55 protein-coding genes, 8 tRNA genes and 1 riboswitch (2 of these 64 cut by a window edge) are annotated in these 55,755 nt (G+C 64.8%); of the genes, 25 read left to right on the forward strand and 38 right to left on the reverse strand.

The window, feature by feature from the left end:
* From polA to ACYU0X_RS10380, 5 genes are all read right to left on the reverse strand, one after another.
* Positions 1-234 carry the beginning of a DNA polymerase I gene (gene polA, locus ACYU0X_RS10360; RefSeq protein ID WP_461900586.1) on the reverse strand. Its footprint begins 2,448 nt before the window's first position, so only the first 234 of its 2,682 coding nucleotides appear in the window; it begins with the start codon at positions 232-234; its stop codon lies off the left edge, out of view.
* Between the two features lie 75 nt (positions 235-309).
* Positions 310-861, reverse strand: coding sequence for a dihydrofolate reductase family protein (locus ACYU0X_RS10365; protein ID WP_418906862.1), 552 nt, complete (start codon positions 859-861; stop codon positions 310-312).
* Between the two features lie 32 nt (positions 862-893).
* The gene (locus ACYU0X_RS10370; protein WP_418906863.1) at positions 894-1,133 is read right to left on the reverse strand and encodes a hypothetical protein; all 240 of its coding nucleotides are present in this window, start codon (positions 1,131-1,133) and stop codon (positions 894-896) included.
* Positions 1,130-2,446, reverse strand: a complete 1,317-nt coding sequence (locus ACYU0X_RS10375) for an inorganic phosphate transporter (RefSeq protein WP_418906864.1) — start codon at positions 2,444-2,446, stop codon at positions 1,130-1,132. The genes ACYU0X_RS10370 and ACYU0X_RS10375 overlap by 4 nt, the downstream gene beginning before the upstream one ends.
* A 336-nt stretch (positions 2,447-2,782) precedes the next feature.
* Positions 2,783-2,867, reverse strand: a tRNA-Leu gene (locus ACYU0X_RS10380).
* A 179-nt stretch (positions 2,868-3,046) separates the two neighbouring features.
* Between ACYU0X_RS10380 and ACYU0X_RS10385 the strand changes: the two genes are divergently transcribed.
* Positions 3,047-3,664: an ANTAR domain-containing response regulator gene (locus ACYU0X_RS10385; protein ID WP_418906865.1), complete on the forward strand. Its 618-nt coding sequence runs from the start codon at positions 3,047-3,049 to the stop codon at positions 3,662-3,664.
* 104 nt (positions 3,665-3,768) lie between these two features.
* On the opposite strand, the gene pyk is transcribed toward ACYU0X_RS10385, so the two are convergent.
* The 11 genes from pyk to hisI all read right to left on the reverse strand — a co-directional run bounded on the left by pyk (position 3,769) and on the right by hisI (position 18,789).
* Positions 3,769-5,280, reverse strand: a complete 1,512-nt coding sequence (gene pyk / locus ACYU0X_RS10390) for a pyruvate kinase (RefSeq protein ID WP_418906866.1) — start codon at positions 5,278-5,280, stop codon at positions 3,769-3,771.
* A gap of 91 nt (positions 5,281-5,371) precedes the next feature.
* Entirely contained in the window at positions 5,372-6,829 is a 1,458-nt protein-coding gene (locus ACYU0X_RS10395) for a glutamate synthase subunit beta (RefSeq protein WP_418906867.1), read from the reverse strand.
* Entirely contained in the window at positions 6,822-11,429 is a 4,608-nt protein-coding gene (gene gltB, locus ACYU0X_RS10400; protein ID WP_461900590.1) for a glutamate synthase large subunit, read from the reverse strand. Before gltB ends, ACYU0X_RS10395 begins: the two co-directional genes overlap by 8 nt.
* 422 nt (positions 11,430-11,851) lie before the next feature.
* Positions 11,852-12,835 (reverse strand): prolipoprotein diacylglyceryl transferase, encoded by a 984-nt coding sequence (gene lgt, locus ACYU0X_RS10405; protein ID WP_461900591.1) that lies wholly within the window; start codon positions 12,833-12,835, stop codon positions 11,852-11,854.
* A 1-nt stretch (position 12,836) separates the two neighbouring features.
* Complete coding sequence (gene trpA, locus ACYU0X_RS10410; protein WP_461900593.1) at positions 12,837-13,619, reverse strand: tryptophan synthase subunit alpha; 783 nt, start codon at positions 13,617-13,619, stop codon at positions 12,837-12,839.
* On the reverse strand, positions 13,619-14,872 hold the full coding sequence (gene trpB / locus ACYU0X_RS10415) for a tryptophan synthase subunit beta (RefSeq protein ID WP_461900595.1): 1,254 nt from the start codon (positions 14,870-14,872) through the stop codon (positions 13,619-13,621). The genes trpA and trpB overlap by 1 nt, the downstream gene beginning before the upstream one ends.
* 48 nt (positions 14,873-14,920) lie before the next feature.
* Complete coding sequence (gene trpC, locus ACYU0X_RS10420) at positions 14,921-15,736, reverse strand: indole-3-glycerol phosphate synthase TrpC (protein WP_461900597.1); 816 nt, start codon at positions 15,734-15,736, stop codon at positions 14,921-14,923.
* A 1-nt stretch (position 15,737) separates the two neighbouring features.
* A complete protein-coding gene (locus ACYU0X_RS10425; RefSeq protein WP_418906873.1) occupies positions 15,738-15,986 on the reverse strand; it encodes an HGxxPAAW family protein in 249 nt (82 codons plus the stop codon).
* Positions 15,987-16,130: 144 nt separating this feature from the next.
* Positions 16,131-16,730 (reverse strand): Trp biosynthesis-associated membrane protein, encoded by a 600-nt coding sequence (locus ACYU0X_RS10430; protein ID WP_461900599.1) that lies wholly within the window; start codon positions 16,728-16,730, stop codon positions 16,131-16,133.
* A complete protein-coding gene (locus tag ACYU0X_RS10435; RefSeq protein WP_461900600.1) occupies positions 16,727-18,292 on the reverse strand; it encodes an anthranilate synthase component I in 1,566 nt (521 codons plus the stop codon). Before ACYU0X_RS10435 ends, ACYU0X_RS10430 begins: the two co-directional genes overlap by 4 nt.
* A gap of 92 nt (positions 18,293-18,384) precedes the next feature.
* Positions 18,385-18,789 carry a phosphoribosyl-AMP cyclohydrolase gene (gene hisI, locus ACYU0X_RS10440; RefSeq protein ID WP_461900601.1) on the reverse strand — a complete coding sequence of 135 codons (405 nt, stop codon included), beginning with the start codon at positions 18,787-18,789 and terminating at the stop codon, positions 18,385-18,387.
* A 94-nt stretch (positions 18,790-18,883) separates the two neighbouring features.
* On the opposite strand from hisI, the gene ACYU0X_RS10445 reads away from it, so the two are divergent.
* Positions 18,884-19,525, forward strand: a complete 642-nt coding sequence (locus tag ACYU0X_RS10445; RefSeq protein WP_418906877.1) for a TIGR03085 family metal-binding protein — start codon at positions 18,884-18,886, stop codon at positions 19,523-19,525.
* A 121-nt stretch (positions 19,526-19,646) separates the two neighbouring features.
* On the opposite strand, the gene hisF is transcribed toward ACYU0X_RS10445, so the two are convergent.
* From hisF to ACYU0X_RS10510, 13 genes are all read right to left on the reverse strand, one after another.
* Entirely contained in the window at positions 19,647-20,417 is a 771-nt protein-coding gene (gene hisF / locus ACYU0X_RS10450) for an imidazole glycerol phosphate synthase subunit HisF (RefSeq protein WP_309406696.1), read from the reverse strand.
* A 26-nt stretch (positions 20,418-20,443) separates the two neighbouring features.
* Positions 20,444-21,292 (reverse strand): ATP phosphoribosyltransferase, encoded by an 849-nt coding sequence (gene hisG / locus ACYU0X_RS10455; protein ID WP_309406694.1) that lies wholly within the window; start codon positions 21,290-21,292, stop codon positions 20,444-20,446.
* Positions 21,293-21,449: 157 nt separating this feature from the next.
* Complete coding sequence (locus ACYU0X_RS10460) at positions 21,450-21,713, reverse strand: phosphoribosyl-ATP diphosphatase (protein ID WP_309406692.1); 264 nt, start codon at positions 21,711-21,713, stop codon at positions 21,450-21,452.
* Between the two features lie 151 nt (positions 21,714-21,864).
* The gene (ribH, locus tag ACYU0X_RS10465) at positions 21,865-22,341 is read right to left on the reverse strand and encodes a 6,7-dimethyl-8-ribityllumazine synthase (protein WP_461900603.1); all 477 of its coding nucleotides are present in this window, start codon (positions 22,339-22,341) and stop codon (positions 21,865-21,867) included.
* Positions 22,338-23,576 carry a 3,4-dihydroxy-2-butanone-4-phosphate synthase gene (ribB, locus tag ACYU0X_RS10470; RefSeq protein WP_461900604.1) on the reverse strand — a complete coding sequence of 413 codons (1,239 nt, stop codon included), beginning with the start codon at positions 23,574-23,576 and terminating at the stop codon, positions 22,338-22,340. Before ribB ends, ribH begins: the two co-directional genes overlap by 4 nt.
* The gene (locus ACYU0X_RS10475) at positions 23,576-24,196 is read right to left on the reverse strand and encodes a riboflavin synthase (protein ID WP_459273560.1); all 621 of its coding nucleotides are present in this window, start codon (positions 24,194-24,196) and stop codon (positions 23,576-23,578) included. The genes ribB and ACYU0X_RS10475 overlap by 1 nt, the downstream gene beginning before the upstream one ends.
* Positions 24,197-24,216: 20 nt before the next feature.
* Entirely contained in the window at positions 24,217-25,311 is a 1,095-nt protein-coding gene (ribD, locus tag ACYU0X_RS10480) for a bifunctional diaminohydroxyphosphoribosylaminopyrimidine deaminase/5-amino-6-(5-phosphoribosylamino)uracil reductase RibD (RefSeq protein WP_461900606.1), read from the reverse strand.
* Complete coding sequence (pnuC, locus tag ACYU0X_RS10485) at positions 25,308-26,012, reverse strand: nicotinamide riboside transporter PnuC (protein ID WP_461900608.1); 705 nt, start codon at positions 26,010-26,012, stop codon at positions 25,308-25,310. The genes ribD and pnuC overlap by 4 nt, the downstream gene beginning before the upstream one ends.
* Positions 26,013-26,127: 115 nt before the next feature.
* A riboswitch (FMN riboswitch) is annotated at positions 26,128-26,269 on the reverse strand.
* A gap of 17 nt (positions 26,270-26,286) precedes the next feature.
* Positions 26,287-26,964 (reverse strand): ribulose-phosphate 3-epimerase, encoded by a 678-nt coding sequence (gene rpe, locus ACYU0X_RS10490; RefSeq protein ID WP_461900609.1) that lies wholly within the window; start codon positions 26,962-26,964, stop codon positions 26,287-26,289.
* 26 nt (positions 26,965-26,990) lie between these two features.
* Positions 26,991-28,502: an RsmB/NOP family class I SAM-dependent RNA methyltransferase gene (locus ACYU0X_RS10495; RefSeq protein ID WP_461900611.1), complete on the reverse strand. Its 1,512-nt coding sequence runs from the start codon at positions 28,500-28,502 to the stop codon at positions 26,991-26,993.
* Entirely contained in the window at positions 28,499-29,431 is a 933-nt protein-coding gene (gene fmt / locus ACYU0X_RS10500) for a methionyl-tRNA formyltransferase (RefSeq protein WP_418906885.1), read from the reverse strand. The genes ACYU0X_RS10495 and fmt overlap by 4 nt, the downstream gene beginning before the upstream one ends.
* Before the next feature lie 5 nt (positions 29,432-29,436).
* Positions 29,437-30,000, reverse strand: coding sequence for a peptide deformylase (gene def / locus ACYU0X_RS10505; protein ID WP_461900614.1), 564 nt, complete (start codon positions 29,998-30,000; stop codon positions 29,437-29,439).
* An 83-nt stretch (positions 30,001-30,083) separates the two neighbouring features.
* Complete coding sequence (locus ACYU0X_RS10510; RefSeq protein WP_461900616.1) at positions 30,084-30,932, reverse strand: PD-(D/E)XK nuclease family protein; 849 nt, start codon at positions 30,930-30,932, stop codon at positions 30,084-30,086.
* A gap of 194 nt (positions 30,933-31,126) precedes the next feature.
* Here ACYU0X_RS10510 and ACYU0X_RS10515 point away from each other — a divergent pair.
* From ACYU0X_RS10515 to ACYU0X_RS10545, 7 genes are all read left to right on the forward strand, one after another.
* Positions 31,127-31,199: transfer RNA gene (locus ACYU0X_RS10515), tRNA-Gly, on the forward strand.
* A gap of 56 nt (positions 31,200-31,255) precedes the next feature.
* Positions 31,256-31,327, forward strand: a tRNA-Val gene (locus ACYU0X_RS10520).
* A gap of 31 nt (positions 31,328-31,358) precedes the next feature.
* Positions 31,359-31,431 (forward strand) — tRNA-Gly (locus ACYU0X_RS10525).
* A 34-nt stretch (positions 31,432-31,465) separates the two neighbouring features.
* A tRNA-Cys gene (locus ACYU0X_RS10530) sits at positions 31,466-31,536 on the forward strand.
* A 26-nt stretch (positions 31,537-31,562) separates the two neighbouring features.
* A tRNA-Val gene (locus tag ACYU0X_RS10535) sits at positions 31,563-31,634 on the forward strand.
* 31 nt (positions 31,635-31,665) lie between these two features.
* Positions 31,666-31,741 (forward strand) — tRNA-Gly (locus ACYU0X_RS10540).
* 16 nt (positions 31,742-31,757) lie between these two features.
* Positions 31,758-31,833 (forward strand) — tRNA-Gly (locus ACYU0X_RS10545).
* A 74-nt stretch (positions 31,834-31,907) separates the two neighbouring features.
* Here ACYU0X_RS10545 and ACYU0X_RS10550 read toward each other — a convergent pair.
* Entirely contained in the window at positions 31,908-32,309 is a 402-nt protein-coding gene (locus ACYU0X_RS10550) for a hypothetical protein (RefSeq protein WP_461900617.1), read from the reverse strand.
* Positions 32,310-32,622: 313 nt separating this feature from the next.
* On the opposite strand from ACYU0X_RS10550, the gene ACYU0X_RS10555 reads away from it, so the two are divergent.
* Both ACYU0X_RS10555 and ACYU0X_RS10560 read left to right on the forward strand, forming a co-directional pair.
* Positions 32,623-32,841 carry an antitoxin gene (locus ACYU0X_RS10555; RefSeq protein ID WP_309406674.1) on the forward strand — a complete coding sequence of 73 codons (219 nt, stop codon included), beginning with the start codon at positions 32,623-32,625 and terminating at the stop codon, positions 32,839-32,841.
* A gap of 142 nt (positions 32,842-32,983) precedes the next feature.
* Positions 32,984-34,162, forward strand: coding sequence for a benzoate/H(+) symporter BenE family transporter (locus ACYU0X_RS10560; protein WP_461900619.1), 1,179 nt, complete (start codon positions 32,984-32,986; stop codon positions 34,160-34,162).
* Between the two features lie 4 nt (positions 34,163-34,166).
* Here ACYU0X_RS10560 and zapE read toward each other — a convergent pair whose 3' ends face one another.
* Entirely contained in the window at positions 34,167-35,207 is a 1,041-nt protein-coding gene (gene zapE / locus ACYU0X_RS10565; protein ID WP_461900621.1) for a cell division protein ZapE, read from the reverse strand.
* Between the two features lie 204 nt (positions 35,208-35,411).
* Here zapE and ACYU0X_RS10570 point away from each other — a divergent pair, with 204 nt between their 5' ends.
* From ACYU0X_RS10570 to ybaK, 3 genes are read left to right on the forward strand one after another with little or no spacing between them, the layout of a single operon-like run.
* Positions 35,412-36,329, forward strand: a complete 918-nt coding sequence (locus ACYU0X_RS10570) for a sulfurtransferase (protein ID WP_309406668.1) — start codon at positions 35,412-35,414, stop codon at positions 36,327-36,329.
* Entirely contained in the window at positions 36,326-36,766 is a 441-nt protein-coding gene (locus tag ACYU0X_RS10575; protein WP_461900623.1) for a SufE family protein, read from the forward strand. Before ACYU0X_RS10570 ends, ACYU0X_RS10575 begins: the two co-directional genes overlap by 4 nt.
* 10 nt (positions 36,767-36,776) lie before the next feature.
* The gene (ybaK, locus tag ACYU0X_RS10580; protein ID WP_461900624.1) at positions 36,777-37,304 is read left to right on the forward strand and encodes a Cys-tRNA(Pro) deacylase; all 528 of its coding nucleotides are present in this window, start codon (positions 36,777-36,779) and stop codon (positions 37,302-37,304) included.
* On the opposite strand, the gene ACYU0X_RS10585 is transcribed toward ybaK, so the two are convergent.
* A complete protein-coding gene (locus ACYU0X_RS10585; protein WP_418906894.1) occupies positions 37,301-38,509 on the reverse strand; it encodes an alpha/beta hydrolase family protein in 1,209 nt (402 codons plus the stop codon). The two genes, ybaK and ACYU0X_RS10585, sit on opposite strands and share 4 nt — an antisense overlap.
* A gap of 63 nt (positions 38,510-38,572) precedes the next feature.
* On the opposite strand from ACYU0X_RS10585, the gene msrB reads away from it, so the two are divergent.
* From msrB to ACYU0X_RS10630, 9 genes are all read left to right on the forward strand, one after another.
* Positions 38,573-38,980: a peptide-methionine (R)-S-oxide reductase MsrB gene (gene msrB / locus ACYU0X_RS10590; RefSeq protein ID WP_461902799.1), complete on the forward strand. Its 408-nt coding sequence runs from the start codon at positions 38,573-38,575 to the stop codon at positions 38,978-38,980.
* Positions 38,981-39,120: 140 nt separating this feature from the next.
* Complete coding sequence (locus ACYU0X_RS10595; protein ID WP_418906895.1) at positions 39,121-40,494, forward strand: DUF6421 family protein; 1,374 nt, start codon at positions 39,121-39,123, stop codon at positions 40,492-40,494.
* Between the two features lie 12 nt (positions 40,495-40,506).
* Complete coding sequence (locus ACYU0X_RS10600) at positions 40,507-41,196, forward strand: SDR family NAD(P)-dependent oxidoreductase (protein ID WP_418906896.1); 690 nt, start codon at positions 40,507-40,509, stop codon at positions 41,194-41,196.
* Between the two features lie 24 nt (positions 41,197-41,220).
* A complete protein-coding gene (locus ACYU0X_RS10605; RefSeq protein ID WP_461900627.1) occupies positions 41,221-42,282 on the forward strand; it encodes a threonine aldolase family protein in 1,062 nt (353 codons plus the stop codon).
* A gap of 70 nt (positions 42,283-42,352) precedes the next feature.
* Complete coding sequence (locus ACYU0X_RS10610; RefSeq protein ID WP_461900629.1) at positions 42,353-42,967, forward strand: DUF3000 domain-containing protein; 615 nt, start codon at positions 42,353-42,355, stop codon at positions 42,965-42,967.
* Between the two features lie 31 nt (positions 42,968-42,998).
* Complete coding sequence (locus ACYU0X_RS10615; protein ID WP_461900631.1) at positions 42,999-44,216, forward strand: HRDC domain-containing protein; 1,218 nt, start codon at positions 42,999-43,001, stop codon at positions 44,214-44,216.
* Between the two features lie 108 nt (positions 44,217-44,324).
* Positions 44,325-45,563, forward strand: a complete 1,239-nt coding sequence (locus ACYU0X_RS10620) for a thiolase family protein (protein WP_461900633.1) — start codon at positions 44,325-44,327, stop codon at positions 45,561-45,563.
* A gap of 12 nt (positions 45,564-45,575) precedes the next feature.
* Positions 45,576-47,690, forward strand: coding sequence for a 3-hydroxyacyl-CoA dehydrogenase NAD-binding domain-containing protein (locus ACYU0X_RS10625; RefSeq protein WP_461900634.1), 2,115 nt, complete (start codon positions 45,576-45,578; stop codon positions 47,688-47,690).
* Positions 47,691-47,794: 104 nt separating this feature from the next.
* On the forward strand, positions 47,795-48,274 hold the full coding sequence (locus ACYU0X_RS10630) for a Rieske (2Fe-2S) protein (protein ID WP_461900636.1): 480 nt from the start codon (positions 47,795-47,797) through the stop codon (positions 48,272-48,274).
* Between the two features lie 81 nt (positions 48,275-48,355).
* Here the strand turns inward: ACYU0X_RS10630 and ACYU0X_RS10635 are convergent, their stop codons facing one another.
* Positions 48,356-49,333 carry an aldo/keto reductase gene (locus tag ACYU0X_RS10635; RefSeq protein WP_461902800.1) on the reverse strand — a complete coding sequence of 326 codons (978 nt, stop codon included), beginning with the start codon at positions 49,331-49,333 and terminating at the stop codon, positions 48,356-48,358.
* 132 nt (positions 49,334-49,465) lie between these two features.
* Between ACYU0X_RS10635 and argG the strand changes: the two genes are divergently transcribed.
* Complete coding sequence (argG, locus tag ACYU0X_RS10640) at positions 49,466-50,893, forward strand: argininosuccinate synthase (protein WP_461900638.1); 1,428 nt, start codon at positions 49,466-49,468, stop codon at positions 50,891-50,893.
* A gap of 109 nt (positions 50,894-51,002) precedes the next feature.
* Here the strand turns inward: argG and ACYU0X_RS10645 are convergent, their stop codons facing one another.
* The 5 genes from ACYU0X_RS10645 to ACYU0X_RS10665 all read right to left on the reverse strand — a co-directional run bounded on the left by ACYU0X_RS10645 (position 51,003) and on the right by ACYU0X_RS10665 (position 55,247).
* Entirely contained in the window at positions 51,003-51,326 is a 324-nt protein-coding gene (locus ACYU0X_RS10645; RefSeq protein ID WP_461900640.1) for a hypothetical protein, read from the reverse strand.
* A gap of 44 nt (positions 51,327-51,370) precedes the next feature.
* On the reverse strand, positions 51,371-51,940 hold the full coding sequence (locus tag ACYU0X_RS10650) for a hypothetical protein (protein WP_459273582.1): 570 nt from the start codon (positions 51,938-51,940) through the stop codon (positions 51,371-51,373).
* A gap of 5 nt (positions 51,941-51,945) precedes the next feature.
* The gene (locus ACYU0X_RS10655) at positions 51,946-52,557 is read right to left on the reverse strand and encodes a DUF402 domain-containing protein (protein ID WP_418906904.1); all 612 of its coding nucleotides are present in this window, start codon (positions 52,555-52,557) and stop codon (positions 51,946-51,948) included.
* On the reverse strand, positions 52,554-54,521 hold the full coding sequence (dxs, locus tag ACYU0X_RS10660) for a 1-deoxy-D-xylulose-5-phosphate synthase (protein ID WP_418906905.1): 1,968 nt from the start codon (positions 54,519-54,521) through the stop codon (positions 52,554-52,556). The genes ACYU0X_RS10655 and dxs overlap by 4 nt, the downstream gene beginning before the upstream one ends.
* An 81-nt stretch (positions 54,522-54,602) precedes the next feature.
* Entirely contained in the window at positions 54,603-55,247 is a 645-nt protein-coding gene (locus ACYU0X_RS10665) for a TetR/AcrR family transcriptional regulator C-terminal domain-containing protein (RefSeq protein WP_418906906.1), read from the reverse strand.
* A 55-nt stretch (positions 55,248-55,302) separates the two neighbouring features.
* On the opposite strand from ACYU0X_RS10665, the gene ACYU0X_RS10670 reads away from it, so the two are divergent.
* On the forward strand, positions 55,303-55,755 hold the 5' end (the start) of the coding sequence (locus ACYU0X_RS10670; protein ID WP_461900644.1) for a beta-ketoacyl-[acyl-carrier-protein] synthase family protein. The gene runs 780 nt beyond the window's last position; 453 of the gene's 1,233 nt are visible here — the first part of the coding sequence; it begins with the start codon at positions 55,303-55,305; its stop codon lies off the right edge, out of view.

A 55,755-nucleotide genomic window follows, 5' to 3' on the forward strand; every position in this document is an offset into this window, starting at 1 on the left:
CCGGAACGTCGGAGTATCGAGGTCGAAGGCCACCGCCACGTGGGTGGGCTTCTGTTGCCGGAGCATCGTCAGCAGCATCGAGACGAAACCGTGCACGGCGTTGGTGTGTTGCCCGGTGCTCGTCGCAAAGTTTTCGGCCGGCAGCGCATAGAAGGCGCGGAATGCCATGGAGTGGCCGTCGATGATCAGCAGTCGTTTGTCCGACGATTCGTGCGTCGTGGTTGTTTCGCTCACACCTGCCAGCCTAGTGGGCTGAGTAGACATTTTCACTTCCGAAACGGCGAAATTTTCGCCACAACCCGGCTCCGGTCAGGCACGCTCGATGCTGTAACCAGCCAGACGCATGCCGTGGGATAGTTGCTCGGCCTCTAGCAGCCGCACCCGCGCCTTGACGTTTCGACCGATCAGCGGGTGCCCCGAACCGAGCAACACCGGATAGGTCAGCACCCAAATTTCATCAAGCACCCCGGCATCGAGCAGTGCACCGGCGATATCGGAACCGCCAAAGACCCACACGTCCTTGGCTCCGGCACTGCTTGCAATGTCGTCATGCCAGAAACTTTCGCTACCCCTGATGAAGGTCAGGTCGGCAACGGCAACGGTAGGCAGTTCGTGGTGGGTAAAAACCCAAACCGGCAGGCGCCCAAAGGGCCAGCTTCGACTACCTTCGGCCACCTCGCGGGCGATCCCCGCATAGGCCTTGCCGCCGATGACAACGGCCCCAATTCCTTGGGCAAACGCGCGGTAGGTGTCCGCGACCTGCTCTTCAACCTCCGGCTCCGAAGACCACAAAGACAGCCCCTCTCGATCGGCAATCAATCCGTCGAGAGAGGCTGTCACAAAGTATTTGAAGCTCGTCATGGCACCAGTGTATGCCTTAGCTCACAGGCCGGTCAGCTAAAGCCGAGAATGTTCTCACTCAGCACTGGAACGATCAACACGATGCCGAACAACACGATCAACCCGCACACGGCAAAGAAGAAAACTGCGCCGATCTTGTTGAGCATGGCGGTCGAGCCACCATCGCGCGCAACGGCCAGAAGACGCACGGCGAACGAGTATGCTGCGACGATGCACATGGCCGAGACCCAGGTGACAACGGCAACGATGCCAAAGGCTGCCCAATCGATCATTTCTTCTGTCCCTTCTCGGTGCCCTGCGTCGAATCAGTGCCAGATTCGGTCTCACCGGACGTCTCGGACGACACCGCCGCTGGTTGTTTCGCCTGCTTGGCGGCCTTCTGTTCCTTTTCGGCGGCCTTGCGTGCGGCCCGCTCGCGCTTGCGGCGTTCCTTCTTCGACAAAATGTTGACCGCGGCACCCGAGTTATCGATATCGCTCATGGCGTTCTCGTGGCCAACCACCTCACGGCGAGACAGCACCCAGAAGACCACCAGTACGCCTACACCCAGAACAGCAACGGCTACGACACCGATGGTTCCTAGGTGGGCCAACGCTGCGGCAACGCCGCCAACAATCGCTGCGGCCGGCAGCGTGAACAGCCAACCCAATGCGATACGTCCGGCGGTTCCCCAACGCACTTCGGCGCCCTTACGGCCCAGCCCCGAACCGATCACGGAACCGGAGGCCACCTGAGTGGTGGACAGGGCGAAGCCCAAGTGCGAGGAGGCGAGGATTGCAGAAGCCGTGGACACCTCGGCAGAGAAACCCTGTGCGGGCTTCACGTCCGTCAGGCCGGAGCCCATGGTGCGGATGATGCGCCAGCCACCGGTGTAGGTACCCAGTGCGATAGCCAGGGCACAGCTGGCAATAACCCACATGTGCGGGCCGGTGTTTGCTTCCTGCAGGCCAGAGGCCACCAGGGTCAGGGTGATAACACCCATGGTCTTCTGCGCATCGTTGGTACCGTGCGCCAGCGCCACCAGCGAGGAGGAGAAGATCTGGCCGTAGCGGAATCCGCCACGCTTCGGGGAGCTACCGGACTGACGGCGGGTAATCGAGTAGGCAAGCTTGGTGCACAGGTAGGCCGAAACACCGGCAATGACCGGGGCGCACAGTGCGGGCAGCAGCACTTTGGACAGCAAGACGCCGTAGTCCACGGCGCCAAAGCCGGCGCCGACGATGGCCGCACCGACCAGGCCGCCGAACAGGGCGTGCGAGGAGCTGGAGGGAAGACCCAGCAACCAGGTCAGCACATTCCAAATGACGGCGCCCATGAGGCCCGCGAAGATCATATCCGGGGTAATACTCACCCCGGTCGCGGCATCCTCGTTGATAATGCCGCCGGAAATAGTCTTGGCCACTTCGGTGGACAAGAACGCACCGACGAGGTTCAAAATTGCGGCGAGAAGCACCGCTTTTTTCGGGGTGATGGCCCCGGTGGCGATGGGGGTGGCCATCGCATTAGCAGTGTCATGGAAACCATTGGTGAAGTCGAAGAACAACGCCAATGAAATGACAAGGACGACGATAAGCGTCAAATCCATGTAGTACCAGCCTGGGGGTCGTGTGACAAAAGATCAGGTCTACCTAAAGGTGCCGCACTCCCCGACGCATTCACGCATCATGCAATTGGGCAGCAACTCTCCAGGCGCAGAATCAATCTTATGCCCCCTGAACCATGAGTCAATCTGGTAACCACCTGCGAATTTGCGTCTAAGGGATGTCAATTCCCGAGCTGATCGGCGGTGATCACCACTAAATAGCCGGTGAACCCCTGACAAACGAGAGGTAAACAACATTTTTCGTGCGCCATGTCTCAGGCAAGATTTTCCAGGACCCAACAAAAAACACCCCGAAGCTAAATTGCTTCGAGGTGTTGCTGGTGCCCAAGGTGGGACTCGAACCCACACTTCTTTCGAAACCGCATTTTGAGTGCGGCGCGTCTACCAATTCCGCCACTTGGGCTGGCACTTTATCGATCTTACGTGACCTTTCGCAGATTTCCTAATCCGCTACGAGCGTCATCGACGAATCAAGGTTACATGCAAGTAGGCTTAGATGTGAAACTGAGATCGACCCGCTGAATCCAGCTGTAGATCACCATTCGTCACGCGACACCGTCCTGCCGTGAAAGAAGGAGCCAGATGAACGAGTTACCAGAAATCACCAAGATCCCTTCGGAGGTTCCCACCACCGCCCGCCGCGTAGTTGTGGCCGAGGACGAGACGCTCATCCGCCTGGATATTGTCGAGATCCTTCGTTCCGAAGGCTATGACGTGGTCGCGGAAGCCGATAACGGGCAGATGGCCCTCGAGAAGGCCCGCGAGTTCAAGCCCGATCTGGTTCTCATGGACGTGAAGATGCCTGTCATGGACGGGATCACCGCCGCCGAGGCGATCGTCAAGGAACGAATCGCTCCGGTCGTGCTGCTCACCGCCTTCAGCCAGAAGGAACTGGTAGACCGCGCCCGCGAGGCCGGCGCCATGGCCTACGTCGTGAAGCCTTTCACCCCAGCCGATCTCACGCCGGCCATCGAAATCGCCATCTCCCGCCACGACGAAATCCGTGCGCTGGAGGAGGAAGTCAGCAATCTGGCCGAGCAGTTCGAAACCCGCAAGCTGGTGGATCGTGCCAAGAGCCTGTTGATCACCAAGATGGGCCTGAGCGAACCAGAGGCTTTCCGCTGGATTCAGAAGACCTCCATGGATCGTCGACTGTCGATGCGTCAGGTCGCCGAGACCGTGATCGATCAGGTCAAATAACCGAACCTAACAAGGCTCAGCAAAACACCGGAGGGGCTGTTCCTCCCGCCATGGCGGGAGGAACAGCCCCTCCGGTGTTAACTACCGTCGTCGGCTAGCGCGGCTTAGACGTTGCCGTCGGGACGGACGTTCTCTTCGGCCCACGGGCCGACCTTTTCACGGTCCGGCATCGGCTTACCCTCCACCAGCTGACCGGCGTCAGCCAAGTCGCCAACCTTGTGCACGCGCAGCGAGTTGGTGGAGCCGGCCTGCCCTGGAGGCGAACCGGCGGCAATGCACACCACGTCGTTGATTTCGGCCAGTCCCTCGCTGAGCAGGGCCTGATCGACCTGTGCGGTCATCTTATCGGTGTGATCGGCGTAGTCCACCAGACGCGCATCGATACCCCACATCAAGGTCATGATGTTGTAGGTCTGCTGCAGCGGGGTGAAGGCCAACACCGGGCGCTTCGGGCGCAATCGCGACAGACGGCGAGCCGAATCGCCGGACTGGGTGAAGGCCACAATGTACTTGGCATCCAGCTGGTCCGCGATTTCCACGGCTGCACGCGTAATGGCGCCACCGCGGGTCTTCGGCTTCGAACCCAGGCGCGGGATACGGTCCAAACCGTGTTGTTCGGTGGAGGAGATGATGCGCGACATGGTCTGCACGGTTTCCACCGGGTAGGCTCCGACCGAGGTCTCGCCCGAGAGCATCACCGCATCGGCACCGTCGAGCACTGCGTTGGCGCAGTCCGAGGCTTCGGCGCGGGTCGGGGTCGGCGATTCGATCATCGACTCGAGCACCTGCGTGGCGACAATCACCGGCTTAGCCCAGCGACGAGCCAATTCGATAGCGCGCTTCTGCACCACCGGAACGTCTTCCAGCGGAAGCTCCACACCCAGGTCGCCACGTGCGACCATGATGGCGTCAAAGGCGTTGATGATGTCTTCGAGGGCCTCGACGGCCTGCGGCTTCTCGATCTTCGCGATCACCGGCAGGCGGCGACCCTCTTCGTCCATGATCTCGTGGACGCGGCTGATGTCCTCGGCGTTACGCACGAAGGACAAAGCGACCATGTCGACGCCGGCGCGGATGGCCCACCGCAGGTCATCCTCGTCCTTTTCGCTCAATGCCGGGACGTTCACGGCCACGCCGGGCAGGTTGATGCCCTTGTTGTTCGAGACCTCGCCACCGACGACGATCTCGGAACGCACCTCGGTGTCGGTGACCTCAACGGCCTTGAGCTTGACCTTGCCGTCATTGATCAGCAGGATATCTCCGGGCTTGACGTCGCCGGTCAGTCCCTTGAAGGTGGTGGAGCAAATGTGGCGCTCCCCCGGTACGTCCTCGATGGTGATGGTGAACTTCTCACCGGCTTCGAGAATGTACTTTTCATCGTTTGCAAAACGTCCCAGGCGGATCTTCGGACCCTGCAGGTCGGCGAAGATACCGACCGCACGGCCGATCTCTGCCGCCGCGGTGCGAACGTTTTCCAGTGATTTTGCGTGCATCGAGTGGTCGCCGTGGCTCATGTTCAAGCGAGCCACGTCCACCCCCGCCTGCAGTACTGCTACGGTGTTTTCATAACTTGCCAGGGCTGGTCCCCAGGTGGCCACAATCTTTGCGCGTCTCATACCGTCAGCCATATGCCTTTCGCTGTACCGGGTGTAAGAAAATGCGCGTCAGCCGGACCCGGCTGACGCGCATCATCGAAACCCATGTCATTTAGATAATGCTGATGGCTCTATCACTCGGTGCCACGGGCGCCGGCAGGGTGCTGGAACCGGTCAGGTAGCGATCCACCGCCGCTGCGCAGGACCGCCCTTCAGCGATTGCCCAGACAATCAGCGACTGCCCCCGTCCGGCGTCACCTGCAGCGAACACGCCGTCGGCGTTCGTCATGTAGTAGCCATCTCGGGCGACATTGCCCCGGTTGTCGAATTCGATACTAGCCTGTTCATCCAGACCGGAAGTCTCCGGCGCGGTGAACCCTAGGGCCAACAACACCAAGTCGGCCTTGATGACCTTTTCGGTGCCCGGCTTCGGGAGGCGCTTGCCAGCGACGAATTCCGTCTCTGCAACTGTAACACCGATCACCTTATTCTGCTCGCCGATGAAGTTCACCGTGGAGGCAAGGTAGCTGCGTTCGCCGCCTTCCTCATGGGCAGACTGCACCTCAAAAACCAGCGGAGTCATGGGCCACGGGTGGTTTTCGCCACGTTCCATCGGCGGCTTCTTGCCGATCGCGAGAGTTGTCACACTGGCAGCTTCCTGGCGCAGTGCGGTGCCCAAGCAGTCGGCACCGGTGTCACCGCCGCCGAGGATGATCACGTGCTTACCCTTGGCGTCGATCGTCAATTCTTCCTGCTCGCCGGCGACGACGCGGTTGGAGTCGGCCAGGTACTCCATGGCGAAGTGCACGCCATCGAGCTCACGGCCTTCCACCGGAAGGTCGCGCGGCACCGTGGCGCCGGTGGAAACGATCACCGCGTCGTAGTCGCGGCGTAGCTCATCCCAGCTGATGTCCACACCAATTTCGACGCCGGGGCGGAAGATGGTGCCTTCGGCTTCCATCTGCTCCAGGCGCAGGTCGATGACGTCCTTCTCCAATTTGAAGTCGGGGATGCCATAACGCAGCAGACCACCGATCTTGGCGTCGCGCTCGTACACGGCCACGGTGTGGCCCACACGCGTCAGCTGCTGCGCGGCGGCCAGACCGGCCGGTCCGGAGCCGACCACGGCCACACGGTGCTCGGTGTGACGCGCCGGAGGCTGCGGGGCGAAGCTGCCGGCATCCATCAAGTGGTTCGCCAGTTCGGCCTCCACCTGCTTGATGGTCACCGCCGGCTGGTTGATCCCCAGCACACAGGAGGACTCGCAGGGTGCCGGGCACAACTTACCGGTCAGTTCCGGGAAGTTGTTGGTCTGCAGCAGCCTGCTGGCTGCGTCGTCGAGCTGACCACGGTAGGTCAGGTCGTTGAACTCCGGAATCAGGTTGCCCAGCGGGCAGCCGGTGTGGCAGAAGGGTACGCCGCAGTCCATGCAGCGCGAGGCCTGGGCCTTCAGCGTGCCGGCGTCCTGGCGGGCCACCACTTCCTTGTAGTCCATGATGCGCACGGGCACCGGACGCTTGGGCTGCGTGACCCGTTCGGTCACCGAAAGAAAACCACGAGGATCAGCCACGGGTCACCTCCAAAATCTTGTTCCACACCGCCGGGGAATCCGGGTTCTGCCCGGAGGCCTGCGCGTCGTTGCGAATTTGCTGCACCGCGGCGAAATCGCGCGGGATGATGCTTGAGAATCGACTGCGGCTTTCGGCCCAGTCCACGAGCAGGCGCTGGGCCAGTGGCGACGCGGTGCGCGCCACGTGCTCGGTCAGCAGGGCGTAGACCATGTCGGCCTGTTCGTCGGTCAGCTCGGAAATCAGCAGGTCCTCGTTGGCCGCGGCCAACGGGTTGAGCTTGGCCGGATCGAAGTCCAGCACCCAGGCCACGCCGCCGGACATACCGGCGCCGAAGTTGCGCCCGGTACCGCCGAGGATCAGCACCTGACCGCCGGTCATGTACTCGCAGCCGTGCTCGCCGATGCCTTCGGCGACGATCGTCGCCCCGGAGTTACGCACCGCGAAGCGCTCACCGACCTGGCCACTGATGAACATCTGGCCGCTGGTGGCGCCATAGCCCACCACGTTACCGGCGATGACCTGGTCTTGCGGGTTGGTCAGCGTCGAGGCTGGCGGGTGCACGGCGATAATACCGCCGGACAGGCCCTTGCCCACGTAGTCGTTTGCGTCGCCGGCCAAATCCAGGGTGATACCCGCGGGCAGGAAGGCGCCGAGCGATTGTCCGGCCCGACCGGCCAACTGCACCTTGATGCTGTCGTTGGCCAGGGTGTCCAAGCCGAAGGTCTTGGTCACGTGGTGCCCCAGCAGGGTACCCACCGAACGGTCGGTGTTGACAATGTCGGCGTTGATCGAGCTCGGAATCCGGTCGGTCAGCGTGCCCTGCGCCTGGCGCAGCAGCTCCTGATCGAGGTGGTTTTCCAAACCATGGTCCTGACCGATGCGACGACGACGGGCGGCAAGTTCGACCTGCGGCACGTGCGTAATCGGGGCCAGGTTCATGCCCTTGGCCTTGAAGCTCTCGTCGAGTTCGGTGGTGTCCAGCAGCTCGACACGGCCAATGACCTCATCGAGGGTGCGGGCACCTAGCGAGGCAAGCAGTTCGCGGATCTCTTCGGCGATGAACTCGAAGAAGTTCACCACGAACTCGGCCTTGCCGGAGAAGCGTTCACGCAGCAACGGGTTCTGCGTGGCCACACCCACCGGGCAGGTATCGAGGTGGCAGACGCGCATCATGATGCAGCCGGAGACCACCAGCGGGGCGGTGGCGAAACCGAACTCCTCGGCGCCGAGCAGGGCACCGATCAGCACGTCACGGCCGGTCTTGAGCTGGCCGTCGACCTGCACGGTCACACGATCGCGCAGGCCGTTGAGGATCAGCGTCTGCTGGGCCTCGGCCAGACCGATCTCCCACGGGGTGCCGGCGTGCTTGAGCGAGTTCAGCGGTGAGGCGCCGGTGCCGCCGTCGTGCCCGGAAACGAGCACCACGTCGGCCTTCGCCTTGGCCACACCGGCGGCCACGGTACCGATCCCGGACTCGGAGACCAGCTTCACGTGCACGCGTGCCGAAGGGTTCGAGCACTTCGCGTCGTGGATCAGCTGCGCCAAGTCCTCGATCGAGTAAATGTCGTGGTGCGGTGGCGGGGAAATCAGCCCCACGCCCGGGGTGGAGTGCCGGGTCTTGGCGATCCACGGGTAGAGCTTCTGCGCCATCAACTGGCCACCCTCGCCGGGCTTCGCACCCTGGGCCATCTTGATCTGGATGTCCTCGGCGTTGCTCAGGTAGAGGCTGGTCACACCGAAGCGTCCGGAGGCGATCTGCTTCACGGCGCTGCGACGTTCCGGGTCCATCAGACGCTCGGGGTCCTCGCCACCCTCACCGGTGTTCGACTTGCCGCCGAGCCGGTTCATGGCAATAGCCAGGGTTTCGTGGGCCTCGGCGGAGATCGAGCCGTAGCTCATCGCACCGGTGGCGAAGCGCTTGACGATCTCGCTGACCGGTTCGACCTCGTCGATGTCGATCGGGGTGATTCCCTCGGTCTTGAACTTCAGCAGCCCGCGCAGGGTCTTCAGTTCGGCGGCCTGATCGTCGACGGCCTTGGTGTACTCCTTGAACACGTCGTAGCGACGGGTACGGGTAGAGTGCTGCAGGCGGAACACCGTCTGCGGGTCGAACAGGTGCGGCGGACCTTCACGACGCCACTGGTATTCGCCACCGACCTCCAGTTCGGCCAGCTGGCTCGAGGTGGGGCTCTCCGGGTAGGCGCGGGCGTGCCGTGCCGCGGCCTCGTCGGCCACCACATCCAGTTCGATGCCGTCGAGCTTGGTGATGGTGCCGGTGAAGTACTGGTCGACGACGCGCTGGGACAGACCCACCGCTTCGAAGGTCTGCGCACCGCAGTAGGAGGACACCGTCGAGATGCCCATCTTGCTCATAATCTTCAGCACGCCCTTGCCCAGGGCCTTGGTGAGATTATTCGACGCCTTGGCACCGTTGACCCCCGGCAGCTGGCCCTCGTCGGCCATCTGCTCCACGGTTTCCAACGCCAAGTAGGGGTTGATGGCGCTCGCGCCGTAACCGATCAGCAGGGCAATGTGGTGTACTTCGCGGGCATCGCCGGACTCGATAATGAGCGACACCCGGGTACGGGTGGAGCTCTTGAGCAGGTGATGGTGCACCGCGGAGGTCAGCAGCAGCGAAGGGATCGGCGCCCAAGTTGCGGTGGAGTCACGGTCGGAGAGCACGATGAAGCGCACCCCACGGTTGACCGCGGCCGACACCTTCTCGCAGATTTCCTGCAGGCGGGCGCGCAGCTCGGACTCGCCGCCGGAGGGGCGGTACAAACCGCGAACCTTCAGCGCGAGCTTCGAGCCGTCGTCGTCACGCAAGTTCGAGATCTTGGCCAGCTGGTCGTTGCTCAGCACCGGGTAGTCCAGGCTCAGGTGCCATTCGGGGACTCGATCCAGGCTCAGCAGGTTGCCGTCCGGGCCGATCGTGGTGCCCATCGAGGTCACCAGTTCCTCGCGGATGGCATCCAACGGCGGGTTGGTCACCTGGGCGAAGGACTGGGTGAAGTAGTCGAAAAGCAGCCGCGGACGGTCCGACAGCGCGGCGATGGGCGTGTCGGTGCCCATGGCGCCCAACGGCTCGGCGCCGGTGCTGGCCATCGGGGCCAGCAGAATGCGCAGTTCCTCGTTGGTGTAGCCGAAGGTCAGCTGGCGCAAGCGGATGGAACCGGGCGTGTGGTGCACATGCTCCAGGTCCGGGTAGTCATCCAGCGACTTCAGGTTTTGGGCGACCCATTCGTCCCATGGCTTGGAGGCGGCCACTTGCGACTTGATTTCGGCGTCGTCGATGATGCGGCCGGCCTCGAGGTCGAGGGCGAACATCTTGCCCGGGGCCACGCGGCCCTTGGCGACAATGTGCTCCTCGTCGACGTCGATCACACCGACCTCGCTGGCCAGGACCAGCTTCTGGTTGTCGGTGACCCACCAGCGGGCTGGGCGCAGACCGTTGCGGTCCAGCACGGCGCCGGCCATCGAGCCGTCGGTGAAGCACACCGCGGCCGGGCCGTCCCAGGGCTCGATCAGCAGCGACTGGTACTGGTAGAAGGCGCGCAGCTTCGGGTCCATCGACTCGTCGTTTTCCCAGGGCTGCGGGATCATCATCATGATCGCCTCGGTGACTTCGCGCCCGGAAAGCATGAGCATTTCGGCCACCTCGTCGAAGCTGGCCGAGTCCGAGGCACCGGGGGTGCAGATCGGGAACAGTTCTTCGGGGACCTCGCCGAGCAGTTCGCCGGCCAGCGTGGACTGGCGGGCACGCATCCAGTTGCGGTTGCCCTTAACGGTGTTGATCTCACCGTTGTGCGCGATGGTGCGGAAGGGCTGGGCCAGCGGCCAGGACGGGAAGGTGTTGGTCGAGAAGCGCGAGTGCACGATCGCGCAGCGGGTGGTGAAGCGCTCGTCGGACAGGTCCGGGTAGAAGGGCTCGAGCTGGGCGGTAGAGACCATGCCCTTGTAGACCAGGGTGCGCGAGGAGAAGGAGGAGAAGTACACGCCGAGCTTGTTGTGCGCGCGGCGGCGAATGCGCCAGCAGGCGGCGTCGAGGGTACGACCGGTGCGCTCGTTGGCGGCGTCGGCGACGAAGAAGTGCACGATGCTGGGCATCACGGCGCGTGCGGAGGCACCGAGCACCGAAGGATCTACCGGCACCTCGCGCCAACCGATGACGCGCAGGTTTTCTTCCTCGGCGAGGGCTTCGAGTTCGGTGCGGGTCTCGGCCAGTTCATCGGCGTCGGCGGGCAGGAAGCCGACGCCGACGGCGTAGCCACCGGCCGCCGGCAGCTCGAGATTCGTGGTGGCCCGGAAAAAGGCGTCGGGCATGTGCAGCAGAATGCCGGCACCGTCGCCGGTGCCTTCGTCGGCGCCGATGGCGCCACGGTGCTCGAGACGGCGCAGCGCGGTCAACGCATCCTGCACGATCTCGTGGGTGGGGTTGTTGTCGAGGGTGGCGATCATTGCCAGGCCACAGGCGTCCTTCTCGGCCGCTGGGTCGTAGAGGCCCTGGGCCTCGGGCAGCGCGGCGAAGCGGGAGTAGGGCGAGGAGATCTCCCCGCCGACCCCTGGCGAAGCGTTTAGCTGTGCTCCTTGGGGATTCATAGGTGTGGCCTTTCGACGATACGGCACAACCATTGCAGGTTGCAGGTCTAAGGCGGCTTAAGCTGCGGCGCACGCAAGGGGTGGGACGGGCGCGGCTCATGCCACCGAGGGCCCGCTGCACGGATGACACTGTTCACCGGTGGGTGCGGCACATTCGGTACGGGCTCTTCGGCGCCCACGTCATTGTGGTGCGTTGCTCAATTAACTGAGCTCTACGCTACGCGCCCGATGTTTCACTCAGGCACGCGCTTATGTTTCAAACGTGTTAAACATCCCATCAGCATGGGGCGTGACGTTACTAACACGTTAATTGATACAGTGTTGCGGCGCTCACCGCCAATTGTGAAGAAGCCGCCCGGGTGGGGCACGGAACACCGTGCCCCACCCGGGCGGCTTTGATGACGTGGCGTAGATCCTGCTGGCTAGCTGGACCGGTCCGTTGCCGGGGGCTGCTCCCCCGGATGATTCTGAGTGTTCGACGGCTGCTCGCTCGGCTCCGCCGCGTCGACCGAGGCCTCGGGGGCACGGCCGGGCAGGTATATTTCACCGTTGTCCGTCGGGCGTAGCCGGGCCAGCACGTAGCTCAGCGCCAGCACGCCACCGATCACCAGGGCGATGGCCAGCCACTGGTGGATGCGCAGATCCAGCGGGCCGATCTGGAAGGATTCGGCCGCGTCGATGCGCAGCGACTCGGTGAAGGTGCGGCCGATGCCGTACCAGATCACGTAGCACCAGAACATCGCCCCGCGGTGGAGCTGGAACTTCTTATCCAGCGCCAACAGCACCAGCACCCCGAGCACATTCCACAACGATTCGTAGAGGAAGGTGGGGTGGAACAGGGTGTCGGCCGGAAGCCCGGGTGGGAAGTTGTGGCTCGTCGGGTCGATCTCCAACCCCCACGGCAAGGTGGTGGGCGAACCGAAGAGTTCCTGGTTGAACCAGTTACCCCAGCGCCCGAAGGCCTGGGCCAACAGCACGCCCGGGGCCGCGGCGTCGGCGAAGGCCGAGAGCCGGATCCCGGTGCGTCGGCAACCGATCCACGCGCCGAGCGCACCAAGCGAAACCGCGCCCATGATTCCCAGGCCGCCGAGCCAGAGCTGCGGTATTTCGGCCCAGTGGGCGGTGCCGCCGCCAACCCCCAGATAGTAGGCGGGGTCGGTGATCAGCACATGGTAGAGCCGCCCGCCGACGATGCCGAAGGGGATCGCCCAGATGGCGATATCCCACAGCATGTCTGCATTGCCGCCGCGGGCGCGCAACCGGCGGTTGGTCAGCCACAGGGCCACCAAAATGCCGGCGAGGATGCACAGCGCGTAGGCGTGAATGGTCAGCGGACCGATGGAGAACTTCGAGAATTCTTCCGGCGGCGAGGGGATGGAGGCCGGCAGCATGCTCAGCAACGTCATACTAGGCGCGTCCGCTCAGTTCGGCGGCCAGGGCGCCGACGGCCGGAACCCCGCCGTCGCGAAGCGCCGCCACCAGGGCGGTGCCGACGATCACCCCGTCGGCGTAGGAGCCGATCTGTTCGACGTGCTCGCGGCGCGACACCCCGAGTCCGACGCAGGCGTTCTGCGCGCCGGCGGCGTGCGCGGCGTCGACCACGGACTGCGCGGCGGCCGAAACCTCGCTGCGCGCCCCGGTCACGCCCATCAGCGAGACACAGTAGATGAAGCCCGAGGAGGCTTCCACGGTGCGGGCCACGCGTTCGGGCGAGGAACTCGGCGCGATCAGGAACACGCGTTCAAGATCGTACTTTTCGCTGGCGTCGAGCCATTCGTCGGCTTCGTCGGGCACCAGATCCGGGGTGATCAGACCGGCGCCTCCGGCCTCGGCGAAGCGGCGTGAGAACTCCTGAACGCCCATGCGCAACACCGGGTTCCAGTAGGTCATCACCATCACCGCGGCGTCGGTGCGCTCGGTGATGCCGCGCACGATCTCGAACACCTGGTTGACCTTGAAGCCACCGGCCAGTGCGGCGGTGGTGGCCTGCTGGATGACCTCACCGTCCATCACCGGGTCGGAGTACGGGATGCCGATTTCGATAATGTCCACGCCGTTCTCGGCCAGCGCGACGGCGGCCTCGATGCTGGTGGGTACGTCGGGGAAACCGGCCGGCAGGTAGCCGATCAGCGCCGGGCGGCCGGCGGCACGGGCGGCCGCAATCTTCTCTGCACTGCTCACGCGGGTCATTACTGCTCCTTGGCTGCTGTCTGCTCGTCGATCAGGTTGAACCAGGCCGCCGCGGTGCCCACGTCCTTGTCGCCACGTCCCGAGAGGTTGGCGATGATGATGGTCTGTGCCGGGTCGGCCCCGGCGGCCAGCTTGCGCTGAGCCACCTTGATGGTGCCGGCCAGTGCATGGGAGGACTCGATGGCCGGCAGGATTCCCTCGGTGCGGCAGAGCAGCTTGAAGGCGTCCATGGCCTCGGTGTCGGTGATCGGTTCGTAGTTCACCCGGCCGATTTCGGCCAGGTGGGCGTGCTCCGGGCCCACGCCCGGGTAGTCCAAACCGGCGGAGATCGAGTGCGATTCGATGGTCTGCCCGTCTTCGTCCTGCATCAGGTAGCTCTTCGCCCCGTGCAGCACCCCGGGGCGTCCCAGGGTGATGGTGGCCGCGTGACGGTCGGTGTCCACCCCGTCGCCGCCGGCCTCGAAACCGTAGAGTTCGACCTCGGGGTCATCGAGGAAACCGTGGAAGATGCCGATGGCGTTCGAGCCGCCACCGATGCAGGCGGTGACCGCATCGGGCAGTCGACCGGTCTGCGCCAGGATCTGCTCGCGGGCCTCTTCGCCGATCACCTCGTGGAAGTAGCGCACCATGGCCGGGAACGGGTGGCCGCCGGCGGCGGTACCCAGCAGGTAGTGGGTGTTCTCCACGTTGGCCACCCAGTCGCGTAGCGCCTCGTTGATCGCGTCCTTCAGCGTCTGGCTGCCCACGGTCACCGGGATCACGGTGGCGCCCAGCAGCTGCATGCGCGCCACGTTCAGCGCCTGCCGGCGGGTGTCCTCGGCGCCCATGTAGACCACGCACTCCAGGCCCATCAACGCCGCCGCGGTGGCCGAGGCCACTCCGTGCTGCCCGGCGCCGGTTTCGGCGATGATGCGGGTTTTGCCCATCCGCTTCGCCAGGAGCGCCTGACCGAGCACGTTGTTGATCTTGTGGCTACCGGTGTGGTTCAGATCCTCGCGCTTGAGGAAGACACGAACACCGCCGCAGGCCAGCTCGGAGAAGCGCTTGGCTTCGGTCAGCAGCGAGGGACGGCCCGAGTAGTTCGCGTTCAACTCGCGAATTTCGGCGATGAATTCGGGGTCGGCCTTTGCCTTCTCGAAGGTGTCGTTGAGCTCGTCCATGGCCGCCATAAGCGACTCGGGCATCCAGCGGCCACCAAATTGGCCGAAGTATGGACCGGAGGCGTGTTTCAGCGAGTTCTCGTCGGAGCTCATCGCATCCCTCTACTTTCTTCTAGGTTCGTGTTCTCGGTTCTCGTCGGGTTAGCGCGCGGGCTTCGCGGCGCTGCCTGCGGCGATAAAATCGGCGACGGAGCTGCGCGGATCGGCGTGCTTCACCAGCGCCTCGCCGACCAGAATCGCGTCGGCCCCGGCGGCGGCGTAGTCGCGCACCTGCTCGGTGCTCTCCACCCCGGACTCGGCAATGATGACCGCGTCGCTGGGGATCAACGGCGCCAGCGCCGCGAAGTTGGCCGGATCCACCTCGAGGGTTTTCAGATTGCGCACGTTCACGCCAATGAGTTTGGCGCCCACCGCAACGGCCCGGGAAATCTCCTCGGGGGTGTGGGTTTCGACGATGGCGTTCATCCCCAGCTCGTGGGTGAGCTCCAGGAAGCGACGCAGGGTCGCGTCGTCCAAGGCGGCGACGATCAGCAGCACGAGGTCGGCCCCGTGGGCGCGGGCCTCGTAGATCTGGTACTCGTCGACGGTGAAGTCCTTGCGCAGCACCGGGATCTGCACGGCGGCGCGCACCGCGTCGAGATCCGCCAGCGACCCGCCGAAGCGGCGCCGCTCGGTGAGCACCGAAATCACGCTCGCTCCCCCGGCCGCGTATTCGGCGGCCAGCTGGTGCGGTTCGGGAATATCGGCCAGCGCACCCTTGGAGGGCGAACGACGCTTGACCTCGGCGATGACACGCAAGGTGGTGTCCCGTGGCGGGTGCGCACCAAGCGCCTGCAGCGCGTCGTGGGCGGGTGCCGCGGCGGCCGCGGCGGCCTTCACACTGTCCAGTGGCGTATTTAAGCGACGGGCGTCCAGGTCTTCCCGGACGCCCGCGATGATCTCGTCAAGAACGGTCAATTTAGTGCTTAGCTCCGCTGCGCGGACCACCCACACCGAACCCGGCCGCCTTCATGATCCAACCCAGGATCAGGCCGAGAACCACGATGCCGGCCGAGACGTACACGATGGTCCAGGCGGTGTAGGCGAAGGCAATGCCGCCGACGATGAAGCCGATCATCATCACGCCGACGCAGACCCAGGCGGCAATGGAATTGCCGTGGCCGAGCTCTTCGGTTAGTACCGGATCGATTTGGGTGTCCTGCGACATTTAAGAACGTCTCCCTTTGCTGCTGTTGATTCCGGCGCTTGCCCTCCCCCGTCCACTGGGACCGGGGCGGGCCATCGCCGCTAAACGTCGTAACCTATTCTGCCACCTGCGGGCGTGGTTCACATATTTTTCGACGCACGTGACCTAGTCGGTGGGGTCTTCACCGCGCGAGAGCCGCTCCCAGTCATCGATGCGACGGCTCTGCCCGTCGGCCGGGGCCGCGGAGCCCGGCGTGGCCGGGCCGGTGGTTGTGCTGGGCTGGCGGCTGAAGCGCTTGCTGGCGGTGCTGCGTGAACCGGCCAGCAGGGCCAGCACGCAGTAGAGCAGAATCAGCGCCCCGGCCACGATGGCCAGCGCCGGGATGGCCGAGAGCTGGTAGTCGGCGGTGACCGTACTGAGCCCGGTGGCTTCGCCCACGCGCCCGGAGGCGGCGCCCACCGGGTCGGCCAGCGCCCCGGCTCCGGCAATAATGACCCCGAGGCCAGCGAGCGCGCTAATCGCGAGGATCACCCAGCGCACGAGTTTCCCGGCGATCAGCAGGGCCAACGACCCGGCGAGCACCACCACGCACAGCGCGGTGACGCTGGGGGCGGCCTCGGATCCGGTCACCGCAATTTGCGGCACCTGCACCGTGGAGGACTGCACCGTCACGCTCACCCAGGTGCGGGTGGCGGTGAACATGCCCAGCAGCGCCCCGAGCAGGCCGAGCAGGGTCGCGTTACGCCGCGTGACCAGCCGGCTCATGCCTGGGCCTGCTCGTGGTCGGCGGCCTGGCGCAAGGTGGCGGCGGCGTAGACCGCGCGCAGGGGCGCGGCGGCCTTATTGACCGTTTCCAACGCCTCGTCGGCGAATTTCGAATCGTTCACGATGCCTCCCCCGGCCTGCACGTAGGCCCGCCCGTCCTTCAGAAGGGCCGAGCGGATGGCGATGGCCAGGTCCATGTCCCCGGCGAAGTCCAGGTAGCCGACCACCCCGCCGTAGACGCCGCGGCGGTGCGGCTCGTATTGGTCGAGTAGTTGCAGGGCCCGCGGTTTCGGCGCCCCGGAGAGGGTTCCGGCCGGGAAGGTCGCAGCCAGCACGTCGTAGGCGTCGGCATCATCACGCAGCCGGCCGACCACGTTGGAGACCAGGTGCATAATGTGGCTGAAGCGTTCGACCTCCATGAACTGGGTGACCTCCACCGATCCGGCCCGGCACACCTTGGACAGGTCGTTGCGCGAAAGATCCACCAGCATCAGGTGCTCGGCGCGTTCCTTCTCGTCGGCCAGCAGCGACTTTTCGTGCAGCTGATCGGCCTCGTAGTTGCTGCCGCGGGGTCGTGAACCGGCGATCGGGTGCGTGACCACATGCCCCTCGTTGACGGTGACCAGCGCCTCGGGCGAGGAACCGACCACCTGGAACTCGGTGCCGCGCTCGTCGACGAAGTTGTACAGGTACATGTAGGGGCTGGGGTTCGTGGCCCGCAGCACCCGGTACACGTCCAGTGCGTCGGCGGAGGTTTCCAGTTCAAAGCGGCGCGAAACCACGATCTGGAAGACCTCGCCGTCGACGATCGCCTCCTTGGCCTGCGCCAGGGCCTGCAGGTACTCGTTTTCGTCCCAGGAGTGGGTGACCTGCTCCATGAGCTGTTCGGCGTCCACGTCGGTGCCGTGCAGCACGCTGGCCCCGGCCTGCAGCGGCGCCTGCAGTGAGCGCAGCATCTGTTGCAGGCGGTCAACGGCCGCGTCGTAGGCTTCCTCGGCGCGCTGTTCCGAGTTATCGAAGTTGATGGCGTTGGCCACCAGGGTGATGATCCCCTCGGCGGCGTCATGCACCGCCAGGTCCCCGACAAGGTTCATGCTCAGCTCCGGCAGCTGCAGGTCATCGGCCGGCGGGTGCGGCAGATGCTCCCAGTGGCGCACGCAGTCCCAGCCGAGGAAGCCGACCATGCCGCCGGTCAGCGGCGGCATCCCCGGCAACGGGTCGGTGTGTAGCGCCCGCACGGTGTCGCGCAGAATGTGCACCCCGACCCCTTCGGTGGGCACCCCGACCGGGGCGTTGCCCTGCCAGTAGGCGGTGCCGTCGGCCCGGGCCGAGAGCGTGGCCGGGGAGTTGACCCCGATGAAGGAATGCCGGCTCCACACGCCGCCGGCGGCCGCGGATTCGAGCAGGAAGGTGCCCGGGCGCCCGGCGGCGAGCACCTGATAGAGGCCGATGGGGGTCATCGCATCGGCCAGCACATTGATCGTCACCGGAATCACCCGGCGGCTCGCGGCCATCTCGAGGAAGGCCTCGCGGGAGGGGAAAATCGTGCCCAGTTCTTTCATCACATTCACTTTCGCCACCGAGGTGGCTGTTCATCTGCCGTTTCGGCGCCGTCTCGCGGCGGCGCAAACCCTTTACTGTGCTGCTTCGCCGGTCAGCCGATGGGCCGTTGCCCGCTGACCGCCGGTAGCTCGCGGTCGGTGAAACAGGTCGGCGCCCCGGTGTGGCAGGCCGCCCCGACCTGGTTCACGCGCACCAGCAGTGCATCGCCGTCGCAGTCCAAGGCCACGGACTTGACCCACTGGCTATGCCCGGAGGTATCGCCCTTGCGCCAATATTCTTGGCGGGAGCGCGAGAAGAAGGTCACCCGACCGGTGGTGAGGGTGCGGTGGAGGGCCTCGTCGTCCATCCATCCCAGCATGAGCACCGCGCCGGTGTCGTACTGCTGGATGACGGCGGCCACCAAACCGTTGGCATCGCGTTTCAGCCGTGCGGCGATCGCCGGGTCAAGCCCGGATTCGGGGGCCGCCGAGGGGGTATCGGGTGTAGAAGTAGACATCATCCCTAGGATACGCGTTGTGCGCGCCGAACGCCCGGCTCTGTGACGCGCGCCGAAGGTAGGTTCGCCGACGGCATCGTGCTACGTTCGTACTGTGGATCTGGTACACGCTTCGCGCATCGCGCTGGCCGAGGCCCTGCTGGCCGCCGGCCCGGACGCCCCGACCCTTTGCGAGGGCTGGCGCAGTCGTCACTTAGCCGCCCATTTGGTGTTGCGGGAAAACTCGTGGCTATCGGCGGGCACCGTGATCTCCCCGCTGTCGGGTCGGCTGGAGAAGAAGATCGACCAGCTCGCCGAAAGTGCCCGGCGCCCCGAGTCCTATACCGCGCTGGTGCGCCGTTTTCGGCTCGGCCCGGCCAAACTCAGCCCCTTTAGCCTGCCCGCGGTGGCCGACGCCGCGAACATTAGCGAGTTCTTCGTGCATACCGAGGATGTGCGCCGGGCCCGCGCTCAATGGACCCCGCGGGTGCTCGACGCCGACTATGAGCGGATCCTGTGGCGGTCGCTGACCCGGCAGGGCTCCCTGCTCTACCGCAAGGCAAAGTTCGGAGTGATGCTGGCCTTGCCCGACGGTCGACGCTTCGCCGCCCGCAAGGGCGATAATGCCGTGGTGATCACCGGCACCGTCTCCGAGCTGATGTTGCATGCCTACGGGCGCACCTCGAAGTCGCTGGTGACCTTCGAGGGCAGCGAGGCCGGGCTACGGGCCCTGCAGGGCTTTACCCCCGGGCTCTAGCCCGCAACCTGTTCTGGCTTTAACGCACCGTTCTTAACGCACCGCGGGGCGGGTGTTGCTGCGCTCGCAACAACACCCGCCCCGCGGTGGTCCACGTAGCCTGCTCGACCCGGACCGCTGGCTACCGCACCGGGTAGCCGGCCTCGGCGATGGCCTGCTTGACCTGGGCGATCATATCCTTGGGTCCGAAGTGGAAGATCGACGCGGCGAGCACCGCATCGGCCCCGGCGGCGATGGCCGGCGGGAAATCCGCGGGCTTTCCGGCCCCACCGGAGGCGATCAGCGGAACGTTCACGGCCGCGCGTACCGCGGCGATCATCTCGATGTCGAAGCCGTCCTTGGTGCCGTCGGCATCGATCGAGTTCAGCAGGATCTCCCCCACCCCACGCTCGGCGGCCTCTTGGGCCCAGGCCACGGCGCAGCGCCCGGTGCCGGTGCGCCCACCGTGGGTGGTGACCTCATACCCGGAGGCGATCGCCGGGTCGGCGGTGCGACGCGCGTCGAGCGAGAGCACCAACACCTGCGAACCGAAACGTTCGGTGATCTCGTTAATCACCTCGGGGCGGGCCACCGCGGCGGTGTTGATCGAGGCCTTATCCGCCCCGGCACGCAGCAGGCGGTCCACATCGGCCGCGGTACGCACCCCGCCGCCGACGGTGAGCGGGATGAATACCTCTTCGGCGGTATGCGAGACGACGTCGTAGGTGGTCTCACGTTCCGCCGAGGAGGCGGTGACGTCCAGGAAGGTGATCTCGTCGGCGCCGGCCTCGTTGTAGCGTCGGGCCAGCTCGACCGGGTCCCCGGCATCGCGCAGTCCGGCGAAGTTTACGCCCTTGACCACACGGCCGGCGTCGACGTCCAGGCAGGGAATCACGCGGATGGCAACAGTCATCTCAGATCCTTCTCTTAGTGCGCGGGCTAGATACGGCAGGCGTGGATCTGGCTGACCAGGATGGCGCGGGCGCCGAGGTCGTAGAGCTCGTCCATGATGTTATTGGTCTGCGACTTGCGCACCATCGAGCGCACGGCGCACCATTCGGAGTCGGCCAGATCCGAGACCGTGGGCGATTCCAGTCCGGGGGTCAGCGAGCAGGCCTGCTCCACCAGGTCGCGGCGCACGTCGTAGTCCAGCATCACGTACTGGCGTGCCACCAGCACCCCCGACAGGCGCCGGATGAGCACCTCCAGCCCGGTGGGGCTGTGGCTGGTGCGGCCGATGAGTACCGCCTCGCTGTGCAGCAGCGGGGCGCCAAAGATTTCCATGCCGGCGGCCTTGATGGTGTTGCCGGTTTCCACGACGTCGGCGATGGCGTCGGCTACGCCCAGGCGCACCGAGGACTCCACGGCCCCGTCGAGGCGCACGACCTCGGCGTCGATCCCCTGATCGCGCAGGTAGTGGCGCAGCAGAATGTCATAGCTGGTGGCGATGCGCTTGCCGGAAAGTTCGCTGGCGTCGGTGAAGGCTCCGCGCGGGGCGGCAAAGCGGAAGGCCGACTTGCCGATCCCCAGCGGCAGCAGTTCCTCGACGTTATCGTCAACGTCGGCATCGAGGTAGAGGTCGCGGCCGGTGATGCCCACGTCAAGGATGCCGCGCCCGACGTAAACGGCGATATCGCGGGGGCGCAGGTAGAAGAATTCGATGTTGTTCTCTTCGTCGACCATCACCAGTTCGCGGCTGTCGCGGCGCTGGAGGTAGCCGGCCTCCTTGAACATGGTGGAGGCGATCTCGGACAGGGCGCCCTTATTGGGCAGTGCTACGCGGAGCATGTGAATCTCTTTTCGGATCTACGTGCGGCGCGAGGTCAGGCCCGGGCCCGAAAGGGGGCTGGTCGATGAACGGGTGCTGCTGCGCCGCGGGTGCAGGATATCTGGGTCAAAGGCTGGGCCAAAGCGGCTGCCGTCGGCGCACTAAGCGGCGCGACGGCTATAGATGCTTGTAAACATCGGCCAGGGTGAGCCCCTTGGCCAGCATGAGGACCTGCAGATGGTAGAGCAGCTGGGAGATTTCCTCGGCCGCTTCCTCGTCGCTTTCGTATTCCGCGGCCATCCAGACCTCGGCGGCTTCCTCGACGATTTTCTTGCCGATCCCGTGAATGCCGGAGTCCAATTCGGCGACGGTACCCGAACCTTCCGGTCGGGTTTGGGCCTTAAGCGACAGTTCGCTGAAGAGCTCGTCAAATGTTTTCACGCTCTCTAGCCTAGCGGTAATTGACCCCATAGCATGAATCCGCGCTGTCACACAGTGACGTACGCATAAAGAATCCGGTATACGAGACACCGGTGGGGTGGGGCGCTAAGCGCCACCCCACCGGTGAGATCGCGGTATCCGGGGCCGGAAACTAGCCGCGCAGCGCCGCCACGGTCAGCACGGCGGCGGAGAACGCCTCGTAACCCTTATCCTCGCTGGAGCCCTCAAGGCCCGCGCGATCCAGTGCCTGCTGTTCATTATCACAGGTGAGCACGCCGAAGCCCACCGGTGTGCCGGTGCGCACCGACACCTCGGTCAGGCCGTTGGTGGCGGCCAGGCAGACGTAGTCGAAGTGCGGGGTACCACCGCGAATCACCACACCCAGGGCGACGATCGCGTCATACTCCGCCGCCAGCCGGGAGGCGGCCACCGGCAGTTCGAAGGTGCCCGGAACGCGGATCAGGGTGGCCTGCACCCCGGCATCGGCCGCGGCCTTCTGCGCACCGTCGATCAGCCCGTTCATCACTACTTCATGCCAGCTGGCGGCCACAATGGCCACCCGCAGATCCGCGAGGTTCGCGGCGGCTAGTTCGTCGGCCACATTCTGTGGGGCTCCGTGCTTGCTCATTTACTTTCTCCTTCGGTGCGCTCCCGCAGTGGCGGAAGGTTGAGGTCATGCCCGAATCGGGTCTGTTTGGTGTGCAGGTAGCGTTCGTTTTCGGCGCGCGGCGGCACCCGGTTCGGCAGCACGGTGCTCACCTGTACGCCGGCGGATTCGAGCTGGGTGCGCTTATCCGGGTTGTTGCTCAGCAGGGCGATGCCTTGCACGCCCAATTGCCGCAGGATCGCGGCCACGGCCAGGTAGTCGCGGGCGTCGGCCGGGAAACCGAGGTGGACATTCGCCTCCAGGGTGTCCAGGCCCTCGTCCTGTAGCGCGTAGGCGCGCAGCTTATTGAACAGTCCGATGCCGCGCCCCTCGTGGCCGCGCATGTAGATAAGGTGCCCGCCCTGTTCGGCGATGCTGGCCAGTGCCGCATGCAGTTGCTCCCCGCAGTCGCAGCGGTAGGAGGCAAACACGTCGCCGGTGAGGCATTCGGAGTGGATGCGCACCACGGGGTCCCCCTCGCGCGGGGTGGTGCCCGGGTGGCTGAGCACCAGATGCTCGTGCCCATCCACGCTGGCCGAACGGGCACTGAAGGTCCCAAAGGCGGTGGGCAGCTGCACCGGCTCGGTGAGATTGATGTGGTCGTTGAGCCGGCGCCACCGGGCCAGATCGTCGATCGTGATCAGCGGCAGCTCGTGGGTGGCGGCGAAGTCACGCAACGCGTCCAGTCGCATCATCGACCCGTCGTCGTGCACGATCTCCCCAATCACGCCCACCGGGGCGAGCCCGGCGGCCCGGCACAGATCCACCGCGGCTTCGGTGTGTCCGCGCCGTTCCAGCACGCCACCGGCGGCGGCCCGCAGCGGGAACATGTGCCCGGGTCGGTTCAACTGGCGGGAGGTGGTCAGCGGGTCGGCCAGCAGCCGGGCGGTCAGCGCACGGTCGGCCCCGGAGATGCCGGTGCTGATGCCCTCCACCGCGTCGCAGCTGACGGTGAAGGCGGTGCCCTTGGCGTCCTGGTTGATCCCGACCATCGGGGCCAGCCCCAGCTGGTCGGCGCGCGCGGCCTCGAGCGGCACGCAGATCACCCCGGAGGTGTGCCGGATGGTGAAGCCCATCAGCTCGGCGGTGGCATGCTCCGCGGCGAAGATGATGTCACCCTCGTTTTCGCGGTCCTCGTCGTCGACGACCACGACCGCGCGCCCGGCGGCGAGCGCGACCAGCGCGGTTTCGATACTGTCTAGTTCCTTGCGTGCCATTAGTCCTGCACCTCGAATCCACGCAGGCGGGCCACGTACTTGGCCAACACGTCGGTTTCGATATTGATCCGGTCCCCCACCTGACGCTGGCCCATGGTGGTTTCGCGCAGCGTGATCGGGATGATGCCGACCTCGACCCAGTGCTCGGCGTCGCTGGCGGCGGAGACCGCGGTGACGGTCAGCGAAATCCCGTCGAGCGCGATGGAACCCTTTTCGGCGACGAACGGCGCGTAGGCGGCTGGCAGTCCCACCCGGAAGGTGGTCCACTGGCCGTGGTCGGTGCGCGCCAGTACGGTGCCGACGGTGTCCACATGCCCCTGCACGACATGTCCGTCGAGCCGGGCCCCGGCCGGGGTGCAGCGTTCCAGGTTGACGCGATCTCCGGCGCGCAACTCACCGATGGTGGTGCGCTGCAGGGTTTCACCCATGACGTCCAGCGACAGGGTTTCGCCGTCGTTGGAGGTGGCGCTCAGGCAGACGCCGTTGATGGCGATGGAGCCGCCGAGGTCCAGGTCGCTGGCGTGCCCGGGGGCATGAAGCCGCAGCACCGCCAGGGACTGCTCCTGATTGTGGGTCACGTCCAGCACCGTGCCGGCGCCGGAGACAATTCCGGTAAACATGGATTTCGATCCTTCTGAATTTAAATTTTGTTGGCGTGTGCGTGCGCTGGGTCCGGCTCGGGTTCCAGATGCATCAGCACATCCGGGCCGAGTCGACGTAGCGCGTCGGGTTGATGTGCGTCGAGCCGGAAGGCACGGCGCTGCGAAAGCGTGGTGACGGTAGGCAAGTTCACCGAGGCGCTTCCGGCACCGATAATGTCCGTGGCCTGGTAGCAGAAGAGCTCGTCGGCCAAGTCCGCGGCGATGAAGGCGCTGGCCACCGTCGCTCCGCCCTCGATCAGCAAATGGGACAGACCCAGTTCGCTGGCCCGGGCGGTCAGCGCGTGCACGTCGTGGCTGCGCAGCTGCTCCCACCGTTCGTCGTAGGCGAGGGCCAGATCCTGCGGCAGGTCGCGGTGCCCCAGCACCAGCCGGTAGGGCTGGTGGGCGTGCAGGGTGCCGATCATGGTGCGTGCGGTCAACCGCGGGTCGTCGCTGAGCACCGTTTCGGTGCCGACCACAATCCCATCCACCCGGGCGCGGAGCTGGTGGGCATGGGTGCGGCTGGCTTCGGAGGTGATCCACTGGCTCGTGCCGTCGGGGGCGTTGATCCGGCCGTCGAGCGACTGGGCCGTTTTGACGGTGATGAAGGGGCGCCCTGCGGCTTGAGCCCGCAGCCAGCGGTGGTTCAGTTCCCAGGCCTGCTGACCGTCGCCGATGCGGTCCACGTGGACCCCGGCAGCCTGCAGGGTTTGTGCGCCCCCGGCGGCGGTGCTGGTCTGATCCGGCAGCGCGTAGTACACCGCCCCGATCCCGGAGTCGATGATGGCTTGGGCGCAGGGGCCGGTGCGGCCGGTATGGTTGCAGGGTTCGAGGGTTACCACCATGCTCAGCGTCCGGGCGCGGGCCTTGTCGATGCGGCCCAGCCGGCGCAAGGCGTCGATCTCCGCATGGGGCGAACCGGCGCCGAGGTGGAAACCGGTGGCGATGATATGCCCCTCGGCATCGAGGATGCAGGCGCCGACCAGCGGGTTCGCACCACGGTGTCCGCGGCGGGCCGCCTCCAGCGCGGTGCGCAGCGCGGTCGCCAACGCATCGGCGCCGGGCTGGAATGGCAGTACATGTGGCTGGTTCATGAGGCACCGCCCTTGATCCGCGGATCGGGCAGGACCGTCTCGACGCTGGGCTTGCCCCCATTGCGGGCGCGCATCCAGACGAAGAAACCGACCAGGGTAAAGGCCCCGTAGAACAGGTACATGAAGGCGCTGGCATAGTAGCCGGCGGAGAACAGCAGTGGCACACCCACCGCGTCCACGGCCACCCAGATCAGCCAGAATTCCACCCAGCCGCGGGCCATCCCCCAGGTGGCCAGCAGCGAACCCACGAAGGTCCACGCGTCGGCCCACACCGGCTCGTAGGAACCGAGCATCCTGAAGAGAGGGGTCAGCGCGATGGTGCCGATGATCAGAACGAGCACGAGCATCAGTCGTTCGGTGCCGCTGGCCCAACGCGGGGTCACCCCGTGTCCACCGGCGGAGCGGGCCTGGCGCCACCGCACCCAACCGAAGATCGAGACGGCAATAAACATGATCTGGCGCCCGGCCTGACCCAGTAGGTTCGCGCTGTAGGCGGTATCGAAGAGGCTGCCGAGGAATACGGTCAGCAACAGCAGGTTGCCGACGATGCCCACCGGCCAGGCCCACACCTTTCGGCGCATGCCGCCGACCGCACTGGCCAGCCCAAAAATGTTGCCCACCACCTCGCGCACCAGTAGCGCCGAGCCACCAATGGCGATTTGTGAGTTGAAAGCGTCAATGAGCCACCGCAGGAAATCCATCTCCACCCTTCTCGAAGCGGCGGCTCCGGGGGTGCATTTGATGGCCCGCTGATGCCTGTGGTTAGCGAAGGGCACCTCGGAAAGAGGTGCGCACAGGCACGGTAGCGTTGATCAAATCGTGCTTCTCCCATCCAGACTTTAACTGTCGGTGCCGGAATTTCACCGGCTCAACCGTTCCCACCGTGGCCTGAGCCTGATGGTTGCGGGTCGCGGACTATCACCGCCGGTTCGGACTTTCACCGACCCCGGAGCACGTAGTTGTCGTGTACTGCGTTTATTGTTGCACATTCTGGTGCCCGGCGAGCACCAAATTGCGTAATGCGTCGATCTCCACCGACGGTTCCGGCGCCCCATAGACCGCAGAGCCGGCAACGAACACATCGGCCCCGGCCTCGGCGGCGCGCAAAATGGTGTCGCGGGAGATGCCGCCGTCCACCTGCAAGGCGATGGGCTTGCCGCTACCGTCGATGGCGGCCCGGGCGCGACGAATCTTCGGCAACACCAGATCCAAAAAGGCCTGCCCACCAAAGCCGGGTTCCACGGTCATGAGCAGCAGCATGTCCAGCTCGCCCAGCATATCCAGGTACGGTTCGAGGGCGGTGGCCGGACGCAACGCCATTGCCGAACGGGTCCCGGCGGCACGCAGTTCGCGGGCCAACCGCACCGGGGCGGCGGCGGCCTCGGCATGGAAGGTCACCGACTGCACCCCAGCCTGCGCATAGGCCGGGGCCCAGCGGTCCGGGTCCTCGATCATCAGGTGCACATCCAGTGGCAGCTCGCTTCGATCCGCGAGGGCCTGCACCACGGGCAGGCCCAGGGTGAGGTTGGGGACGAAGTGATTGTCCATCACATCCACGTGGACCGCGTCGGCGGTGTGGATGCGTTCGAGTTCGCTGGCCAGGTTGGCGAAATCGGCCGAAAGAATCGAGGGATGAATGTGTGGCTGCGACATGTTGGCTCCCGATAGGTCGAAGGGTCTCAGGCGGTTTTGGTCAGAAGGGCCATGAACATGGCATCGGTCCGCTGCAGGTGCGGCCAGAGCTGCACGGTGTTACCCGACTCTCCCAGCTCGGTGCCCTGAACGCGCACCTCGGGCAGAAGCACCGAGTTGATGGCTGCGGCAGTATCCAGCAGGCGGGCATGCGGGTTGCGCTGCAGGAAGTCCTGCACGACTTGGCGGGTTTCCACCTGGTGCGGGGAACAGGTTACGTAGCCGATTACCCCGCCGGGGCGGACCGCGCTGAAGGCGGCGTCGAGCAGTTCACCCTGCAGCTGGGCCAGTGGCTGGATGTCGCGCGGCGTCTTGCGCCACCGTGCCTCGGGGCGGCGACGCAGTGCGCCGAGACCTGAGCAGGGAGCGTCGACCATAATACGGTCGTAATCCCCCGCGAATTCGGTGCCACCGAAATCACGTCCGTCGCGCGAGTCCACCATCCAGTACCCCGGATCCACCGGCGCCAAGGACTGCTCGACCAGCCGGGCACGGTGGGCGGTGGGCTCGTTGGCCGTCAACCGGGCGTCGCGTTGCACCGCCAGCGCCCCCAGCAGTGCCGCCTTGCCGCCCGGTCCGGCGCAGAGGTCGAGCCAATAGCGATCTCCGTCGGCAGGATCGGGCAATTCAGCCCCCGCCAGCGCACGGGCCATGATCTGGCTTCCCGCGTCCTGGGCACGCACCACCCCGGAGCGCACACCGGGCACCCGGGAAATGTCGCCCTGCTGGTAGGTGGCCGAATTGGCGAGCAGCTCCCCGGGCTCGGCCCCGGCGGCGAGCACCTGCTCAATGTCCCCCAGTCCGGGTAGCGCCACGAGGTTGACCACCGGGGCCAGGTTGTCGGCGCGCAGCAATTGCTCCAGCTCCTGCCCGTCGCGGCCGTGAGCCTTCAAGGCTTGGTGCAGGGCGCGGGCCACCCACTCCGGGTGACTGTGCTCGATGGCCAGACGCGCGGTGTCGTTGCTGGCCCCGGCGGCGAGTTCCGCGGCCCACTCTTGGGCGTCGCGGGCGGTGACCCGGCGCAGCACCGCGTTGATAAGCCCGGAGGGACCGGCCCCGATCTGGGCGCGGGCCAACGACACGGTTTCATCGAGTGCCGCATGCTGCGGTACCCGCATGGCCAGGAGTTGGTGGGCTCCGAGACGAAGCGCGTCCCGGATGGCCGGGTCGAGTTCCTCGAGCGGGCGGTCAACCAGGGTGGCCAAGATGCCGTCGTAGAAACCCTGTCCGCGCAGTGCCCCATAGGCCAGTTCGGTGGCGAAGCCGGCGTCGCGCTTATCGAGTTGATAGGTGCGGATCATTTTGGGGAGTACGAGGTTGGCGTAGGCGTCGGCCGCGCTCACCTCGCGGAGCACTTTGAAGGCCACCAAGCGGGCCGGGTCGGCCGAGCGTTTGCGGGCCGCGGGGGCCGACTGGCTGAACTGGCGCGGGCCGGCGCCCTGGCCGCGGTTGCGGGTGCGGCCACGTTCGTTGCGGCGTGGCTGGTTGTCCTGGCTCATGCGAAGTTCACTTTCAGGTCGTTGGCCAGCGCACCGCGGGCCCAGTCGGCGGCGTTCATCATTTTCTTGCCCGGCGGTTGCAAGGCGGTGACCTCGAGGGCCCAGGTGGCGGTGCCAATGAGTACGACGGGGCGCTTACCCGGTTCGATATGCAGTTCCCCGCAGGCCAGGTCGCGGCGCTCGCGTACCTCGCGCAGCGGTCCGAACTTGTAGCGTTGCTCGCCAGCCATCGCCCAGGGGCCGGGGGCCGGGAGCGTGCCGTGGGCCCGGCGCCGGATTTCCGTGGCCGGTTTGCTGAAGTCCAGGCGGGCGTCGGCGTCGGTCAGTTTCGGCGCGTAGCTTCCGTTGCCGCTTTGCGGTACCGGGTTGGCCACCCCGGCCTCCAGCGCGTGCAGGGTCTGCACGAGCAGCTGCGAGCCGCTGTCACTGAGCCGCTGCAGCAGGTCTCCGGCCGTGGTGTTTTCGTCGATGACCTCGGTGACCTGGCCATACACCGGCCCGGTATCCAGACCGGTCTCGAGTTGGAAGGTCGCCGCACCGGTGATGTCGTCGCCATGGATGATGGCGTGCTGCACCGGAGCGGCACCACGCCAGGCCGGAAGCAGGGAGAAATGCAGGTTGATCCACCCGTGGGTGGGCACCTGCAGCGCCGCGGCTGGTACCAGCCCGCCATAGGCGACGATGGCGGCGGCGGCTACCTTCAGCTCGGCGATCTGCGCGGTCACGGCCGCGTCAATGGTGGAGGATTTGATGACCTCGAGGCCTAGTTCGGTGGCGCGCGCGGCAACCGGCGAGGGGGTCATCACGCGTTTGCGCCCCAAGGGTGCATCCGGGCGGGTCAACACGGCGGCGATCTCGAATCCGGCCTCGTGTAGGGCGTCTAGGGTCCGCACGGCCACCTGCGGGGTTCCGGCAAAGAGGATACGCATCAGGTTCAGCGCCCCATTCCGGCGCCGAAGCTTGAACCGAGCGCGGAGGCGCGCTGGGTGATTGTGCTGCTCGCCGTGGCGTTGTAGTTACCGGCCCGGAGCGTGCGCCATGCGGCCTTGCGGTCGGCCGCGGAGAGGCGATCCAAGAACAGTATCCCGTCGAGGTGATCGGTTTCATGCTGCAGGCAGCGTGCCAGCAGGCCCTCGGCCTTCAGCGTCAGCGGGTTGCCTTCGACGTCGAAGCCGGTGGCACGCACGGTGCGGTGTCGGGCGACCTTTCCGGCGATCCCCGGAATGGACAGGCACCCTTCCATGGCCGGTTCCTGCAGTTCGTCGCTCAATTCGAGGACGGGGTTCACGATATGCCCCCGCACTCCGTCGACCTGATAGGTGAACACCCGCTGGGGCACACCCACCTGTGGGGCGGCCAAACCGGCACCATCCACATTCTCCATGGTCTCGTCCATATCGGCGACGAGCTTCTTGAGCTCCGGTGTAAATTCGGTGACCTCGTCCGCTCGGGTGCGCAACACGGGGTCGCCAATGATCCGAATTCCCAGTACTGCCATGGTGGGTGGTGGTTCCTCTCGGTAGTTGGTGGCGCGGCGAGGCCTGAAGCATCACCGGAAGCTCTAGTCTACGGTGCCGAGTCTTAGGCTGGCGCGGCCGGCGGCGCGATCTCGGCCAGCGCGCTCGGGTTCGTCGCAATGATCTGGCGTGCCTGCCATGCGGCATGTAGGGCTTGGAACTGGGCGAAGTAGGTGGGAACTGCCGCCTCGGTGGCCAGATAGGTGCGGGCCGGCGCCGCACCGAGGGCGACGGCGAGAAGCAGCGGATTGCGCGGGTGCGGCCATGGTTCCCAGCGTCCGGCCTCGGCGTCCACGTTCTGTTCCTCGGCCTGGGCGGCCGCCGCTAACTGCATGATGACCTTTTCGTCGGGCCGTTTGAGTTGTCCATCACGGTCCACGCCACGAGTTTTGTAATCGACCAAGCAGAGACGACCACCAATACGCGCCACAAGATCGATGGTGCCGGCGTAACCGAGGGTTGCATTCCAGATGGTCACCTCTGCGGCCACCGGTTCCACCCCGTAGTCGCGCCACCACGCTTCAAAGTGCGCGGCATTGGCTAGTTCGCCGTGTTCTTCGAGCTTGGCGCGCGCGGCCTCAAGCTCGTGCGCTTGCCCCAGTGCGCGTAGCGCCCATGCTTCGGCGTAGTTGTGCAACCGATCGCCGCGTTCGGCCGCGGCATCTCGATAACGTTCCGCGGCGGATGCGGCCTCGCGCACTAACGGACGGACGGCCCCGGGTGTCTGTAGCGCCGCGGGGAGCCGACTGTCTTCACTCAGTGTCGTGGCGGCTAGGTATCCGGCCCACCCACTGAGATCGGGTGCGGCCACGGACATGACCGTCGTAATCGACGGAACCGTGGCCGGTTGCGAGAGGTCTCTGCGATACATGCGTCCGGTGGCCGTACTCACGGCGAGTCGTGGAGAGGTCATATCTCGATCATGGCATGTCATCTCGGAGTTAAGAGTGTGACGCAGGGACTGCGGGGACTATTTTTCCGCGTGTTTCCGGGACTACAATGGCTTGTGAACCAGATCTCATGTTTTCGATTTGGAAGCCCGGTCAAACTCGTATAGAGTTTTTACTCGTTGGAAAACGGACGGAAACGTTCGGGAAAACAGCATTTGCGGACATAGCTCAGCTGGTAGAGCGCAACCTTGCCAAGGTTGAGGTCGCGAGTTCGAACCTCGTTGTCCGCTCGGAAAAATCGCGAAGTGATTTGCGGTTTTGTCGAGATTCCCCTGCGGAATCTTCGGCGCGATTGGCGCAGCGGTAGCGCGCTTCCCTGACACGGAAGAGGTCACTGGTTCGATCCCAGTATCGCGCACGGAGTATCGATCCCTAGGATCAGTACCCAAGCGGACATAGCTCAGCTGGTAGAGCGCAACCTTGCCAAGGTTGAGGTCGCGAGTTCGAACCTCGTTGTCCGCTCGCAAGAAGAACACCGACCGGTTTACCGGTCAATGGTGGGGTGGCCGAGAGGCGAGGCAGCGGCCTGCAAAGCCGTATACGCGGGTTCGAATCCCGTCCCCACCTCGCAGAAAGATCATTGCTTTCTTTTTGCGCGATTGGCGCAGCGGTAGCGCGCTTCCCTGACACGGAAGAGGTCACTGGTTCGATCCCAGTATCGCGCACGGAGTATCGATCCCTAGGATCAGTACCCAAGCGGACATAGCTCAGCTGGTAGAGCGCAACCTTGCCAAGGTTGAGGTCGCGAGTTCGAACCTCGTTGTCCGCTCCAAATAATTGAATATCGTGCGGACATAGCTCAGCTGGTAGAGCGCAACCTTGCCAAGGTTGAGGTCGCGAGTTCGAACCTCGTTGTCCGCTCCACGAAAGAGGCGATCCTGAAGTTCAGGATCGCCTCTTTGCTTACTGGGTCATCGAGAGTGCCCCTACCATTTGTGTTACACCGGATCCGTCTGACATTGCTCGAACCAGACTTGGATGTTCACGACCCCGCTGCAGGTTGCCCCGCCATACTGCGCCTGTTGCGGAATTTCACCATTTGGCCCCACAATCCACGTGGCAAGGTCGGCCACTTGGTCGCCATTCACGTCGAATCCAATAAGCCCGGAAAAACCCTCCCCGGTTTCAGGATTGATGATCGCCTGTCCAATGCGGTTCAACACGCCCCGCGTCGCCCACACAACCTCACCACTTTGGTCATCGATCACGACCTGGACACCGGCGGCTTGATTGACCTTGCTGGCATTGACACATTCATGCGCCAATGCAGACCCGGCAGCCAGCATTAAGACCGCCGGTACGGCCGCGATCCCCAACGCGACCCGTTGACCTGTATTCATGATTCCCCTCTTCACGAACGAACACGTGGGCGAATATTATCCCTGTGATACACGTCACGCAAGGGAATTGAGTGGAAAGTGCGGGCGAAAGCGGGGTGAATTAACCGCGCTCGAAATCTCACAGCGCCTCGCGTTCCTCCCACCCGGTAAAACTCTAGATTCATACATATATAGGCTCTAGCCACACACGCATTAGAACCAAGAGCATGTTCGCCCTCGGCATGAACGCCGGGGTTACGAAAACGTGATCTAGCGGCTTAGGATGTTGTGCAGTGAGGATCACCCCGATCTTCAGCAGCGAAGGGAGAAGCGTATGCCAGGATTAGACGATCTCGCAGGTAACCTCGACGGCCTGAAGGATAAGGCGTCCCAGTTCGCCAGCGAACATTCGGACCAGATCTCGGACGGGATCGAGAAGGCCGGTGACTTTGTTGACGACAAGACCGGGGGAAAGTTCGCCGAGCAAGTTGATGGCGCTCAAGAAGGCGCTCAGAACTTCCTGAACAACCTCGGTGGGGAAGAGAACGCATAGCGCGTAGAGATCTTTGACGTATCGACCTGCACGACACGTCACGTGGGCACCGGCCAGATACTGGCGCGGTGCCCACGTCATTTAACCCCGTCGGTCTGTTACCAATTTGTTCCACGTACTCCCCCACCTCGAAAATAAACGCATGTCACAAAGCGTTGCGGCGGAACATAATGCGCTCCGAGATGCGGTCTTGGCAGGGCTGGTCACCACCGTCGTGGGTTTCACCTCGTCCTTTGCCGTGGTGCTCGCTGGTCTCACGGCCGCGGGCGCCACCGCCAATCAGGCCGCATCGGGCCTACTGGCCCTGACCCTGCTCACCGGTATCAGCTGCATCGTCCTCTCGAGTTGGCATCGGGTGCCGGTCACGGTTGCCTGGTCGACGCCCGGGGCGGCACTACTGGCCGGCTTGGCGCCGGGTAATTTCAGTTTCGCGCAAGCGGTGGGGGCGTTCATCGTCAGCGGCGTGTTGATCATGTTGACCGGCCTGGTGCCAGCCCTCCAACGGTTGATGGCCGCCATTCCGGTCTCCATTGCCCAGGGCATGCTTGCAGGCATCCTCATCCCGCTCTGCCTCAAGCCGTTCACGGCGCTAAGCCACATTCCCATCGAGGCGTTGGCGATTTTGCTCGCGTTTTTGGTGGCCCTACGCAAACTACCGAAGTACGCCGTGGGGTTGAGCATGCTGGTGGCCGTGGCTATCGGGCTGTGGCATATTGCCACCCACGGTGCGTGGGCCCAGATTTCCGCCGTCCCCAGCCTGGAATTGGTGATGCCGGAATTTTCGCTGGCCGCCGTGGCCAGCATTAGCCTGCCGCTATTCATCGTGACCATGGCGTCGCAAAATATTCCAGGGGTGGCGGTGATGTCGACCTTTGGCTACACCACACCCTGGCGCTCGAGCATGCTGCTCACCGGCGCCGGTAGCGCCGCCGGCGCGTTCTTCGGCGGGCATGCGATTAATTTGGCAGCGATCTCCGCGGCGCTGGCCGCCGGCGAGGCGGCCGGCTCCAATCCGGCATTACGCTGGCGTGCGGCCACGAGTAGCGGGGTGTTCTATCTGCTCTTCGCCGCCGGCTCGGTGCTCATTGCCTCGGTGGCCGCGGCGAGCCCCGCAGGACTCTTCGAAGCCGCTGCGGGACTGGCGCTGCTGGCCACCTTGGCCAATGCGCTCGGCGGGGCACTTGCCGATCCGGCGTGGCGCTTCAGCGCGCTGGCGACGTTATTGGTCGCCACCTCCAACCTGACCCTCTTCGGAATCGGCGGGGCCTTCTGGGCGCTACTCATCGGCCTAGGCGTGCACCTGATCGCCGAACGCAGCTAGTGCCTTAGAGTGCGACCTCACCGATCTGACCCTCGCGGGCCAGGGCGGTCAAACGCGAGACGGCACGGAAGTACTTCTTCTGGTAGCCACCGGCCATCATTTCCTCGGTGAACAGTTCGCTGAAGGGCTTACCCGACGCAATGATCGGCACGTCCTTGTCGTAGAGCCGGTCGGCCAGCACCACGAAGCGCAGGGCCACTGACTGATCGGTGATGGTGTCGACGTTATGCAACAACAAGACCTGGGTCTCGGCCAGCAGCTGGCGGTAGCGCGAGGGGTGCACCTTGGACAGGTGCGCGACCAGGTCGGCAAAGTCATCCACCGCGAGGGTGCTCTCCGGGTAACGTTCCGCGGCAAAGCTTTCAAGCTGAGCATCGTCCATCGGCTTCGGGGCCTCGGGCAGACCACGGTGGCGGAAATCTTCACCGTCAACCCGGTGCACGTCGAACTGTTCGGAGAGCGTCTTGATTTCGCGCTGGAAATCCACCGCGGCGAAGCGTCCCTCGCCCAGCGCGCCGGGCAGGGTGTTCGAGGTGGCCGCCAGCTTGACCCCGGCGTCGGAGAGTTCACGCATCAACCGCGACATCAGCACGGTGTCCCCCGGGTCGTCGAGCTCGAATTCGTCGATGCACACCAGCTTGTACTGGCTGAGCACGTCGACGGTCTGCCGGAAGGACAGCGCCCCGACCAGGTTGGTGTACTCCACGAAGGTGCCAAAGGCTTTCGGTCCCGGGGCGGCGTGCCATAGCGAGGCCAGCAGGTGGGTTTTGCCCACGCCGAAGCCGCCGTCGAGATAAATCCCGTTCTTTGCGGTTTCCTTCTTCCCAAAGAGCTTGCCGAAGAAGCCGCCCGAGGAGGACTTGCCCACCGACTCGGCAAAACGCTGCAGTTTGGTGACCGCTTCGGCCTGCGAAGGCTGGCGCGGGTCGGGCCGGTAGGTGTTGAAGGAGACCTCCCCGAAACGGTAGGACGGGTGGAATCCGGCCAGCAGTTCCTCCACCGAAACATTGGGAGTGGTCTCGGTCAGGTGGGTTATCGTGGCCATGCGCGCAGTGGTGTCCTTTGCAAAAGTCGGTACCGGTCCATCGGATAGTTTACCGCCCGGCGCTAGCTTATGTTCCCTTGGATGACCTCCGGGGCTTGGAAGCTGGGCCCCACCCGGGACTAGGCTAGGGGTAAGAGCGTGTGGCCGCACTCTACGGTGCGGGCCCGCGCTTTCAGTCAGACCCCGAATGAAGGACGGTTAGTGATGCCCGTGCCCGTGGATGAGAATCCAGCCTACGCCCAGTACGCCCACCCGGAGCGGTTGGTATCCACCGAGTGGTTGGCCGCGCACCTGAACGACGAGAACCTCGTGGTGCTCGAGTCCGACGAGGATATTCTGCTCTACTCCACCGGCCACATTCCCGGGGCGCTCAAGGTGGACTGGCATACCGAACTGAACGATGAAGTCACCCGCGACTACGTCGACGGCGAGGGCTTCGCCCGCCTGATGAAGGCCAAGGGCATTGCGCGGGACACCACCGTGGTGATCTACGGCGACAAGTCCAACTGGTGGGCCGCCTACGCGCTTTGGGTGTTCTCGCTGTTCGGGCACGAAGATGTGCGCCTGCTCGATGGCGGACGCGATAAGTGGATCGCCGAGGGACGCGAACTGAGCACCGAGAAGCCCGCCGCGCGCCCGGTTGCCGACTACCCGGTCATCGAGCGTGACGATTCGCAGATTCGTGCCTACCTGCCGCAGGTGCTCGAGCACCTGGGCAACCCGCTGATCGATGTGCGCTCCCCGGAGGAATACACCGGTGAACGCACCCATATGCCCGCCTACCCGGAGGAGGGTGCGCTGCGCGGCGGGCATATCCCCACCGCCGCGTCGGTGCCGTGGGCCCGGGCCGCGGCCGAGGACGGAACGTTCCGTTCACGTGAAGAACTGGAGGCGATCTATCTCGACGAGGCCGGCCTGAAGCCGGGCGACGACGTCGTGGCCTACTGCCGCATCGGTGAGCGTTCCAGCCACACCTGGTTTGTGCTGACTCACCTGTTGGGCTTTGAGAAGGTACGCAATTACGACGGCTCGTGGACCGAGTGGGGCAACGCGGTGCGCGTGCCGATTGTCCGCGGAGCCGAGCCCGGCGAACTTCCGGCGCAGCTGGCGGGTCGCGCATGAGCCAGACCCCCGCCGCGCTGAGAGAGATCGTCGAGGAATTCACCGAGGTGCCCGAGGCCGACCGCCTCGAGCTACTGCTCGAGTTCTCCCGTGAGTTGCCCGAGCTACCACCGCGTTTGGTCGAGCACCCGGAGTTGCTCGAGCAGGTCGTCGAATGCCAGTCGCCGCTATTTTTGGTGGTTGAGGTCGGTAACGACGAGAACCGGCTGACCCGGCTGTTCTTTTCGGCGCCACCCGAGGCGCCTACCACCCGCGGGTTCGCCTCGGTGCTGGCCGCCGGGCTCGATGGTGCCCCGGCCGCCGATATCTTGGCCGTGGCCGACGATATGCCGCAGTCTCTGGGGCTTTCGCGGGCGCTGTCCCCCTTGCGTATGCGCGGGATGACCGCGATGCTAGGCCGCATCAAGCGCCAGGTGCGCGAGCAGTTGGAGGCCTAGGACCGGCGGTATGGGCAAGCGACAGGGACAATCGGGCACCCCGGCAACCGTGGCCTTGGAGGCCGCCGGGGTGCCCTATACCGCCCACCACTATGCGCACCGGGCGCAGTCCGAGGGGTACGGTGCCGAGGCGGCGCGCGCCCTGGGCGTCTCCCCCGCCCGGGTGTTCAAAACGCTAATGGTGGCCACCGGGGCGCAGGCCGATCGCGACCTGGCGGTGGCGATCGTCCCGGCGGATTCCACCCTGGATTTGAAGGCCTGCGCGCAGGCGCTGGGGTGCAAGCGGGTGCAGCTGGCAGACCCGCAGGCCGCCCAGCGGCGCACCGGCTATGTACTCGGCGGGATTTCTCCCTTCGGACAACGCCACCCCAGCCCAACGGTCATCGACCGTTCGGCCCTGGAGCACGAAAGCATTTTTCTCTCCGGGGGCCGACGCGGCTTCAGCCTCGAGCTGGCCCCGGAACGCGCCGTGGCGTTTCTGGGCGCCAATGTGGCGCCCGTGGCCAGCGGCACGTCGCTGCCCGCGGAGCGCGGCTAGGCTAGCCGGCTGCGCAGGAAGACCTCTAGGGCGGCGGCAAATCCCTGCGGGTCGACGTTCGGTTCGCGGGTGTGCCCGGCCCCCCGGAAGGATTTCAGCGTCACCAGGTCCGGACGCAACGTGGCCAGCTTGTGGCTCGGGCCCGAGGGCACGAAGTCGTCGTCGTCGCTGTGCATGATCAGCGTTCGGTGGGTCAGCTCCTCGGCACGGTCCACCCAGTTCAGCGCCTTGAGATTCACCGGTGCCGCCAGTCCGGTAAACCAGCGTCCGGCCGGGTTGGACAGCAGCCATTGAGCCAGCCGACCCACGGATTGTGGGATCTTATTCGCCCGGGCCTGGTGGCTGAGCACGTCCACCCAGTTAATGACCGGCCCCACGAGCACCAGTGCGTCGATGACGTTGGCCAGGGCCGAACGGTCGGCGGTCTGCAGGCTGATCGCCCCACCCATGGACCAGCCCATGAGAATGACCTTGCGCGCCCCGTGTTCCAGGGCGTAGCCGATGGCGCTTTGCACATCGAGCCATTCCGTATCCCCCAGGCCATAGCGCCCGTCGAGGGTGGCCGGGGCCAGCCCGTCGTTGCGATAGCTGATCAGCAGCGCGCTCACTCCCACGCGTTGCAGGGTCGGTAGCGCCCGAATCGATTCGGTGCGCCTCGCCCCGCGTCCGTGCACGCAGATCACCCAGGTGTCCTTGTGGCTGGTGCCGTCGATCAGCCAGGCGGGGGCCGGGCCGACCTCGAGCGGCACCTTGACCTCGTGCGCGTCGATGCCAATATCGCGCGGGTGCTCATAGATGGCCCCGGAGAAATTTCCACGCCGGACATTCTCTAGCGAACCCCGGTAGATTTCCTCCACGGCCCGCGCCACCAATCGGGGTTTGCCCGGCACGGGTTGTGGCGGGCCGAGCCGCACCGCGCAGGCGTCGCCTTCCCCGAGGAAGCTACAGGCCCCGGCCGCGGTGGTTTCCTCGGTGCGTTGCAGATGCATCCAGCGCTGACCGTGGGCGTCGACGACGATATCGCGCACGATGACACTGAAGATGCGTTTTTCATCCGGGGTGACCACTCGGCGGGCGAAGTACCCGGCGAGCGCGGAGACACTGGCGGCCAGCAGCGAACCGGCGGCCAGTCCGGCTCCGGCGCCAATGAGCGTGGCCGGGATGGTTTTCCGCGGTTCGAGGGTCTGTGCGAGATTGCGTGGCATAGTCCCATCATGGCAGATCCAGGCTCGGGGAATCTTCGGTGGCCGCCAGACGTTGTGCGGTACATGAGTAAACCGGAGAATCCAAAGAATATTGACTGGCGCGAGGTGCTCTCGCCGCAGGAATTCCAGGTGTTGCGTGAGGCTGGCACCGAGCGCCCCTTCACCGGTGAGTACTGGGACAGCATGCAGGCCGGGGTTTATGCCTGCCGGGCCTGTGGTGCCGAGCTTTTCACCAGTGACACGAAGTTCGACGCTGGCTGCGGCTGGCCCTCGTTCTTCGCCCCATTGGCCGAGGATCGGGTGCGTTACCTCAGCGATCAAAGCATGGGCATGGAACGCGTGGAGGTGCGGTGCGCAAGCTGCGATTCGCACCTTGGGCATGTGTTTAAGGGCGAGGGTTTCGACACCCCGACCGACCTGCGCTACTGCATGAATTCGATCAGCTTGACGCTGCGCGAAACTCAGGATTAAGCACCGTCCGCCAAGCTGGGGCCCACATCACATCTAGCATTAGTAATGCTTAGCCTTGATGGGCTGAGCATTACTTTTTCTTCGGTTGCGCGTAGCGTTATTACCAAGAACGCAACGACCCAACGATTGAGGTGGAGACCATGACCCAGACCCCTATCAAGCCAACCGTCAGCGCCGATGAGATTGTCGACTCACAGGCCTGGAAGACCCTCAAGGCTTCCGCCAGCGAATTCCAGACCCTTCAGGTCAAGGACGGCTCGCTCGCCCCGGAGGCCGACCAGGCCCGCGCCGGCGAACTGATCGAACTGATCATCGGCGCCGTACAGGAACTCTCCGGCCACTTCGCCCACGACGAGGCCTACCTCACCGCCCTGGTCAAGGACCTAGCCGCGTGGAAGGACGCCGGATTCGGCGTGCCCGACTTCCTGGATTCGCTGGTGCAGTTCCAGCCGCAGACGCAGCGCGAAGATGGCCTGATGCACCTGGTGCTCTTCCCGATGTACACCCAGAACGGTTCGACCAACCGTCACCTCGAGGCCGTGCTGGTGCAGGTCATGTGGCCGGAGTTCATCGCGAACCTCGAGGCCGGTAGCTACAGCAACGGGCTGTTCGTGCCGCTGCGCTTCCTGGACTTCACCGCCGGCTACGACACCAACTCCGCCGTGCTCTTCCCGGAGTCCGTCGCCATCCGCGAAACCCCGTCCTTCACCTGGGGCGCAATCTTCCAGGACCGCGAAGCCGTGCGCTTCCGCAAGGTTCTGAAGGAGGCCTCGGCGATCACCAACCTGGAACTGCCGGCCGACGCCAGCCAGCTACTGGAAGATCAGCAACTGACCGAGGACACCTTCATCATGTGGGACCTCATCCATGACCGCACCCACATGCGTGGCGACCTGCCCTTCGATCCGTTCATGATCAAGCAGCGCATGCCGTTCTTCCTGTACTCGCTCGAGGAACTGCGTTGCGACCTGACCGCATTCCGCGAGTGCGTGAAGATCCACAACGACGCCAACGCCGACGAGCGCACCCGCCACACCGCCAAGCTGGTGCAGTACGCCGTGATCTTCGACCGGATCTTCCGCTTTGCCATCACCGGCAACCGCGTGCGTAACTACGACGGCCTCGGTGGCCAGCTGCTCTTCGCCTGGATGCACCAGAACCACGTGCTGCACTGGACCGACACCAAGCTGACCATCGATTGGGAGCAGGTTCCGGAGGTCGTTTCGGCCCTGGGCGACGCCATCGACGAGCTGTACTGGAAGTCCATCGACCGTCCGAAGCTGGCCCACTGGCTGGCCGCCTACGAGCTGGTCTCCGCCACCGTCACCCCGCACCCGGCCTCGGTCTGGGCCAAGGGTCCAGACGCCCTGCCGCTGACCGCTCCGCTGCGTGAAATCACCGACCAGGTGATGGACGACGAGTTCCCGCTGTCCATGTTCTACGAGGCACTGAGCAAGAAGATGAGCGAGACCATCGAGTCCACCCGTGGCATGTATGGTGCCAGCAGCATCTAATAGGATCAAACCATGAGCGAACCATCAAATGATTCACCGCTCGTGCTGATTGCCGGGGCCACCTCGCCGAGCGGGGTGGCCTCGGGTCGTGCACTGGCACAATCCGGAGCGCGGGTGCTGGCCGTGGGCAGCAACGCCGAACGGCTCAACGAGCGCCTCGATTTCGCCACCGGTCGTTACGTCTGCGACCTGGCCGACCCCGAGGCGGTGGCACAGTTAGCCGAGCAAATCCATCGCGAGCACGGGCCGATCGACGTGCTGTTGCACCTGGTCGGCGGGTGGCGCGGCGGCAAGGGCCTCGCCGGGCAGGACGATGCGGACTTCGCCTTCCTGACCCGACAGGTCCTGGGCACGCTGCGCAACACCACCAAGGCCTTCCATGAGGACCTGGTGGCCTCCAGCGCCGGCCGGCTGGCGATCATTAGCGCCGAGGCGGTGCAGAACCCCACCCCGTCGAACGCCAACTACGGTAGCGTCAAGGCGGCCGCCGAATACTGGCTGAATGCCGTCGCACGCCTCTTTAGCAAGCAGGCCCCGCAGTCCGCGGCCATCACCTGGGTGGTCAAGGCGCTGACCGATAAGACCAGCGACGCCCCGGCCGGCTTCACGCACGCCGATGCGGTCGGCGCCGCCGCCGTGGAACTGCTCGGCGCCGACGCGGCCAGCATTAACGGCGCCCGCGTGCACCTGCCCACTCTCTAAACCCCTTTGACAGGAGTCATCCCCATGACCTTGAGCCACGACACCGAGCTGCGCGGATTCGCCTCCGATAACTACTCCGGCGTTCACCCGGAAGTTCTCGAGGCGATCGCACGCGCCAATGGTGGACACCAGATCGCCTACGGTGAGGATCAGTACACCGAGGCGCTGGATCAGCTGGCCCGCGACAGCTTCGGCCCGCAGGCGGCAATTTTCCCGGTGTTCAACGGCACCGGCGCCAACGTGACCGCCCTGACCTCGCTGCTTCCGCGCTGGGGCGCGGTCATCTGCGCGAGCACCGCACATATTAACGTCGACGAAAACGGTGCCCCGGAACGCGTGGGCGGCATCAAGCTCCTGCAGGTCCCGACCCCGGACGGCAAGCTGACCCCGGAACTGATCGATCAGGAGGCCTGGGGCTTCGGCGATGAGCACCGCGCCCAGCCGCTGGCCGTGTCGATCACCCAGGCCACCGAGCTAGGCACCGTCTACACCCCCGCGGAGATCGCCGCGATCACCGAGCACGCGCACGCCAAGGGCATGCTGGTGCACCTCGACGGGTCACGTCTGGCCAACGCCGCGGCGCATCTGGGCGTTGAGCTGCGCGAGCTGACCACCGATGTCGGCGTCGACATCGTTTCACTGGGCGGCACCAAGAACGGGCTGCTGCTTGGCGAAGGAATTCTCACCCTCCGCGAGGATCTGGCCGCGGATATGAAGTACCTGCGCAAGATGAACATGCAGTTGGGCAGCAAGATGCGTTTCATCTCCGCCCAGCTGCTGGAACTCTATGGCACGGATCTGTGGAAGCGTTCGGCCTCGCACTCCAATGCGATGGCCGCGAAGCTCTCGGCCGCCGTCGAGCAGATCGACGGGGTGGAGCTGGTCTACCCCACGCAGGCCAATGGGGTCTTCGCTCAGGTGCCGAACGACGTGGCCGACACGCTGCGTGAATCCTTCCGTTTCTACGATTGGGATCGCGCCGCCGGGCACGTGCGCTGGATGTGCTCCTTCGACACCGCGGAGTCGGATGTGGATGCCTTCATCGCCAAGCTCGGCGAGCTCATGGCGGCCCACAACGCCCACTGAGTAGGCCTTAGCAACAGGCGCATCGGCGTGCCGCATTCCTCACCGAGTGCGGCACGCTTACACTCAACATGTGAGTGAACTTCCCCGTGCAGCCAGCATTCCCGCGGTGTTTTCCGACGCCGTGGCCGATTTGGCGCGCGCCGATCTTCGCCGCGAATTGCACATCACGAAAATACCGGCCCCCGGCAAGCTCGCCCCCTTTGCGCTGGCCCTGAGTGCCGACGTGTACGCCACCGAACGCAACACACGCCAGCACACCCCGATCCTGCCGGCCTCCGAACAATTAGCCACCGGACGCTTCGTCCTGCTTTATGACCCGCAACCGGTCGAGCTGTGGGAAGGCCACTTCCGGGTGGTCAGCTACATTCGGGCGAGCCTCGACGAAGACATGGGCCAAGATCCCCTGCTGGCCTCCGTGGCCTGGAGCTGGCTCGAAGAAGCACTCGAAGGACGCGGGGCACAGTACCGCGCGGCCGGTGGAACCGCCACACGGGTGATGAACGAGTCCTTTGGCAACCTCGCCGGACGGAGCGACAGCATCGACATTGAACTGCGCGCCTCGTGGACACCGACCGACCAGATGCTCGGGCACCACCTGAGCGGGTGGGCCGATATGGTCGGCACCTTCGCCGGGTTGCCGCCACTGCCCCAGGGCGTCCAGCAACTACCGCGTCGCCTCAGCTAGCACGGGGCGCAACAGGCCTAGAATGGAAGAGATGAGTAGCTCCGAATCTTCCACGCCGCCGGCCGATCTAACCCCCTTGAACCGCCCGAGTGAGGGCATCCCCGAGGTTATTAACACCCCGGCAGGCCTACGCCGTGCCGTGCGTACCCTGCGCGAGGGTAGCGGAGACTTGGCCGTGGACACCGAGCGAGCCAGCGGCTTTCGCTATGGTCAGCGCGCCTTCCTCATCCAGATCCGCCGCCCCGGTGCCGGCACCTGGCTCATCGACCCGGAGGCCCTCGAAGATCTCGAGGTGCTGCAGGAGTTCATGAACGAGCAGAGCTGGATTCTGCACGCAGCCAGCCAGGATCTGCCCTGTCTGCACGAACTGGGCCTGTACCCCGTCGAGCTCTATGACACCGAATTGGCGGGGCGTTTGGCCGGCATGCCCCGCGTCGGGTTGGGCACCATGGTGGCCGAGTTGCTCGGCATTGAACTGGCCAAAGAACATTCGGCGGTGGACTGGTCCACCCGCCCGTTGCCCGAGTCCTGGCTGAGCTATGCGGCTCTGGACGTTGAGGTGCTCCACGAGCTACGCGATGCGATCGCCAAGGTGCTCGAGGAACAGGGCAAAACGGAGTATGCCCGCCAAGAGTTTGAATTTGCGCGCACCATGCCAGATCCCCAGCCGTCCGACGAACCGTGGCGCAAGTTGCCGGGTCTGGCCCGGATTAAGCGCCGCAAGCAACTTGCCGTGGCCCGTGAGCTGTGGCTGGCCCGCGATGCTCTGGCCCGTAGCCGCGATGTCGCCCCCGGGAAGCTCCTGAACGACAAGGCCATTATGGCCACGTTGCCCCAGCCGCCGCGCTCCGTTCCGGCGCTGCTACAGATCAACGGCTTCCATGGCCGAAGCGCCAAACGCGATGCGCCGCGCTGGCTCGAGGCCATCGGGCGCGGGCTTGCCTCCACCGATTTGCCCGAGCCGAGCGTCAACCGCGGGATGCCACAGAATGTGCGCTCCTGGGGCGATAAGAACCCGAAGGCCGCCGAACGTCTCGGTCAGGCTCGCCAGGTTCTCGCCGAGCTCTCCGAGCAGGTGCAGATTCCCACCGAAAACCTGCTCACCCCGCGCTTCCTGCGTCAGCTGTGCTGGGACGCCAGCGACGGCATGCAGGTCGAGGAGGTCGCAGAATTTCTGCGCAACCTCGGGGCCCGCGAGTGGCAGATCGAGCTGGTGGCTAGCCCGCTGGCCGAGGCTCTGAGCAACTGATTCTCCGGGCGAGCCGAGGGCTACTTGCACAACAAGTTACTCATTAGTAACCTATGGTATGAGTCACAGTGATGTGGACCATACCTACAACCCGCAAGGAGCCTGACGGTGAGTGCAAACACCCCGGTAGCCCATGACTCGCTCGCAGCGCGCGACGTCGTCTTCATCGACGGGGTACGTACCCCCTTCGGCAAGGCCGGCGAGAAGGGGATCTATCACGGAACCCGTGCCGACGATCTGGCAGTGAAGGCCGTCAAGGCCCTACTCAAGCGCAACCCCGAGGTGCCGGCCGAGCGCATCGACGAAGTCGCGATGGCCGCCACCACGCAGACCGGAGACCAGGGGCTCACCATTGGGCGTACTGTAGGCCTGCTCTCCGGCCTACCCAAGTCGGTCCCCGGCTTCGCCATCGACCGGATGTGTGCCGGGGCCATGACCGCGGTGACCAGCACCGCCGGTGGTATCGCCTTCGGCGCCTACGACGTGGTGATCGCCGGTGGCGTCGAGCATATGGGCAATCACCCCATGGGTGAGGGCGCCGACCCCAACCCCCGCTTCCTCTCCGAGAAGATCGTCGACCCGCAGGCCCTGAACATGGGCAACACCGCCGAGAACCTGCACGATCGCTTCCCGGCCATCACCAAGGAACGCGCCGACCGCTACGCCGTGGCCTCCCAGGCCAAACTCGCCGCGGCCTACGAAAATGGCCAGATTCAGCCCGACCTGACCCCGGTCGCCGCCAAGCGGCCCGGCGAAGGCTGGATGCTGAACACCGTCGATGAGCCACCACGCCCGGGTACCACCCTCGAAGATCTGGCCCAGCTGCGCACCCCCTTCCGCGCGCACGGGCACGTCACCGCCGGCAACGCCGCAGGCCTCAACGACGGTGCCACCGCCGCCCTGCTGACCAGCGGCGCCGCAGCCCGCGAACTGGGACTAAGCCCAAAGATGCGCATGGTCTCCTTCTCCTTCGCCGGCGTGGAGCCCGACGTGATGGGCTACGGCCCGGTCCCGGCCACCGAAAAGGCCCTGGCCCAGGCCGGACTGAGCATCGATGACATCGGACTGTTCGAAATCAATGAGGCCTTCGCCGTGCAGGTCTTGTCCTTCCTGGACTACTACGGCATCGACCAAGATGACCCCCGCGTCAACCGCTACGGTGGCGCCATTGCCATCGGCCACCCGCTGGCCTCCTCCGGCGTGCGCCTGATGACCCAGCTGGCCCGCCAGTTCGCCGAGGATCCCTCGGTCCGCTACGGCGTGACCACCATGTGCATCGGCCTGGGTATGGGCGGCACCGTGATCTGGGAGAACCCGAACCACAAAGACTTTGGCAGCAAGGCCTAGGAGAAAGAGACCATGACTCAAGAATTCACGGCGCTGGCCGAACTCATGCACGACGAGGTCATCACCCATTCGCTCACCCGCGACATCACCCTAGCCAGCGGCAAGAAACTCGTCCTCCTCACCCTGGATAACGGGCTTGATCACCGCAAGCCCTCGACGCTGGGGCCCAATACGCTGCTGGAACTCAAGGCCACGCTCACCGCGCTGAGCGAACGAGCCGCCGCCGGTGAGATCGACGCCGTCGCCATCACCGGCAAGCCCTACTTCCTGGTGGCCGGCGCGGACCTGTCGGCGGTGCAGCGACTCAACGATCCGCAGGCCGCCACCGCCATGGCAACCCTGGGACACCAGACCTACGACCTGCTGGCCGACCTCGGCGTACCGACCTTCGCGCTGATCAATGGGCTCTCCCTCGGCGGCGGGCTGGAGATCGCGCTGGCCTGCACTTACCGCACCGTCTCGCGCTCCGCCGGCGCCCTGGGGCTACCCGAGTCCTTCCTCGGCCTCATCCCGGGCTGGGCCGGAATCTACCGGTTGCCGCGCCTCATCGGCCCCGAGGCCGCCATGAAGGTCATCATCAACAACCCGTGGAGCAACAATCGCACGCTGTCCGGCGCCGAAGCCTACGAGCTGGGCATCGCCGATGCGCTCTACGACAGTGCGGACTTCCTGGAGCGTTCGCTCGAGTTCGCCGACGAGGTTCTCACCGGGCGCCGCGAGGTGACCCGCCCCAACGCCGTGGACCCGGCCGACGAGGCCGTCGCGCAGCGCTTTGTGGCCGCCGCCGATCAGGCACAGGCATTTATCGACGCAAAGCTCGGCGGAGCCGCACCGGCACCCTATAAGGCGCTTGAGGTGTTCCGTCAGGGCATCGGACGCACCCAAAAGGAATCGGCGCAGTTGGAAATCGCCGCCTTGACCGAGCTCATGGGCACCAACGAATTCCGCAACACCATCTACGCCTTCCTCGATCTGGTCCAGAAGCGCGGCAAGCGCCCGGTGGGTGCACCGAGCTCGAAGTTGGCCCGCCCGGTCACCAAGGTCGGCGTGGTAGGTGCCGGGTTGATGGCTTCACAGCTGGCCCTGCTCTTCGTCCGCCGGCTCAGCGTGCCGGTGGTCATTACCGACCTGGACCAGTCGCGTGTGGATAAGGGCCTAGCCTACATCCACGGTGAGCTGGACAAGCTTCAGGCCAAGGGCCGGATGAGCCAGGATAAGGTCAATCGGGCCAAGGCCCTGGTGAGCGGCTCGATCAGCAAGGAAGCCTTCTCCGACGCCGATTTCGTCATCGAGGCCGTTTTCGAGGAACTGACGGTCAAGCAGCAGGTCTTCGCCGAAGTGGAAGCGGTGGTCTCCAGTGAGTGCATTCTGGCCACCAACACCTCCTCGCTGTCGGTCACCGAAATGGGACGAAACCTCAAGCATCCAGAGCGTCTCGTTGGTTTCCACTTCTTCAACCCGGTGGCCGTGATGCCGCTCTTGGAAATCGCTTCGACGCAGTGGACCGACGAGTCCACCGTGGCCACCGCCTTTGCCCTGGGTAAGGCACTGCGCAAGACCTGCATCCGCTCGGCCGACGCCGCGGCCTTTATTGTCAACCGCGTGCTGTTGCGCCTGATGAGTGAGGTTCAGGCGGCCTTCGATGAAGGTACCGACGCCAAAACCGCGGACAACGCCCTAGCTCCGATGGGCCTGCCGATGACTCCGTTCACCCTGCTGGCCATGGTTGGCCTGCCGGTGGCCCAGCACGTCACCGAGTCCTTGCACGCGGCCTTCGGCGAGCGCTTCAAGGTCTCGGCCAATGTGCAGCACTTGATTGATGCGAAGGTCACCAAGGTATGGATCAAGGACGAGCAGGGTCAGCAGCAGTTGAACCCGGAGGCCGTCGCCGTCATCGAGCAAGGTGATCAGCCCTCGAGCGCCGAGCAGATTCTGTTGCGCGTGCAGGACGCGCTGGCCGAGGAAATTGGCTTGATGCTCGCCGAGGGTGTCGTCGCCGAGCCTCAGGATGTGGATCTGGCCATGATTACCGGTGCCGGTTGGCCGATGCATCTCGGTGGCATCACCCCGTACCTGGATCAGGTGGGAGCCTCCGAACGCGTCAACGGACGAAAGTTCCACGGCTAACAGCCCCTAACGGCCCGCGGGCGCTCACGCACTGGGATTGCGTGAGCGCCCGCGGTCTTTTTGGCACATAGTGCGGTCATAGCTTGATCTGCAAGAATATGCCCATGAGCGAAACTTCCCTTCCCAATCGGCGCACGGTCGTGGGCGTCGGAGCAGCACTCGGTGGTAGCGCCCTGCTGGCCGCCTGTGGAGATGGCCATTCGGCCGCTCCCATCAACTCCCCCAGCGCCGTACCCGAGCCAACCGGCCAGGGCCAGGCCCTGTTGACCCTAGCGGACTTACCCGTGGGCTCGCGGGCCTCGGCGGTCGCCTCGGGAGCCAATGGTTCCGAGGTTGGCGTCTTGCTCTTCCGACCGAGCGAGGATTCCGTACTGGCCTACACCAATGTGTGCACCCACCAGGGTTGCGCGGTCAGTAGCGACGCACCCTCGGGCGAGGATTTCTACTGTGCCTGCCACGGCTCGCAGTTCTCTCCCGCCGATGGCACCGCCACCCACGGACCGGCGAAGGCCGCCCTGGCCCGATTCGCCACCAAAATTGAGGGCGACGACATCCTAGTATTCATACCCGAGGATGCTATCTAGCACGCAGGCACCGAGGTATAGAGAATGCCGGGCAGTCACCACAACTGGTGGCTGCCCGGCATTCGCTGTGTCACTGGAGTGTTAGAACAACGCGATTTTCTCGGCCGGCGGGAAAATCTCGTCCAGTTCTATACGCTCGATGTCGCTCGGCACCCACTTAATGGCCTGGGCGTTAGCACGCACCTGCTCGACGCGAGTGGCTCCGGCGATCACCGAGGCCACCGGCGACTGGGCGGCCAGCCAACAGAAGGCCAGTTCCGCCGGGGTGAGGTCACGGGCGCGGGCAAAGGCGGCAAACTTCTCGAGCTGCTCGAAATCGGTGTCGTGAAGCAGGTTCTGCCGCGAGTGGGTGAGCCGAGAGCCCTCAGGAGCCGAACCTTGGGAGTATTTGCCGGTAAGCAGCCCATTGGCCAGCGGGAAGTAGGGCAGTACCCCGAGGCCAAATTCGCGGGCGGCCGGCAGCACCTCAAGCTCGGCCCGTCGGTCGATGAGGTTGTAGTGGTTTTGCGCCGAGATAAAGCGGGAGGTTCCCAGCTGGCGGGCCACGTATTCGGCCTGGGCGATCTGCCACCCGGTCTGGTTGGAGTGTCCGATGTAGCGCACCTTGCCGCTGCGCACGAGGTCGTCCAACGCCTGCAGGGTTTCATCCACCGGGGTTAGCCCGTCGGGGCTGTGATACTGATACAGGTCAATGTAGTCGGTGCCCAAGCGGCGAAGCGATGCTTCGACGGCTTTCATGATGTAGCGCCTGGAACCGCGAGCACCATAATCTGGCCCGTTGACGCCCTGCATGTCCAGTCCGAATTTCGTGGCTACGATGACATCCTCACGGTGCGATCCAAGTGCCGCACCGAGCCGCTCTTCGGAAAGCCCGGGCTCCCGGCCGTACATGTCGGCCACGTCGAAGAACGTAATCCCCGCATCGAGGGCGGCATGAATCAATTCATTGGTGCCCTCTTGCGATTCGGTAGCGGTCCCCGCGCGCCCAAGGTTATTACAGCCCAGACCCACCACGGATACCGTGAGCCCGCTGCGCCCCAATCGTCGAAATTCCACGATTTCTCCTTATCACTCTCGTAAGGTCTTAACCTTTGCCGACCAATAGGAACTACGCTATCGGTAGATGCCTTGATAGTTCACTTTTTGGCACACGATTCACACCATTGCATATTTATCCATTAGGATGTGACCATGTCTAAAGTCCTCACCTCCCTCCCCGTCGGCGAACGCGTCGGCATCGCATTTTCCGGCGGTCTCGACACCTCGGTAGCCGTGGCCTGGATGCGCGATAAGGGTGCCATCCCCTACACCTACACCGGCGACCTCGGCCAGTACGACGAGCCGAATATCGACGCCGTTCCGGGCCGCGCCCTGGAATACGGCGCCGAGGCTTCGCGCCTGGTCGACTGCAAGCCCGCGCTGGTCGAAGAGGGCTTCGCGGCTCTGGCCTGCGGTGCCTTCCACATCCGTTCGGGCGGCAAGTCCTACTTCAATACCACCCCGCTGGGCCGCGCCGTCACCGGCACGCTGCTGGTACGCGCCATGCGTGAGGACGGGGTCGATGTCTGGGGCGATGGCTCCACCTACAAGGGCAATGACATCGAACGCTTCTACCGTTACGGGCTGATGGCCAACCCGAAGCTGCGTATCTACAAGCCATGGCTGGACCCGCAGTTCGTCGCCGAGCTGGGCGGACGTCAGGAAATGAGCGAGTGGCTGCAGGCCCACGGCTTCCCGTACCGCGATTCGGCAGAAAAGGCCTACTCCACCGACGCCAACATCTGGGGTGCAACCCACGAGGCGAAGACCCTCGAACTGCTGAACACCTCGCTGGAAGCCGTCGAGCCGATCATGGGTGTGAAGTACTGGGACGAGTCGGTCGAGGTCAAGGCCGAGGATGTATCGGTCACCTTCGCCGCCGGTCGTCCGGTGGCCATCAATGGCCAGGAATTCTCCGACGCCGTCGCACTGGTCGATGAGGCCAACCGGATCGGTGGTCGTCACGGCCTGGGCATGAGCGATCAGATCGAAAACCGCATCATCGAAGCCAAGTCGCGTGGCATCTACGAGGCACCGGGCATGGCCCTGTTGTTCATCGCCTACGAGCGCCTCGTCAATGCGATCCACAACGAAGACACCGTGGCCAGCTACCACAACGAGGGCCGTCGCCTCGGCCGCCTGATGTACGAGGGTCGCTGGCTGGACCCGCAGGCACTGATGCTCCGCGAATCCATCCAGCGCTGGGTTGGCTCGGCCATTTCCGGTACCGTCACCCTGCGCCTGCGCCGCGGCGACGACTACACGATCTTGGACACCACCGGCGAGAACCTCAGCTACCACCCGGACAAGCTGTCCATGGAGCGCGTGGGCGACGCCGCCTTCGGCCCGCTGGACCGCATTGGCCAGCTGACCATGCGTAACCTGGACATCGCCGATTCGCGCGGCCGCCTGGAGCAATACGCCAAGGCCGGTCTCGTCGGCGGGCACACCGCCGAGCTGGTCGGCACGCTGGAGGCTGGCGGCGCCGAGGCCATTGCCGAGGCCGCCCCGGTCGATGGCGATTCCTTGGCCGTGGACCGTTCGTTGGAGGCCGCAGCTTTCGATAGCGGCACCGACTAGTCACGGCTCGCACCGAGTAGCTAAAAAGGTCGCCGCATCCCGAGCAATCGGGATGCGGCGACCTTTGCCGTATCAGCGGCCAACGCACATGACGCGGTACGCGACGGAACTACGTCAGCAGGCGCGAGAGCCCGCTGATGGCAAAGGTAAAGCCAACGATCGAGAGCATGCGCAGCACGAGCACCACGCGCGCCCCGGCCCGGGTGGCCGACGGTTGATAAAGTTCGCGAATCAGCCAACAGAGAAGGGCTAGTGCTACACCGGCTAGGGCACCATTGGCGGCCGGAAGCTGCAGTAGCCCCTCAAGGCCCAGCGCCACGACCGCGGCAATACCGGCTTGAAAGATCAGGTGCAGCGGTAGTCGGCTGGCACCAACCTGAGCTTGCTTGCGCTTCGCCCCGGCACCGCGGTCCTGTCCGTCCTGGGGAATCATGGGTGGAAAGTCCTCAAGTCAGTTCGTGTCGTCGTCCGGCGCGCTTAGCTCAGGGAGAACGGCTTGGCCGGCGTCGGATGCACCATTTTGGCGTGTTCAAGGTCTGCGTACCCGGCGGTGGCGATGCTCATCTTGGTGAAATCGAGCTTGGCCTCGCGGATGCAGGTCTTGATCGCGGCCACGGCCTTTTTCGGGGCAGGCGTCAGCACCCGAATGTTCAGCTTGTAGGCGGCAAAATCCGAGGATTCAACGGTGCCCAGCCCGCGCCACGCGAGGTGACCGGTCAACGCCTCGCTGGCCTTACGCTGCAAGTAGCGATCGCGTTCGGTGCCGTCCTTGGACTTCAGCGCGTACTGCACGATGACCCAAGACTGCTCCTCGGCAGGGATCTCGGCGTAGCCGTCTTCGGCGCACTGCTGAAGAAAACCGGCGAAGAGTTCGTCGGCACGTTCCGCCTCGACGTCCACTGCCTGGTTGGTGCTGGACATATGACCCACCGACCCGTGATTCAGCACGAACTGGCCGAGCTCTTCGTTTTCGAACTGCTGGTACCAGGCTTCGCGAAAGTGCAATTCGCCTTTGTCATCGGTGCGGTACGTGCGGATAATCGCCATCAGTATTAGTCCTTCGCTACGTTAGTGTCGCGTGCGTCAAAATTAGCGGCACGCTGCCGCCACTGCGCACGGTAGGAATGGTTGAACGGCGGCCGGTCGTCCGCTAGACCCTGCAGTAGGCCCTCGGCGGTCTGCCGTAGGCTGAGCTGCAAGTTCCGCGGATAGCCCATCTGCGCCGCGTGCTCGGTAAATTCGTCTTCGTCGTCAAGGAACACACCGCGGGTGCGTGAGCGGATCGCATCGAGATCCATGTCGATGGAGTTCAGCTCCCATCCCCCGGACTTCAGCGGGGCCCAACCGACCGAGGTAGACAGGTCGATGTATACGTCGAAATCTTCCTGCGCGCTGTCGTAGAGCGTCGCGACCCAGCTTTCCCCGCGTGGAATCAGGCAGAGGGCATCGCTGGCGGCCAGGTGGGCGCTGCCGGGGCGTGCCACGAGCGAGCCGGCCGGTTGATGAATCCAGTGCCCGTATTCATCGGCGCCCAGATAGTAGCCGGGAACAACCCAGTGCGGGGTGCCATCGAATTTCCAGGCCCGCGCCACCACGAAGTCGCCGTACTGGGCGTGCGGTTCATCCTGCAGGTGCGCGAGAAAGGACTCTCGTTCTTGGGTCATAGCTTGGGAATCTGTCCGGTGGGCAGATCCTGCCCCGGTAGCGGGCGGGCGAAGGGCACCTTGGTGCCTAGAACTTGGGCGAGGGTGTCCTGGGCAACCTGCTGAGCGGTGAGCCCAACGCGCTCGAGCACCTCGGCCCGGGTACCGTGGGCCAGGAATTCGGTGGGTAGACCTACCTCGTTCAGCGCGGTGTCTACTCCGGCGGCACGCATTTCGGTGCGTAGGCGTGAGCCAATGCCACCGACACGCACCCCGTCCTCGATGCACACGACAATGCGGTGACGGGCCGCGAGCGAGACCACGGATTTCGGCATGGGCAACACCCAGCGCGGGTCGACCACGGTCACCGAAACGCCCTGACTGTTCAGTCGACGGGCCACATCCAGTGACAGCTCGGCCATGGCGCCCACCGATACGATCAGCACGTCGGGGGCGGCGCGGTCACCGAGCCGGGCCAGCACGTCCACTCCGTCGGGCAGCCGGTCTACGGCATTGACGGGTTCACCCACGCTGCCCTTGGAGAAACGCACCACGCTAGGGGCGTCGTCGATCTGCAGCGACTCGCGCAGTTCCTCGCGCAGCCGGTCGGCGTCACGCGGAGCGGCCAGATGCAGATTCGGAATAATCTGGGTCAGCGCCATATCCCACATGCCGTGGTGGCTGGCGCCGTCGGGACCGGTCACACCGGCGCGGTCGAGCACGATGGTCACCCCGGCCTTGTGCAACGCCACGTCCATCAGCAGCTGATCGAACGCGCGGTTCAGGAAGGTCGCGTAGACGCAGACCACCGGGTGCAGTCCCCCGAAGGCCAGGCCTGCGGCGGTGGTCATGGCGTGCTGTTCGGCGATACCGACGTCGATCACGCGATCCGGGTGGCGTTCGGCCATGGTTTTGAGACCGACCGGCTGCAACATGGCGCCGGTGATGGCCACAATATCCTCGCGCTCGTCGGCTACCGCGGCGATTTCCTCGCCAAATACGCTGGTCCAGCTCTGTGCGGAGCTGGAGGCGACCGGCACCCCGGTTTCCGGGTCGATCACACCCACGGCGTGGAATTGGTCGGCCTCGTCGGCCCGTGCCGGGGCGTAGCCGTGGCCCTTCTCGGTCAGCGCATGGACGAGCACCGGCCCGCCGTAGTTTTTCGCCTGCAGCAGTGCTTCTTCAACGGCGCTCTGGTTGTGCCCGTCGATCGGGCCAATGTACTTGAGGCCAAGGTCCTCGAACAACCCCTGCGGAGCCCACCAGTCTTTAATGCCCTTCTTGGTGGCATGCAGAGATTTGTAGGTAAAGTTCCCGACCGGTCCGGAATCACGCAATTTGCTCTTGAGCTTATCCATCGCGTTTTCGTAGGCGGGGTGGGTGCGTACCCGATCCAATTGCTGGCGAAGCCCGGCGAGTTGGTTAGCTAGACCGCCGATCGTCGGAGCGTAGGAGCGGCCGTTGTCGTTGACGACAATCACGGCCTTGCGGGATTTGTCGGCGGCAATGTTGTTCACCGCTTCCCAGGCCATGCCACCGGTCAGCGCGCCGTCGCCTACGAGCGCTACCGCCCACCGGTCCTGCTCGCCGCGTAGCGCCCGGGCACGCGAGATTCCGTCGATCCAAGAAAGCGAGGAAGAGGCGTGGGAGGACTCGACAATATCGTGTTCGGATTCGGCCCGCTCGGGGTATCCCGACAGACCGCCTTGTTTGCGCAGCGTGTCGAAGTTCTGGCGACCGGTGACAAGTTTGTGCACATAGGACTGGTGCCCGGTATCGAAGACGATGGAATCACGCGGCGAATCGAAGATCCGGTGAATGCCTAGGGTCAGCTCCACAACCCCGAGGTTGGGTCCTAAGTGTCCACCGGTGCGCGCCACATTGGCGATGAGAAAACCGCGGATTTCCTCGGCCAGCTCGTGTAGCTGTTCCGGGGTGAGGGCGCGCAAATCTGCGGGCTTGTTGATGGTCTTGAGCAAAGACACGTAGTTCCCCTTCACCTCGTGCACCTCGCGCGGCGTACACCCCGCGAAACTTCTAGTATAGACCGGCACGTCTACCGTTTATTATCCGCCACCAGTGCGGTCGGGCGCGAATCGCTCGCCCATAGCTTCTGGGTCGGCGTTGATTCGCACCAGCGACGCGACATCGAGATCCGAGGGAGTTCCTTGGAAACCGGCCTGCCCCATCAGTACTGCACCGAAAATCGTGCTCCAGAAGGTTTTCACTTCCTTTTCCACCGATTCGGGCATTGTCCAGCCCTTTTCCTGCAGTATGGCGCGCACATAGTGCGTCGAACTGCGAAAGAGGACCTTCATGCCACCGGTCAGCGTGGGTTGCAGCGCGGTATGTGAACGCCCTAGGCCCAGGGCCGAGACGACCATTGGGATCGATGGCATCACCAACGCGGTGCGCGCCAAGGCTGTGACAAACACCTCGGGATCGGCCGTGCGACGGGAGACGGTTTTGAGCCGTGCGGAGTCGCGCAACAACGATGAGAACGCCGACTCCACAAAGAGTGCGTCCTTGGACCCAAAATGGTGGGTGATTTGGTTGGGATACACCCCAGCGTGGCGCGCGATGGTCGAGACCGTCACTTCCTCTGGCGCGTAGCGCGCGAAGAGCTCCGCGGCACTATTACGAATGCGCTGACGGGTGATCTGACCTCGAGACCCCGGCTTCGTGCTGCCCTCGCGATGCTGCCCACTCATAGCGCTATTGTATGCTGAGTGAAGAAACTTGTTTTCCATACAAGAAGGATTCTTCGTGACCGACATCGTCGTAACCGGCTACGGTGCCATCACCCCACTGGGGCTCGGCACCGAAGCTCTCTTTTCCGGACTAACTTCCTCGAGCTCCGGCATCGCCACCTTGACCGACCCGCGATTCGCTGAGGCAGGTGTGCCCGACGCAATCGCCGGCGCGGTTACCGTCGATATGGCCGAGCTACTTGGCAAACCGGCGACGCGTCGCTTGGACCGCTCCCAGCAATTTGCCCTCGTGGCCGCCGAGCAGGCGTGGGCCGATGCGGGATTCGACGCCGAAGCCGAGCTCGATCCGGAACGGCTGGCAGCGGTCATCGGCACCGGCATCGGCGGCCTCAATACGTTGCTGGATCAGGAACACGTTCTCCTCGAACGTGGAGCCCGCCGGGTCAGCCCGCGTACCGTCCCGATGCTGATGGCCAACGCTGCAAGCGCACAGGTCGCGATGACCTAC

The organism is Glutamicibacter sp. X7 (genome assembly GCF_054889245.1).

Excerpts from the sequence above, each read along its gene's own strand:
- msrB (WP_461902799.1), top strand. The coding sequence starts at position 38,573 with ATGAGTAAACCGGAGAATCCAAAGAATATTGACTGGCGCGAGGTGCTC.
- ACYU0X_RS10575 (WP_461900623.1), top strand. The coding sequence starts at position 36,326 with ATGAGCCAGACCCCCGCCGCGCTGAGAGAGATCGTCGAGGAATTCACC.
- ACYU0X_RS10365 (WP_418906862.1), bottom strand. The coding sequence starts at position 861 with ATGACGAGCTTCAAATACTTTGTGACAGCCTCTCTCGACGGATTGATT.
- ACYU0X_RS10550 (WP_461900617.1), bottom strand. The coding sequence starts at position 32,309 with ATGAATACAGGTCAACGGGTCGCGTTGGGGATCGCGGCCGTACCGGCG.
- ACYU0X_RS10625 (WP_461900634.1), top strand. The coding sequence starts at position 45,576 with ATGACTCAAGAATTCACGGCGCTGGCCGAACTCATGCACGACGAGGTC.
- hisI (WP_461900601.1), bottom strand. The coding sequence starts at position 18,789 with ATGTCTACTTCTACACCCGATACCCCCTCGGCGGCCCCCGAATCCGGG.
- pyk (WP_418906866.1), bottom strand. The coding sequence starts at position 5,280 with ATGAGACGCGCAAAGATTGTGGCCACCTGGGGACCAGCCCTGGCAAGT.
- ACYU0X_RS10570 (WP_309406668.1), top strand. The coding sequence starts at position 35,412 with ATGCCCGTGCCCGTGGATGAGAATCCAGCCTACGCCCAGTACGCCCAC.
- rpe (WP_461900609.1), bottom strand. The coding sequence starts at position 26,964 with ATGTCGCAGCCACACATTCATCCCTCGATTCTTTCGGCCGATTTCGCC.
- ACYU0X_RS10630 (WP_461900636.1), top strand. The coding sequence starts at position 47,795 with ATGAGCGAAACTTCCCTTCCCAATCGGCGCACGGTCGTGGGCGTCGGA.
- ACYU0X_RS10370 (WP_418906863.1), bottom strand. The coding sequence starts at position 1,133 with ATGATCGATTGGGCAGCCTTTGGCATCGTTGCCGTTGTCACCTGGGTC.
- ACYU0X_RS10605 (WP_461900627.1), top strand. The coding sequence starts at position 41,221 with ATGACCTTGAGCCACGACACCGAGCTGCGCGGATTCGCCTCCGATAAC.
- ACYU0X_RS10510 (WP_461900616.1), bottom strand. The coding sequence starts at position 30,932 with ATGACCTCTCCACGACTCGCCGTGAGTACGGCCACCGGACGCATGTAT.
- ACYU0X_RS10645 (WP_461900640.1), bottom strand. The coding sequence starts at position 51,326 with ATGATTCCCCAGGACGGACAGGACCGCGGTGCCGGGGCGAAGCGCAAG.
- trpB (WP_461900595.1), bottom strand. The coding sequence starts at position 14,872 with ATGAGCTCCGACGAGAACTCGCTGAAACACGCCTCCGGTCCATACTTC.
- ACYU0X_RS10375 (WP_418906864.1), bottom strand. The coding sequence starts at position 2,446 with ATGGATTTGACGCTTATCGTCGTCCTTGTCATTTCATTGGCGTTGTTC.
- lgt (WP_461900591.1), bottom strand. The coding sequence starts at position 12,835 with ATGACGTTGCTGAGCATGCTGCCGGCCTCCATCCCCTCGCCGCCGGAA.
- pnuC (WP_461900608.1), bottom strand. The coding sequence starts at position 26,012 with ATGGATTTCCTGCGGTGGCTCATTGACGCTTTCAACTCACAAATCGCC.
- ACYU0X_RS10595 (WP_418906895.1), top strand. The coding sequence starts at position 39,121 with ATGACCCAGACCCCTATCAAGCCAACCGTCAGCGCCGATGAGATTGTC.
- ACYU0X_RS10555 (WP_309406674.1), top strand. The coding sequence starts at position 32,623 with ATGCCAGGATTAGACGATCTCGCAGGTAACCTCGACGGCCTGAAGGAT.
- trpA (WP_461900593.1), bottom strand. The coding sequence starts at position 13,619 with ATGACCCGCGTGAGCAGTGCAGAGAAGATTGCGGCCGCCCGTGCCGCC.
- ybaK (WP_461900624.1), top strand. The coding sequence starts at position 36,777 with ATGGGCAAGCGACAGGGACAATCGGGCACCCCGGCAACCGTGGCCTTG.
- ACYU0X_RS10615 (WP_461900631.1), top strand. The coding sequence starts at position 42,999 with ATGAGTAGCTCCGAATCTTCCACGCCGCCGGCCGATCTAACCCCCTTG.
- ribH (WP_461900603.1), bottom strand. The coding sequence starts at position 22,341 with ATGAGCAAGCACGGAGCCCCACAGAATGTGGCCGACGAACTAGCCGCC.
- ACYU0X_RS10425 (WP_418906873.1), bottom strand. The coding sequence starts at position 15,986 with ATGTCGCAGGACACCCAAATCGATCCGGTACTAACCGAAGAGCTCGGC.
- ACYU0X_RS10385 (WP_418906865.1), top strand. The coding sequence starts at position 3,047 with ATGAACGAGTTACCAGAAATCACCAAGATCCCTTCGGAGGTTCCCACC.
- ACYU0X_RS10560 (WP_461900619.1), top strand. The coding sequence starts at position 32,984 with ATGTCACAAAGCGTTGCGGCGGAACATAATGCGCTCCGAGATGCGGTC.
- ACYU0X_RS10435 (WP_461900600.1), bottom strand. The coding sequence starts at position 18,292 with ATGAAAGAACTGGGCACGATTTTCCCCTCCCGCGAGGCCTTCCTCGAG.
- zapE (WP_461900621.1), bottom strand. The coding sequence starts at position 35,207 with ATGGCCACGATAACCCACCTGACCGAGACCACTCCCAATGTTTCGGTG.
- argG (WP_461900638.1), top strand. The coding sequence starts at position 49,466 with ATGTCTAAAGTCCTCACCTCCCTCCCCGTCGGCGAACGCGTCGGCATC.
- ACYU0X_RS10475 (WP_459273560.1), bottom strand. The coding sequence starts at position 24,196 with ATGTTTACCGGAATTGTCTCCGGCGCCGGCACGGTGCTGGACGTGACC.
- ACYU0X_RS10495 (WP_461900611.1), bottom strand. The coding sequence starts at position 28,502 with ATGAGCCAGGACAACCAGCCACGCCGCAACGAACGTGGCCGCACCCGC.
- hisG (WP_309406694.1), bottom strand. The coding sequence starts at position 21,292 with ATGCTCCGCGTAGCACTGCCCAATAAGGGCGCCCTGTCCGAGATCGCC.
- gltB (WP_461900590.1), bottom strand. The coding sequence starts at position 11,429 with ATGAATCCCCAAGGAGCACAGCTAAACGCTTCGCCAGGGGTCGGCGGG.
- fmt (WP_418906885.1), bottom strand. The coding sequence starts at position 29,431 with ATGCGTATCCTCTTTGCCGGAACCCCGCAGGTGGCCGTGCGGACCCTA.
- hisF (WP_309406696.1), bottom strand. The coding sequence starts at position 20,417 with ATGACTGTTGCCATCCGCGTGATTCCCTGCCTGGACGTCGACGCCGGC.
- ribB (WP_461900604.1), bottom strand. The coding sequence starts at position 23,576 with ATGGCACGCAAGGAACTAGACAGTATCGAAACCGCGCTGGTCGCGCTC.
- ACYU0X_RS10655 (WP_418906904.1), bottom strand. The coding sequence starts at position 52,557 with ATGACCCAAGAACGAGAGTCCTTTCTCGCGCACCTGCAGGATGAACCG.
- ribD (WP_461900606.1), bottom strand. The coding sequence starts at position 25,311 with ATGAACCAGCCACATGTACTGCCATTCCAGCCCGGCGCCGATGCGTTG.
- ACYU0X_RS10600 (WP_418906896.1), top strand. The coding sequence starts at position 40,507 with ATGAGCGAACCATCAAATGATTCACCGCTCGTGCTGATTGCCGGGGCC.
- ACYU0X_RS10430 (WP_461900599.1), bottom strand. The coding sequence starts at position 16,730 with ATGAGCCGGCTGGTCACGCGGCGTAACGCGACCCTGCTCGGCCTGCTC.
- ACYU0X_RS10650 (WP_459273582.1), bottom strand. The coding sequence starts at position 51,940 with ATGGCGATTATCCGCACGTACCGCACCGATGACAAAGGCGAATTGCAC.
- ACYU0X_RS10665 (WP_418906906.1), bottom strand. The coding sequence starts at position 55,247 with ATGAGTGGGCAGCATCGCGAGGGCAGCACGAAGCCGGGGTCTCGAGGT.
- def (WP_461900614.1), bottom strand. The coding sequence starts at position 30,000 with ATGGCAGTACTGGGAATTCGGATCATTGGCGACCCCGTGTTGCGCACC.
- ACYU0X_RS10585 (WP_418906894.1), bottom strand. The coding sequence starts at position 38,509 with ATGCCACGCAATCTCGCACAGACCCTCGAACCGCGGAAAACCATCCCG.